At 70.0% G+C, this 56,381-nt stretch carries 41 protein-coding genes and 2 rRNA genes; 17 read left to right on the top strand and 26 right to left on the bottom strand.

Features of this window, described 5'->3' with window-relative positions:
- Positions 1-299: acetate--CoA ligase family protein (locus NXI30_27695; GenBank protein MCR9098021.1), on the bottom strand; the 299-nt coding region annotated here is incomplete at its 3' end.
- 97 nt (positions 300-396) lie between these two features.
- Here NXI30_27695 and NXI30_27690 point away from each other — a divergent pair.
- On the top strand, positions 397-1,878 hold the full coding sequence (locus NXI30_27690; protein ID MCR9098020.1) for an alanine:cation symporter family protein: 1,482 nt from the start codon (positions 397-399) through the stop codon (positions 1,876-1,878).
- Between the two features lie 142 nt (positions 1,879-2,020).
- On the opposite strand, the gene NXI30_27685 is transcribed toward NXI30_27690, so the two are convergent.
- Complete coding sequence (locus NXI30_27685; GenBank protein MCR9098019.1) at positions 2,021-2,890, bottom strand: hypothetical protein; 870 nt, start codon at positions 2,888-2,890, stop codon at positions 2,021-2,023.
- A gap of 215 nt (positions 2,891-3,105) precedes the next feature.
- Here NXI30_27685 and NXI30_27680 point away from each other — a divergent pair, with 215 nt between their 5' ends.
- Both NXI30_27680 and NXI30_27675 read left to right on the top strand, forming a co-directional pair.
- Positions 3,106-3,984, top strand: coding sequence for an LLM class flavin-dependent oxidoreductase (locus NXI30_27680; protein MCR9098018.1), 879 nt, complete (start codon positions 3,106-3,108; stop codon positions 3,982-3,984).
- Positions 3,985-3,988: 4 nt separating this feature from the next.
- The gene (locus NXI30_27675; GenBank protein ID MCR9098017.1) at positions 3,989-5,062 is read left to right on the top strand and encodes an alkene reductase; all 1,074 of its coding nucleotides are present in this window, start codon (positions 3,989-3,991) and stop codon (positions 5,060-5,062) included.
- A 30-nt stretch (positions 5,063-5,092) separates the two neighbouring features.
- On the opposite strand, the gene NXI30_27670 is transcribed toward NXI30_27675, so the two are convergent.
- From NXI30_27670 to NXI30_27660, 3 genes are read right to left on the bottom strand one after another with little or no spacing between them, the layout of a single operon-like run.
- Positions 5,093-5,965 carry a ThuA domain-containing protein gene (locus tag NXI30_27670; protein ID MCR9098016.1) on the bottom strand — a complete coding sequence of 291 codons (873 nt, stop codon included), beginning with the start codon at positions 5,963-5,965 and terminating at the stop codon, positions 5,093-5,095.
- A complete protein-coding gene (locus NXI30_27665) occupies positions 5,965-7,089 on the bottom strand; it encodes a Gfo/Idh/MocA family oxidoreductase (GenBank protein ID MCR9098015.1) in 1,125 nt (374 codons plus the stop codon). Before NXI30_27665 ends, NXI30_27670 begins: the two co-directional genes overlap by 1 nt.
- 3 nt (positions 7,090-7,092) lie before the next feature.
- Complete coding sequence (locus NXI30_27660) at positions 7,093-8,304, bottom strand: sugar phosphate isomerase/epimerase (protein ID MCR9098014.1); 1,212 nt, start codon at positions 8,302-8,304, stop codon at positions 7,093-7,095.
- A gap of 281 nt (positions 8,305-8,585) precedes the next feature.
- On the opposite strand from NXI30_27660, the gene NXI30_27655 reads away from it, so the two are divergent.
- On the top strand, positions 8,586-10,601 hold the full coding sequence (locus NXI30_27655; GenBank protein MCR9098013.1) for a DUF3604 domain-containing protein: 2,016 nt from the start codon (positions 8,586-8,588) through the stop codon (positions 10,599-10,601).
- 7 nt (positions 10,602-10,608) lie between these two features.
- Here the strand turns inward: NXI30_27655 and NXI30_27650 are convergent, their stop codons facing one another.
- From NXI30_27650 to ettA, 5 genes are all read right to left on the bottom strand, one after another.
- Complete coding sequence (locus NXI30_27650; GenBank protein MCR9098012.1) at positions 10,609-12,111, bottom strand: FAD-dependent oxidoreductase; 1,503 nt, start codon at positions 12,109-12,111, stop codon at positions 10,609-10,611.
- A 49-nt stretch (positions 12,112-12,160) separates the two neighbouring features.
- Positions 12,161-12,940, bottom strand: coding sequence for an SDR family oxidoreductase (locus NXI30_27645; protein ID MCR9098011.1), 780 nt, complete (start codon positions 12,938-12,940; stop codon positions 12,161-12,163).
- 240 nt (positions 12,941-13,180) lie between these two features.
- Positions 13,181-13,849, bottom strand: a complete 669-nt coding sequence (locus NXI30_27640) for a TetR/AcrR family transcriptional regulator (protein ID MCR9098010.1) — start codon at positions 13,847-13,849, stop codon at positions 13,181-13,183.
- A gap of 223 nt (positions 13,850-14,072) precedes the next feature.
- Positions 14,073-15,773 (bottom strand): NAD-binding protein, encoded by a 1,701-nt coding sequence (locus NXI30_27635; protein MCR9098009.1) that lies wholly within the window; start codon positions 15,771-15,773, stop codon positions 14,073-14,075.
- On the bottom strand, positions 15,770-17,443 hold the full coding sequence (gene ettA, locus NXI30_27630) for an energy-dependent translational throttle protein EttA (GenBank protein MCR9098008.1): 1,674 nt from the start codon (positions 17,441-17,443) through the stop codon (positions 15,770-15,772). The genes NXI30_27635 and ettA overlap by 4 nt, the downstream gene beginning before the upstream one ends.
- Before the next feature lie 120 nt (positions 17,444-17,563).
- Between ettA and NXI30_27625 the strand changes: the two genes are divergently transcribed.
- Complete coding sequence (locus NXI30_27625; protein MCR9098007.1) at positions 17,564-19,021, top strand: hypothetical protein; 1,458 nt, start codon at positions 17,564-17,566, stop codon at positions 19,019-19,021.
- An 86-nt stretch (positions 19,022-19,107) separates the two neighbouring features.
- On the opposite strand, the gene NXI30_27620 is transcribed toward NXI30_27625, so the two are convergent.
- The 10 genes from NXI30_27620 to NXI30_27575 form a co-directional block, all read right to left on the bottom strand.
- Positions 19,108-19,995, bottom strand: a complete 888-nt coding sequence (locus tag NXI30_27620) for an NAD(P)-dependent oxidoreductase (protein MCR9098006.1) — start codon at positions 19,993-19,995, stop codon at positions 19,108-19,110.
- Between the two features lie 53 nt (positions 19,996-20,048).
- The gene (locus tag NXI30_27615; GenBank protein ID MCR9098005.1) at positions 20,049-24,746 is read right to left on the bottom strand and encodes a DEAD/DEAH box helicase; all 4,698 of its coding nucleotides are present in this window, start codon (positions 24,744-24,746) and stop codon (positions 20,049-20,051) included.
- Between the two features lie 91 nt (positions 24,747-24,837).
- Positions 24,838-25,974, bottom strand: coding sequence for a glycine oxidase ThiO (thiO, locus tag NXI30_27610; GenBank protein ID MCR9098004.1), 1,137 nt, complete (start codon positions 25,972-25,974; stop codon positions 24,838-24,840).
- Positions 25,971-26,957, bottom strand: coding sequence for an SCO family protein (locus tag NXI30_27605; GenBank protein MCR9098003.1), 987 nt, complete (start codon positions 26,955-26,957; stop codon positions 25,971-25,973). The genes thiO and NXI30_27605 overlap by 4 nt, the downstream gene beginning before the upstream one ends.
- On the bottom strand, positions 26,945-28,102 hold the full coding sequence (locus NXI30_27600) for a hypothetical protein (protein MCR9098002.1): 1,158 nt from the start codon (positions 28,100-28,102) through the stop codon (positions 26,945-26,947). Before NXI30_27600 ends, NXI30_27605 begins: the two co-directional genes overlap by 13 nt.
- Positions 28,103-28,188: 86 nt before the next feature.
- Entirely contained in the window at positions 28,189-29,034 is an 846-nt protein-coding gene (locus tag NXI30_27595) for a hypothetical protein (GenBank protein MCR9098001.1), read from the bottom strand.
- A 107-nt stretch (positions 29,035-29,141) separates the two neighbouring features.
- Complete coding sequence (locus tag NXI30_27590) at positions 29,142-29,546, bottom strand: hypothetical protein (protein MCR9098000.1); 405 nt, start codon at positions 29,544-29,546, stop codon at positions 29,142-29,144.
- An 87-nt stretch (positions 29,547-29,633) separates the two neighbouring features.
- Entirely contained in the window at positions 29,634-31,202 is a 1,569-nt protein-coding gene (locus tag NXI30_27585; GenBank protein ID MCR9097999.1) for a GMC family oxidoreductase, read from the bottom strand.
- Positions 31,199-31,888, bottom strand: a complete 690-nt coding sequence (locus tag NXI30_27580) for a hypothetical protein (protein ID MCR9097998.1) — start codon at positions 31,886-31,888, stop codon at positions 31,199-31,201. Before NXI30_27580 ends, NXI30_27585 begins: the two co-directional genes overlap by 4 nt.
- A gap of 125 nt (positions 31,889-32,013) precedes the next feature.
- The gene (locus tag NXI30_27575; protein MCR9097997.1) at positions 32,014-33,249 is read right to left on the bottom strand and encodes an EAL domain-containing protein; all 1,236 of its coding nucleotides are present in this window, start codon (positions 33,247-33,249) and stop codon (positions 32,014-32,016) included.
- A gap of 233 nt (positions 33,250-33,482) precedes the next feature.
- On the opposite strand from NXI30_27575, the gene NXI30_27570 reads away from it, so the two are divergent.
- Positions 33,483-33,980 carry a YfcE family phosphodiesterase gene (locus NXI30_27570; GenBank protein ID MCR9097996.1) on the top strand — a complete coding sequence of 166 codons (498 nt, stop codon included), beginning with the start codon at positions 33,483-33,485 and terminating at the stop codon, positions 33,978-33,980.
- 53 nt (positions 33,981-34,033) lie between these two features.
- A complete protein-coding gene (locus tag NXI30_27565) occupies positions 34,034-35,593 on the top strand; it encodes a propionyl-CoA carboxylase (protein ID MCR9097995.1) in 1,560 nt (519 codons plus the stop codon).
- A 9-nt stretch (positions 35,594-35,602) separates the two neighbouring features.
- Here NXI30_27565 and asd read toward each other — a convergent pair whose 3' ends face one another.
- On the bottom strand, positions 35,603-36,538 hold the full coding sequence (gene asd / locus NXI30_27560) for an archaetidylserine decarboxylase (GenBank protein MCR9097994.1): 936 nt from the start codon (positions 36,536-36,538) through the stop codon (positions 35,603-35,605).
- Positions 36,539-36,685: 147 nt separating this feature from the next.
- Between asd and NXI30_27555 the strand changes: the two genes are divergently transcribed.
- Positions 36,686-38,593, top strand: a complete 1,908-nt coding sequence (locus tag NXI30_27555; protein MCR9097993.1) for a bifunctional serine/threonine-protein kinase/formylglycine-generating enzyme family protein — start codon at positions 36,686-36,688, stop codon at positions 38,591-38,593.
- A gap of 20 nt (positions 38,594-38,613) precedes the next feature.
- On the opposite strand, the gene NXI30_27550 is transcribed toward NXI30_27555, so the two are convergent.
- Together NXI30_27550 and NXI30_27545 are read right to left on the bottom strand one after the other, a co-directional pair.
- Entirely contained in the window at positions 38,614-39,612 is a 999-nt protein-coding gene (locus NXI30_27550) for an OmpA family protein (GenBank protein MCR9097992.1), read from the bottom strand.
- Between the two features lie 88 nt (positions 39,613-39,700).
- Positions 39,701-40,573: an FHA domain-containing protein gene (locus tag NXI30_27545; GenBank protein MCR9097991.1), complete on the bottom strand. Its 873-nt coding sequence runs from the start codon at positions 40,571-40,573 to the stop codon at positions 39,701-39,703.
- A 198-nt stretch (positions 40,574-40,771) separates the two neighbouring features.
- Between NXI30_27545 and NXI30_27540 the strand changes: the two genes are divergently transcribed.
- Both NXI30_27540 and NXI30_27535 read left to right on the top strand, forming a co-directional pair.
- Positions 40,772-42,661: a protein adenylyltransferase SelO family protein gene (locus NXI30_27540; protein ID MCR9097990.1), complete on the top strand. Its 1,890-nt coding sequence runs from the start codon at positions 40,772-40,774 to the stop codon at positions 42,659-42,661.
- Positions 42,662-43,250: 589 nt separating this feature from the next.
- The gene (locus tag NXI30_27535) at positions 43,251-45,950 is read left to right on the top strand and encodes an MMPL family transporter (GenBank protein ID MCR9097989.1); all 2,700 of its coding nucleotides are present in this window, start codon (positions 43,251-43,253) and stop codon (positions 45,948-45,950) included.
- Here the strand turns inward: NXI30_27535 and NXI30_27530 are convergent.
- A complete protein-coding gene (locus NXI30_27530) occupies positions 45,947-47,116 on the bottom strand; it encodes a diadenylate cyclase (protein MCR9097988.1) in 1,170 nt (389 codons plus the stop codon). The two genes, NXI30_27535 and NXI30_27530, sit on opposite strands and share 4 nt — an antisense overlap.
- A gap of 327 nt (positions 47,117-47,443) precedes the next feature.
- Here NXI30_27530 and NXI30_27525 point away from each other — a divergent pair, with 327 nt between their 5' ends.
- The 7 genes from NXI30_27525 to NXI30_27495 all read left to right on the top strand — a co-directional run bounded on the left by NXI30_27525 (position 47,444) and on the right by NXI30_27495 (position 55,135).
- On the top strand, positions 47,444-47,863 hold the full coding sequence (locus tag NXI30_27525; protein MCR9097987.1) for a VOC family protein: 420 nt from the start codon (positions 47,444-47,446) through the stop codon (positions 47,861-47,863).
- A gap of 253 nt (positions 47,864-48,116) precedes the next feature.
- Entirely contained in the window at positions 48,117-48,656 is a 540-nt protein-coding gene (locus NXI30_27520; GenBank protein ID MCR9097986.1) for a hypothetical protein, read from the top strand.
- A gap of 5 nt (positions 48,657-48,661) precedes the next feature.
- Entirely contained in the window at positions 48,662-49,771 is a 1,110-nt protein-coding gene (locus tag NXI30_27515; GenBank protein MCR9097985.1) for a hypothetical protein, read from the top strand.
- Positions 49,768-52,014: a hypothetical protein gene (locus tag NXI30_27510; protein ID MCR9097984.1), complete on the top strand. Its 2,247-nt coding sequence runs from the start codon at positions 49,768-49,770 to the stop codon at positions 52,012-52,014. Before NXI30_27515 ends, NXI30_27510 begins: the two co-directional genes overlap by 4 nt.
- 47 nt (positions 52,015-52,061) lie before the next feature.
- A complete protein-coding gene (locus tag NXI30_27505; GenBank protein MCR9097983.1) occupies positions 52,062-52,613 on the top strand; it encodes a hypothetical protein in 552 nt (183 codons plus the stop codon).
- Positions 52,613-53,185, top strand: coding sequence for a hypothetical protein (locus NXI30_27500; protein MCR9097982.1), 573 nt, complete (start codon positions 52,613-52,615; stop codon positions 53,183-53,185). Before NXI30_27505 ends, NXI30_27500 begins: the two co-directional genes overlap by 1 nt.
- Positions 53,186-53,575: 390 nt before the next feature.
- Positions 53,576-55,135 carry a VCBS repeat-containing protein gene (locus NXI30_27495; GenBank protein MCR9097981.1) on the top strand — a complete coding sequence of 520 codons (1,560 nt, stop codon included), beginning with the start codon at positions 53,576-53,578 and terminating at the stop codon, positions 55,133-55,135.
- Between the two features lie 113 nt (positions 55,136-55,248).
- Here NXI30_27495 and rrf read toward each other — a convergent pair.
- Both rrf and NXI30_27485 read right to left on the bottom strand, forming a co-directional pair.
- Positions 55,249-55,364: ribosomal RNA gene (gene rrf / locus NXI30_27490) — 5S ribosomal RNA — on the bottom strand.
- A 157-nt stretch (positions 55,365-55,521) separates the two neighbouring features.
- A 23S ribosomal RNA gene (locus NXI30_27485) occupies positions 55,522-56,381 on the bottom strand; the annotation flags it as partial.

Genomic DNA, 56,381 nt, shown 5'->3' with positions numbered 1-56,381 from the left:
ACCTCGCCGTCCTCGGGACGCGCCGCCGCCAACAGCTCCTCGGCCTGGGCCTCCACCGTCGCCGCGTCGCCGAGCCCGACGCGAACCAGCCCCCGCTCGGTCTTGTGGGCAATCCCGTCGCCGGCCAGCTTGAGCACGACCGGGAATCCGATCTCCGCCGCCGCGGCCGCGGCGGCCGCCGGGTCTTCGACCAGCCGCTCCTGGGGCAGCACGACGCCGTAGGCGCCGACGATCTCCTTCGAAGCGTGTTCGGAGAGGGTCTGGGAATCGGGCTGCGAAGAGATGTCGGGTTCACGCATGGCGGGCAGAGACTACTCGACCCCCGAACGGGCCACAAAACCTCCAGGGACTCGCAACAAGCTACGCATCTGCCCGGAATCGCGTATGATTCCAGCCATGCCGAACGACGCAGCGCCCGCCTCCGAGAGCCTTTTCTCCCTCGCCGAGACGGTCTTCAAGGAATGGGTCGTCGACCCGATCAGCGCGACGATCTTCTTCGACCTCGCCTTCTGGGACAACGCCGCCGGAGACTCGATCCAGATCCCGGCGGTCGTCGCTTGGCTGATCGCCGGCGCCCTCTTCTTCACGGTTCGCTTCCACTTCGTGAACCTCCGCGGGTTCCGCCACGGGGTCGACTGCGTACGCGGCGTCTACTCGAACCCCGGCGAGTCGGGGGAGATCAGCCATTTCCAGGCGCTCTCCGCCGCCCTCTCCGCGACCGTGGGGCTCGGCAACATCGCAGGGGTCGCCTTCGCCGTCGGGATCGGGGGCCCCGGCGCCGTCCTGTGGATGATCGTGGGCGGCTTCCTCGGCATGAGCTCGAAGTTCGCCGAGTGCACCCTCGGCCAGAAGTACCGGACGATCGACGCGCAGGGGCACGTGACGGGCGGACCGATGATCTACCTGCGCGACGGGCTGGCCGAGCGCGGTCTCGCCGGACTCGGACGCGTGCTCTCGGTCGTGTTCGCCGTGATGTGCATCGGCGCGAGCTTCGGCGGCGGCAACATGTTCCAGGCGAATCAGGCCTACGCGCTCGTCCATCAGGAGATCCCGATCCTGTCGTCGTCGATCGGCATGGTCGTGTTCGGCCTCGTGCTCGTCGCCTTCGTCGCCCTCGTGATCATCGGCGGCATCCGGCGCATCGGCGAGGTCGCCGCCGTGCTCGTTCCGGGCATGTGTGCGCTCTACATGGTCTGCGGACTACTGATCCTGCTGACCCACGCCTCGTCGATTCCGCACGCGATCGGCGTGATCGTCGGCGATGCGTTCAGCTTCGAGGCCGGGCTCGGGGGCTTCGTCGGCACGCTGATCCAGGGCTTCCGACGCGCCGGGTTCTCGAATGAGGCGGGCGTCGGCTCCGCCGCGATCGCCCACTCGGCCGCGCGAACCGAAGAGCCGATCCGCGAGGGCATGGTCGCGCTGCTCGAGCCCTTCATCGACACGATGCTCGTGTGTACGACGACCGCGCTCGTGATCGTCGTGACCGGGACCTGGAACGATCCGAATGCCGGCGCAGGAATCGAGATGACCGCCACCGCCTTCGAGACCGTCTTTCCCTGGTTCCCGAAGATCCTGACCGTCGTCGCCGTGCTCTTCGCCTTCAGCACGATGATCTCATGGAGCTACTACGGCGAGCGATCCTGGAAGTTCCTCTTCGGAAGCGACTCGATCCTCGCCTACCAGGTGCTCTTCCTCGCGTTCACGTTCGGAGGCGTGGTCTTCCGGAACGCGACCGTCGTGCTCGATTTCGGCGACCTGATGATCCTCGGCATGGCCTTCCCGAACATCGCCGGGGTCGTCCTGCTCGCCCCGATCGTGAAGGCCGAGCTCGACCGCTATCTCGCGAAGCTCGCCGCCGGCGAGTTCCCGCGACACTGACGCGGGGCGGCGCCACCACTTTGAACGGAGGCACCGGGTCCCGAACGACGAAGCGCCGCGTCCGACGAGGTCGGAACGCGGCGCTTCGGTCTTCCGGGGGCGCGCCCACTCGCTCGTGGAGCGCGACCGGAGGACTGCGGATTCAGGGCGCGATGTCGGCGACCGGCGCCGGCGCGGCGACCTCGGTCTTCACCGTGATCACGGCCTCCTTCGAGAACTTCACGCGACCGGACTTGCCGAGCGCCCCACCCATCGGCTGCGGGCCGTATTCGGGGTGCATCCGCGTGGACATCGCCGTTCCGGTCTCGGTCCCGTAGAAGTAGGCCCCGACGAGCGGGTAGTCGCCTTCGGTGACCGGCGCGCGCAGCGTGAAGATCACCTTCGCTCGCGACCACTTGTCCTGGTCCGCGCTCGACTGGACGCCGTCGACGTTCACGAACGTGACGTCCCGTCCCTCGCGCTCCGGGCGGCGCTCGATCCACTGCGTCTGCGGGCCCTTGGGTCCGAGGATCGTGGGTGCGCCGACGACCTCCCAACCGAGGGCCGAGGCGGGCTTCGCGAAGAAGCGGTGCGGGCGGTCGACGAGTCCGATGCCGACCGACGGGCCCGCGCCCCCCGTCACCTTCACGGTGACCTGGAACGTCTCCCCGGGCGCGACCGAGGGCGGGAACTCGAGGGCGATCGTCGAGTTGCGATCGACGGCAGAGAGGAGCTCGACGAGCTTGGCGCGCTCGGCCTCGGGAATCTCGGCGTAGTTGCCTGCGCCCGACAGGATCGCGGCGTAGTGCTTCGTCTCCGGGAGCTCGACCTTGGCCCGGTCCCCGAGCCCCGAGAGATCCGTCTCGGCGGTCGAGGCGTGGCAGGCCGCGCAGTAGGGTCCCACGTCGGTCTGGAAGTCCGGCGTCCCGCCCGGGTAGGCCTGGGCGGACGCCGCGAAGGCGAGGCTCGCCAGGGCCGAGAGGGTCGCACCCAGGATCGGGCGCGCGGTGGATCGATTGCGTCGTGCGGTCATGAGCATCCTCGTCGTCGTCACGATGTCGACGGCCGGGGATCGCACTGGCGGGTGCACCGGCCGAAAGGAGTGCCTCCTCATCGACAGAACGCCCCGGGGATTTGAGCCCCGGATCCCGCTCCGACGCAGGATCGGGCTCCGAACCCGCGCTAGGGTTCGCCCGCCCGGCGCGGATCTGGCCGGAGCGTGCATATTTTCTCGGAGGATCGGAAACGATGGAGCTCGGCAAGATCGGTGTCTGGGGCTGGCTGGACCACTGGACCGCTCAGGAAGCGGCAGATTTCGCGCAGCGCGCGGAGGACTGGGGCTACAGCGCACTCTGGATCCCCGAGGCCGTCGGCCGCGATCCCTTCTCGCTGATCGGCTACCTGGTGGCGAAGACCGAGCGGATGATCTTCGCGACGGGGATCGCGAACATCTACGCGCGCGACCCCATGGGCATGAAGGCGATCTGGAAGACGATCTCCGAGATGGCGCCCAACCGGTTCATCCTGGGCCTCGGCGTCTCGCACGCCCACCTCGTCTCCGGGCAGCGCGGACACGAGTACAAGAAGCCCGTGTCGACGATGCGCGCGTACCTCGAGGCGATGGACGGCGCGCTCTACATGGGCAAGCAGCCCGAGGTCGACGCCCCGATCGTGATCGGTGCGCTGCGCGACAAGATGCTCGGCCTCTCGGCGACCCTGGCCCAGGGCGCCCACCCCTACAACGTGGTCCCCGCGCACACGAAGCGCGCTCGGGAGGTCATGGGACCGGACGCCCTGCTCTGCCCCGAGCACATGGTGCTCCACGAGACGGATGCGACGAAGGCGCGCGAGATCGCCCGCAACAACCTCAAGATGTACATCGGGCTGCCCAACTACCAGAACAATCTGAAGCAGTTCGGCTTCACGGATGCCGACTTCGCCGCCGGCGGCTCCGATGCCCTCGTCGATGCGCTCGTCTGCTGGGGCGAGCCCGACGAGATCGCGGCCCACATGCAGGCGCATCTCGACGCCGGCGCGAACCAGGTCTGCATCCAGGCTTTCCGCGCCGATGGCGGACTCGGGCCCGACGAAGCGCTCCTCCAGGAACTCGCCCGGCTGCTGGGCTAGCACGATGGCGGATCTCTTCTCGCCGACGAAGCTCGGGCGTCTCGAGCTGGCCAATCGCGTCGTGATGGCCCCGATGACCCGCTCGCGGGCCACGAACGACGGGACGCCTACGGACGCGATGGCCGAATACTACCGCCAGCGCGCGAGCGCCGGCCTGATCGTCTCGGAGGGCATCTACCCGTCCGAAGACGGCAAGGGCTACTGCCGGACACCCGGGCTCGTCTCGGCCGCCCACGTCGCCGGATGGAAGCAGGTCACGGATGCCGTCCACGAGGCCGGCGGCACGATCGTCGCCCAGATCATGCATTGCGGCCGGGTCGGTCACCTCGACAACAAGCAGCCGGGTACCGAGCTGGTCTCGCCGTCCGGCATCCGCGCCCGCGGCGACATGTTCACGGACACCGCCGGCATGCAGCCGATCTCCGAGACCCGCGCCCTCACCCTCGACGAGATCCCCGGCGTCGTCGCCGAGTTCGCGCGCGCCACCGAGCTCGCCTACGAGGCGGGCTTCGACGGCGTCGAAGCCCACTGCGCGAGCGGCTACCTCCCGGCACAGTTCCTGTCGACGGGCCCGAACCAGCGTGACGACGCGTACGGCGGGGCGGTCGAGAACCGGATCCGCTTCGCCGTCGAGGCGATCGAAGCGATGGCGAGCATCGACGGCGCCGATCGCGTCGGCTTCCGCATCTGCCCGGGCAATCCCTTCAACGACCTCGTCGACGAGGATCCGGTCGAGACGTTCCGGGCCTTCCTCGGGGCGCTCCGCGGCAAGGGGCTCGCCTACTGCCACGTGATCCGACTGAACTCGATCCCGAACGCCCCGGACATCGACAACGCTGCCCTCGCCGGCGACGCCTTCGGCGAGGCGCTGATCGCGAACGACAGCTACGACCTCTCCGAAGCGAGACAGGCCGTCGAGGACGGCTCGGCGGACGCGATCAGCTTCGCCCGGGCGTACATCGGCAATCCGGATCTCGTCGAGCGTTTCAAGACGGGCGCCGAGCTCTCCCGCTTCAACCCGAAGCAGCTCTACAGCGAGGGGCCCGAGGGCTACACGGACTACCCGACGCTCGGCTGAGGCGACCGGCGCGTCGGGCGCCGCCGCGGATCAGGGCGCGGGGATCCGACAGCCTTCCGGGGGCGTGCTTCGCGTCCATGCGATCGCCTGCTCCAGCAGCCGGACGTGGAGCGGCTCGCGATACGCCTCGGCCTGGTGACCGAGGGCGGAGTAGACCGCGCGTCCGCGACCGATGCAGTGGCTCCAGACGATCGGATGGTCTTCGCCCATCCGCAGGTCGCGATCGATGAACGCGATCTTCATGCGCGGCGCGTAGGTCGATTCGTCGAGGGTCGCGAGGACCTCGACTCCGGGCCCGCGCGGACTCTTCTCGAAGGAGTACCACTCCTCGACGCGGGACCACGCCGGATCGATCCCCGCCATCACGGGATGGTCCCTCGCTTCGACCCGGATCGTGCCCTGCTGGAATTGTGGGCCCATCGGGTGCCCCATGAACTGGGCGCGGACGAGCGTCCCGGGATGCTCGGGCCATTCGTAGCTCGGGTCGCCGCCGGTGCCGTGGATGCCGAAGAATCCAGTGCCCGCCTCGATCGCGGCGAGCAGCGCCCCCCGCTGATCCTCGGACAGCACGTCTCCGCTCACGTTGAACCAGACGATCACGTCGAAGCGCGCGAGCAGTTCGGGCGTGTGGATCGCCCCGTTCTCCGTCGCGAACACGTCGAGCCCCTGCGCCCTCGCGATCTCCTCGAGGACGGGCAGGCCCGCGTCGATCGCCTCCGTGTGTCGGAATCCGTTCGTCTTGCTGAACACGAGCATCGCCGGGTGCCCGAGATCCTCCGGGAGCGCCGGCGGCAGCTCGTCGTGGTCCGACGAGGGAAAGAAGACGCGCAGGGAGTCGCAGCCCGAAGCGACCACCATCGCGGCGGCGAGCAGGAGCGTCAGGAGGGAAACGCGGACGCGCATCAGATCTTCTCCCACCGGCGGTTCGCGCTCGATCGCTCGATCGCGTCCAGGACGCGCTGGTTCGTCACGCCGTCCCGGAAGTTCGGCGAAGGAAGCGTATCCGCATCGATCGCGCGGAGCAGATCGAGCACCGTGTGCGTGAAGGTATGCTCGTACCCCAGGATATGCCCGGGCGGCCACCAGGCATCGACGTAGGGGTGCGACTCGTCGGTCGCCAGGACCGTCCGGAAGCCCGAGTCCGGACCGTCTTCCGTGTAGACCTCGAGCTCGTTCATGCGTTCGAGATCGAAGACCAGGCTGCCCCGGCTGCCGTTGATCTCGAAGCGGTTGTGGTTCTTCCGACCGGGACAGAAGCGCGACCCCTCGACCGAGCCGATCGCGCCGCCCGCGAAGCGCAGGAGGGTGAGCGCGGCGTCGTCCACGTCGACGACGCCGCGGCCGCTTCCGTCTTCGAGGGGCCGCTCGTCGACGAAGGTCTCGAGCAGCCCCGAAACCTCCTCGATCTCGCCGACCAGGTAGCGCGCGAGATCGAGGGAATGACTCGCGATGTCGCCGAGGGCGCCGCTGCCCGCTCGCGCCTTCTCGAGGCGCCAGACGCGGGGAAACTCGGGATCGACGATCCAGTCCTGGAGATAGACGCCCCGGAATTGGCGGATCTCCCCGATCTCTCCCGCCTCGATCATCCGCTTCGCGAGGGCGACCGCCGGCGCACGCCGGTAGTTGTGGCAGAGCATGTGGAGTACGCCGGCGTGCTCCACCGCAGCGACCATGGACTCGGCCTCGGCGACCGTATTGGCGAGGGGCTTTTCGCAGAACACGACCTTGCCCGCCTCCGCCGCGGCGATCGCCATCTCCGCGTGGGCGTCGCCGGGCGTGCAGATGTCGACGACGTCGATGTCCGGCCGCGCGACGATCTCACGCCAATCCGTCGCGCTCTCGGCGAAACCGAAGCGGTCCGCGGCGATCGCCGTCGCCTCGGCATCCCGCCCGCAGACGACCTTCATCACCGGGTCCACCGGCGGTGAGCAGAAGGCCCGGACTTGCCGCCAGGCGTTGGCGTGCGCTCGGCCCATGAACCGGGTTCCGATCATCGCCACGTTGACGCTCGAGGGGGCGCTCGACATGGATCAGCTCCGGTAGGCCTGCCGCCCGACGCCCTGGACCGGAATCCCCTGAGCGGGCAGCACTTCGTGCTGGAGGGCGAACATCGCCGCAGCAGCCTGGTCGATCCGCCGGGTGAACTCGATCGAGCCCTTCAGGATCGGCGCGAGGGCCTCGCGGTCCTGGACGCGCGCGGGCCCGTACTCGTGCTCGACGATCAGTGGCGCCTTCTCGAAGTCGAGCTCGAGGAGCTCGCGGGCCGCGAGCTGATGGTCGAGCCAGTCGACGCTTCGATTCGTCAGGTACGCGAGCGGGTCGTGGCGCGCGGTCCCGGGCAGCTCGTGCTCGCAGATCGCCGTCTGCTTCTTCCACGCGTTGACCTGGTCGGCCGGATCTTCCGAGGGCTCGCCGCCCGCGTGATCCCCTCGGCCGAAGGTCTGCCCGCCGTAGCCCCAACCGGCGAGGCCCTTCGGATCGACGACCTGCCCCTTCACGTGGAAGCCGTCGATCAGGAACGCATAGCCCTCGTCCTTCAGGTACTGGAAGATCGCGCGGGTGTCCTGCCCCATCAGGATCGCATGGGACGGGTCGTAGTGGATGCGCAGCGGGTCGCCGACGCCGTGACGTTCGCAGATCCGGTGGAGCTCGATCCAGGCCGCCGGCGTGTACGCGATGTTGTTGTGGAACGAATCGTCGAGGGTCCACCCGGGCATCGGACACTGCTCGATCCGGTAGACGAGTCCGCGTGCCTTCGCTTCCTGGAGGAGCGGGACGAAGCTCTCCTCGAAGTCGATCAGGTTCTGCTCGATCGTCCGGCCGGGATGCCTGCCGACGAAGCCGCAGACCGCGGGCGTTTCGAGGAGGACCGCCGCGTCGAAGACGCGCAGCATGAAGTCCATCTTCTTCCGGCGGGTCGCCGGATCCCCGTGGAGCATGTTGTCGAAGAACGCGACGTCTGCGATCTCGACGCCCGTCTGCCTCACGGCGGACAGGATCCGGTCCGCCCGTGAGCGGTCGAGGGGCGCACGCAGGTCGAGCGTATTCGCGACCGGGTCGAGCATCGCCTCCGGCGGGACGTCCGCCTCGTCCGGGTGGAGCGCCGAAGAGAGCTGGATCGAATCCGCAGCGACCTCGGCGGCGAAGGCGAGCCACTCCTCGACGGCGAGATCCGGATCGGCGTCGCGCTTCTCCCGCGGCGTGAGCTCCTGGAGCGCCGCCGTGAGCACGCCCACCTGCATCGCCCGAGGCGCAAATCCTCCCCTCGCCGTCTCGCCTGCCACGCACGTCCTCCCGATTGCGATGCGTCCCCGCACGGGTCGCGCGATCTTCGTCCATCCGGCCGGTCTTGGCGACCCGACGCAGCACGCCCGTCGGTCCCGCGCAGGAATCCCGACCGCTCGGGCGGCATCGCTCCGGGGCGTGAAGTAGCGTCCCGGGCGTTCGCCCGACGAGGCGACCGAAGCGGCTCCGCGCAGGGCGCGGCGCCGTCCGACTTCCTCGCTCGCCAGAGAGGTCCTGCATGCGCCGTGTCGCGCTCCTCCTCGGTGTCGCCCTCGGCGCCGCGCTCCTGATCGTCTTTGCCCTCGGTCTCTTCGCCCTCTCCTTCGTCGGAGACGAGACGGATCGCGCGAGCATGCTCGCGATCCTCGCGGACCCGGGCGACTCCGCGCCGCCCTCCTTCGTCCCCGCGGAGTCGGGCGAGCGGCCCTACGCGATCACCGAAGCCCGGGAGCCCTGCGACGACTACCGACCCGAGCGCCGCCCGCTCTTCGGCGATCTCCACGTGCACACCGCACGCTCCCAGGACGCTTCGACCCAGGACACCCGGACCTCCCCGGCCGACGCCTATCGCTTCGCGCGCGGCGAGGCGATCGGAATCCAGCCCTATACGGACGACGGGCGCCCGATGCGGCGCGTCCAGCTCGAGCGCCCCCTCGACTTCGCCGGCGTCACCGACCACGCCGAACAGATCGGCGAGGTCCACATCTGCAATACGCCCGGCTTCGAGGGCTACGACTCGATTCCGTGCCGCGTCTACCGCGCCGCGCCCCGGGTCGCCTTCTTCTGGTTCAACGGCACCTACTCGATGGGCGGCACGCGCTGGGCCTTCTGCGGCGAGGACAACGTCGACTGTCTGGCCGCCGCCGAGGTCGTCTGGTCGGAGCATCGCGCGGCCGCCGAGCAGGCCTACGACCGCTCCTCGTCCTGTGCCTTCACGAGCCTCGTCGCCTACGAGTGGACCGCGGCACCGAAGGCGGCCCACCTCCACCGCAACGTGATCTTCCGCAACGAGTTCGTCCCGCGCGTCCCCGTGAGCACGATCGAAACCGGCCCCTTCGCGATCGAGCTGTGGCGTTGGCTCGACGAGGCCTGCCGCGACGGGATCCCCGGCTGCCAGGCGATCACGATTCCCCACAACACGAACTGGAGCGGCGGCACGGCCTTCCGCTCGGGGATCGAGATCGAACGCGAGATCACCGCCGAAGAGGCGCCGATCCGCGCGCGCTACGAGCGGCTCGTCGAGATGATGCAGCACAAGGGCGAGTCCGAGTGCGCGCTCTTCCCCGGCGTGACCGACGAAGGCTGCGGCTTCGAGAAGGCCGCGAACCACATGGGCGCGATCGCGCCGATCCCGATGGACTACACGCGGACCGCCCTCGCCCACGGCCTCGAGCTCGAGGCGGAGCTCGGCGTGAACCCACTCGCCTTCGGCCAGATCGGCAGCACGGATACCCACCTCGGGACCCCCGGCCTCGTCGCCGAACGCGGCCATCCGGGGCACGGGGGCGCCGGCCTCCCGGGCAACGAGGTCTTCGACACGCCGGGGCCGCCGGACGTCCTCGCGCTCAACCCGGGCGGGCTCGCGGTCGCCTGGGCCGAGGAGAACACGCGCGATGCGGTGTTCTCCGCTTTCGACCGGCGCGAGACCTACGCCACGAGCGGCACCCGGCCCACGCTTCGCCTCTTCGGCGGATGGGACTTCCAAGCCGACCTGTGCGAGGCCCCGAACCTGGCCGCGAAAGGCTACGCCCGCGGCGTGCCGATGGGCAGCGACCTTCCGACGCCGCCGCCGGGCGCCGACGCGCCGCGCTTCCTCGTCGCGGCCGACCGCGACGCGCACGAGAGCGGCGCGGACCTGGACCGGATCGAGATCGTGAAGGGATGGGTCGCCGACGGCGCGACCTTTGAAACCGTGCTCACCGTCGTCGGCGGCGACGGCGACGCCTCCGTCGACACGGCGACCTGCGCGCGAACGGGAAGCGGCCGCGCGAGTCTGTGCACCGTCTGGACCGATCCGGACTTCGACCCGGACGTCCGCGCCTTCTACTACGCCCGGCTGCGCGAGGTCCCGAGCTGCCGCTGGACCCAATGGGCCTGCGTCGACGCCCGGGTCGACTGCGACGCCGGCACCGTGCCGGCAGGCTACGCGTACTGCTGTACCGACGAGGTTCCTCAGACGATCCAGGAACGCGCGTGGTCCTCCCCGATCTGGTACACGCCCGCCGCGGCGACGGCCGACGTCGCCCTGCGCTAGTCCTGCGTCAGGCCGGCGTCTGCTTCGCGGCCCGGTCCGCCGCGTGGAGGCCGGCCTTGCGGCCGAAGAAGGTGCAGTCGCCCAGGGACATACCGGAGCTGTAGTCGAGGGCGGATCGCGGAAGACCGCAGGCCGTGCGCCCCGCCGCATAGAGACCCGGAATCGAAGCCCCCTCACCGTCGAGGACCTCGCCGTCGACGGTCACGTGGAGGCCGCCGAGGGTGAAGTACGGGTAGAAGGCCTCGCCCACGTGGATCGCCAGCGCCGCAAAGGGCGGCTCGTCCAGAGGTTTCAGCCAGTCCGGCTGCTTGTGGAAGAGCGGATCCTCGCCCTTCGCCGCGAAGTGGTTGAACCGCTCGACGGTCTCGACGAGCGTCCCTTCGACGAGGCCGAGCTCGGACTCGACCTCGCCCCAGCTCTCGCCGACCGCCGCGATCTCCCAGCGTGACAGTTCGGTCGGTTGCGAGTAGATCGAATCGTCGACGAGGAGGTGGATCTTCTTCCCCGTCTGGCGGATGCAGTGATACGCGACCCGCCCCGGGTAGGCGTCCTCGTTGATGAAGCGCGTGCCCTGCTCGTTGACGAGGATCCCCTTCACGTTCTCCTGCGGCGGATACAGCGTGAACGTCGTGAAGAGCTCGTCCATGTGGATCGCGACGCCGCCGACGCTCGTCCCCATCGTGATCCCCGACCCGTCGTCGTAGCCGCCGGAGAGCGCGTCGTCCGCGAGCTCCTTCACGATCGGCGCGTGCTGCTCGAGCATCTCGCGATTGAGCACGAAGCCCCCGGCGCAGAGCACCACACCGCCGGCGGCGCGAACGAAGAGCGTCCGCCCCTCACGCTGGACGACCGCCCCCACCACGCTCCCCTCTTCCGCCTGCACGAGGGCGAGCACCCGGCTGTCGTAGTACGCCTCGACGCCCAGCTCCTTCGCCCGGCGCGCGAGGGCCTCGGTCAGGATGAAGCCGCCCGTCTCCCCGGTCGCTTCGGGCAGGTGCCCCCGCGGACACGGCTTCGCCTCTTCGCGATAGGGCCAGGCGAACTCGCTCCCGGAGAGGATCAGGCAGTCCCCGGTTCCCGGCATCATCGTCTTGCCCGGGATGAACGTGTTCCGATACGGCACTCCGACGGATTTCAGCCAGCCGTAGTGATCGAGGGCCCCGTCCGCGTAGGCGCGGGTCCGCGCTTCGTCCGCGTCGCGCCCCCCCGCCATCATCATGTAGCGGAAGAAATCGTCGGTCTCGTCTTCGAATCCGTTCTCGCGCTGGGCGGGGGTCCCGCCGTTGCCACCGAGATAGATATCGCCCCCGGCCATCGCGCTCGTTCCGCCGAAGCCGGACGCGACCTCGAAGAGCAGGACCTTCGCGCCCGCCTCCGCCGCCTCGATCGCGGCGGATCCTCCGGAGGCCCCGAAGCCCACGACGCACACGTCGCACTCGAGATCCCAACCGGGGACCTCGCGCTCGGGACAGGGACGGGACGGCGACCAGCGCGCCTCGGAATCCGACATCGAAACCTCCTGCAGGCCTTCGAACGATAGCCGCGCGAGCGCGCGGCCCCTAGGCCATGAACTCGCCGCCGTTGCAGTTGAGGTTCGCCCCGGTCACGACCGCCGAGAGGTCCGACGCGAAGAAGAGCGCCGCGTTCGCGCAGTCCGAGTCGTCCGGGATGTGTCCGATCGGGATGTCCTTCACGATGTCCGCGATCACGTCCGCTTCGGAGATCCCCTGGGCCTTCGCCATCATCTTGACGTGCCCCTCGACCGGCGGCCCCCACATCCAGCCCATCGCGACCGAGTTCACGCGAATGCCGTACGCCCCGAGCTCTTTTGCGAGCATGCGGGTCGCGACGCTGAGCGCGCCCTTCGAGGAGCCATAGGCGCCCTGCATCGGGAGCGGCTTGCGCTCGACCATCGTGTTGATGTTCACGATCGCGCCCTTGCCCTGCTTCTTCATGACCGGCACGACCTGCTGGGTCAGCGCGAGCGATCCGAAGACGTTCACCTCCATGGTCTTCCGCCAATCGTCGAGGTCCGCGTCCTCGAAGCTGCAGAAGGTCCCGCCGGAATAGGCGCTGTTGATCAGCGCATCGATCCGCCCGAAGCGCTCGACGGTCTTCTCGACGAGGTTCGCCGTGTCCTCCGACTTCGTGATGTCGGTCGGGACGACCAGCGTCTCGGCGCCGGTCTTCGCGACCTCGGCGTCGACCTCGTCGAGGAACGACCGGGTCCGTGCGGCGAGGACGACCTTCGCGCCCTCGCGTCCCGCGTTGATCGCGAGCTCCTGACCGAGTCCGGGGCCGATGCCCGAGACGATGACGACCTTGTCCTGCAGAATCATGCGAAGCGCTCCCGCTCGAGACCGCGGTCAGGGCGCGGGATTGCGACCGGCGCGCGGCGGACCGCGAGCTTGGCGCACTCGACCGGGCGCGTCGATCGCAGCGAACGCGTCGGCCCACCCGGAGATGCGGGACCCGGGTGGGCCGCAGATCCCGACGCTACGACCGAACGTCGAGACCCCTCGCGTTCCCACGCCTTCCCTCGCCGCGGCGCGACGCGAGGGCGCGGGTGGAATCGTCGGCTACGCGCTCACACCGAGGGCCGGCAGCAACCGCCGGCGGAGCATTCCCCGGAGCTCCGCCTCGGAGAGCTCGTCCTGCGGAGGCACCGTCAGATACGACAGGACGGATCGCGCGATCAGCTCGTAGGCCTCGTGGGTGTCGCGCTCGCTCCAGCCGAGCTGGCGGGCGATCGGTGCGAGGCCTTCGACGCCGCGCGAGACGAAGGCCGGGTCGAAGACGGAGCGCAGCATGGCCTGCGGGTAGTCCCGCGAGGCCCAGGCGGTGCGCAGCAACGGGTTGTGGCGAATCGTCTGGAGCGCGGCCATCACCGCGTCCACGAGCAGATCCGGCGCCTCGCCCTGCCCCTGGAAGGCCAGGATCTGCCCCTCGAGCAGGTCACGCCCGCCCCGCATCAGCGTCGCGCGGACGAGCTCCCGCGCGTTCGGGAAGTAGCGATAGACGGTCTGGCGGGTGATCCCCGCCTCCTCGGCCACACTCGTCATCGAGACCGCGTCGAACCCGTCTCGGACGATCAGCTGGGCGGTGGCGTCCATCAAACGATGTCGTGTGGCCGCGCGCTTTCCGGTGAAGGCCTCGGGATTCGACCGGGAGGCCGCCATCCGGGGTCGGATCGGCGTCACGTTCTGAAGAGTGTGGATCGGGGTCGGGGGGGTCGAGGGACTGGACATGAGCGGGCCTCCAGGAGCAGCTCGTCAGGTCTCCGGCGGAATCCATGCGCCCCGGGGAAACACCTGATGGGCTTTCATTGAAAGTGAACGCGTGTCGCACGCTTCTCAATTGGCAATATTGCCTACACCCTGCGCGTTTCTGTCGCGCAATCGCGCATCGTGAGCTCTAGACGGCACAAGTGGCCCTCTGACCCGCTCGACCGCGATCTTCGTGACCCGGCGTTCAGCGTGGGGTGAGCCCGAGGAAGCGCTGCCGCTGTTCGCTCGTCCCGATCATCACGAGCTCTCCCCCCTCGGGAAGAACCGTCCCCGCGGCCGGATTGGGCGTGAGCGCCCCGTTCGCCCGGATCCCGATCACGTTCAGCCCCGTGGAGGACCCGATCTCGCTGTCGGCCAGGGGCCGGCCCACGAGCTTCGGCGGGATCGGCTCGACGAAGAGCTCCGTGCCCTCGCCCACGACGACGAGCTCCCGCCCGAGGATGATCGAGATGAGGGTCTGCACCGCGAGCGAGGCGCGGGAGAGCGCGAAGTCGGCGCCCGCCCGGTGGATCGCCTCGAGGTTCCAGTCGTGGCTGATGCGGCTCACGATGTGGCCGTCGCTCGAGAGGCCGCGGCAGTAGACCGCGAGGAAGATGTTGGTCTCGTCGGAGTTCGTCGTCAGCACGACCGACGGCGCTTCTTCGATCCCTGCGGCCTTGACCGTCTGCAGGTTCGCCGCGTCACCGATCACGACGCGATCGGCGACCTTCGAGAGCTCGTCGCGCAGGGACGGGTCGCTGTCGAGGATCGTGACCTTCGCGCCCCGGCTGCGGAGGGCTTCCGAGACGGCCCGGCCGACGGTGCCCCCGCCGATCACGAGCACCGGCGTATCGGTCTCCTGATAGATGACGAAGAGCGCGTCGAGGTCGGTGACCTGCTCGTCGGTGCCGACGACGACGGGCACGCTGTGCTCGTGAAGCACCGTGTCGGGTCCGGCGGGCTCGAGACGCCCGCGCTCCCAGATGCCCACGACGTTGAGACCGGTCAGGCGACGCAGATTCGTGTCGCGGATGGTCCGACCGACGAGCGCGGTTCCGTGGATCGGGAACTCCGCGATGATCAGGTCCTCGAAACGGCCGATCCGATGGGCGGTCTGGATGCCCGCGGTCACGCGGGTCGCGAGCTGTTCGCCGAGGCGTTGTTTGAGCGGGATGACGCGGTTCGCTCCGGCGAGCTCGAGAACGTCCACCGAGTCGTGGTGGCCCGCAAAGGCGACGATCGGCACGTCCGGCGCGAACTGCCGAACGGTGATCGCGATCGCGGAATTCTCGGTGTCCGAGCGGTTCGCGAGAACGAGACGCGCGCGGTCCGCGCGGACGCGGACGTAGGTCTCTCGAAGATCGCGCCGACCAGCGACGACGTTCAACCCGTCGACGTGGAGGGAAGCCGCTTCGGTCACGTCGGGCTCGAGGATCACGTACGGGATCGCGAGCTCCTCCAGCCGTTCGACGAGTCCCTGCGCGATCACGTCGTAGCCGCAGATGATGACGTGCCCCTCGGCCTCCTTCGGGAGCTTGCGCGGCGCGCGCATGCGGATCTGCGCCTCGAGCCAGGGCGCGTAGAACCAGCGAATGAACGCGAAGGGGGCCACGATCAGCAGCATCACGATCCCGTAGAGGAGGACGACGACGCTGAAGGCGCGGCCGAGATCGCTCTCGAAGGTGATGTCGCCGAAGCCCAGGGTGCTCATCGTCGTGAGCGTCCAGTAGAACCCCGTGACCCAGGAGTACTCGCGTCCCTCCGTCCCCATGATGACGTGAAAGAGGGCGGAGAAGACGGCGATCGTCGCCGCGAGCAGCAGGACGAAGCGGAAGAGCGCGCCGAGGTTCGTCTTCACCTCGCCGTCGTCGAGGACCTCCGCCAGCTGGGACGGGATGAACTTCAAGCGTCGATCCGCCGGTACTTGATCCGCGTCGGCGTGTCGGCGTCGGCACCGAGCCGCCGCTTGCGATCCGCTTCGTAGTCCTGGTAGTTGCCCTCGAACCACTCGACGTGGGAGTCGCCCTCGAAGGCGAGGATGTGGGTCGCGATCCGGTCGAGGAACCAGCGATCATGGCTGATCACGACCGCGCAGCCCGGGAAGTCGACGAGCGCGTCTTCCAGCGCGCGGAGCGTGTCCACGTCGAGATCGTTCGTCGGCTCGTCCAGGAGCAAGACGTTGCCGCCGGTCCGCAGGAGCAGCGCGAGGTTCACGCGGTTGCGCTCGCCCCCGGAGAGCGAGCCGACGAGCTTCTGCTGGTCCGGCCCCTTGAAATTGAAGCTCGAGACCCATGCGCGGGACGGGACCTCGCGGCTCCCGATCATGATCTTCTCGTCGCCACCGGAGATCACCTCCCAGACGGTCTTGTCGGGCTCGAGCTCTTTCCGCTCCTGGTCGACGTACGAGAGATGGACCGTCTCCCCGAGGCTGAGATCACCGTCGTCCGGCTTCTCCTCCCCCGCGATCATCTTGAAGAGCGTCGTCTTGCCGGCGCCGTTCGCGCCGATGATGCCGACGATTCCGCCGGGCGGGAGCTGGAACGAGAGTTCGTCGATCAGGAGCTTCTCGCCGAAGGCCTTCCGGATGTGGTCGGCGACGACGACCTTGTCGCCGAGGCGCTGCGGAACCGGAATCGCGATCTCGACCTTCTCCGGCGCCCGTTCGCCGCCCTCCTTGACCAGCTCCTCGTAGGCGTTGATCCGCGCCTTGCCCTTCGCCTGCCGGGCGCGGGGACTCATCTTGATCCACTCGAGCTCGCGACTGAGCGTGCGCGCCCGGGCGCCGGCCTGCTTCTCCTCGACCTCGAAGCGCTTGTTCTTCTGCTCGAGCCAGGACGAGTAGTTCCCCTGCCACGGGATCCCCCGCCCGCGATCGAGTTCGAGGATCCAGCCCGCCACGTTGTCGAGGAAGTAGCGGTCATGGGTGATCGCCACGACGGTCCCGGGGTATTCCTGCAGGAAACGTTCGAGCCAGGCGACGCTCTCGGCGTCCAGATGGTTCGTGGGCTCGTCGAGGAGCAGCATGTCGGGCTTCGAGAGCAGGAGTCGGCAGAGCGCCACCCGGCGCTTCTCGCCGCCCGACAGCGTGGCCACGTCGGCCTCTCCGGGCGGACACCGCAACGCCTCCATCGCGACGTCGAGGGTCCGGTCGATCTCCCATGCATCGGCGGCGTCGATCTGGTCCTGCAGCTTCCCCTGCTTCTCGAGGAGCGCGTTCATCTCGTCGTCGCTCATCTCCTCGCCGAACTTCATCGACAGCTCGTTGAACTCGTCGAGCAGGCCGCGAATCTCGGCGACGCCCTCCTCCACGTTTCCGAGCACGTCCTTGTCCGGATCGAGCTCGGGCTCCTGCGGCAGGTAGCCGACGCGCAATCCCTTCGCGGGCTTCGCTTCGCCCATGATGTCGTCGTCGACGCCGGCCATGATCCGGAGGAGCGTGCTCTTGCCGGCGCCATTCGCGCCGAGCACGCCGATCTTGGCACCGGGCAGGAACGACAGCGTGATGCCGTCGAGGATCGTGCGATCCCCGATGACCTTGCGCAGGTCGTTCATGGTGTAGACGAATTCGTGAGCCAACGGTCGGAACCCCCCGGAATCTGGACGGAGGAGACGATAGCAGCCCGCCCCGGCCCGCTCTGCGCGCGCCTGAACCGGTGGTAGAATCGCGCTCCCCCATCCCGCCACCGACTCGCCAAGATGGACCCGCTCCGGATGCACCGCTCCCGGCCGCCTCGGCCGACCGAAACGCGCCTCGTCCGCTGCCTGCTCGCAGCGTGCATGCTGATGGCGATCGCGGGCTGTACGCGCGACGACGTCCTGGTGCTCGCGAGGCGTGGCGACGCCGCGTCCGTCGCGATCGCCCGTCACTACGCGGATCACCTGGGGCTCGGCGCCGAGCAGGTCCTGGAGCTGACTCTGACGATTCCGCTCGGCGCCCCGACGCTCGACGTCGAGACCTATCGCGTCGAGATCGCGGAAGCGATCGAGCGTCACCTCGTCCTCACCGGATCGACGAACGACGTCCTGCGCCTCGTCACGACGCGCGGCCTGCCCCTCGAAGTCGAGGACTGCGGGGACGAAGCGAAGGGCTGCCGCCGGGCCGCCCTCGACGCCGCCCTCGCCCAGCTCGGGCGCGTTCCCGAAGCGCGCGTCTTCGATCGCGCGCCGAATCCCTATTTCCGGTCGACCGAGCCCTTCGACGCGTTCCGCGACCAGAACGAATCCTCGGCCCTCCGCTTTCTCGTCACGCGGTTGACGGCCTCCCACGCCGAAGGCCAGTCCCCCGACAGCGTGCCGCGCCTCCTCGCAGACGCCCTCGCCCGCGAGGCGCGCGCCGAAGACGCCGAGCCGCCGACCTGGCACGTCGCCGGACCGGGCCCCGGGAACGAGCGGCCGCCCGCGAGTCGCCTCCTCCTCGACCCGATCGCCGCGCGGCTGCCGGACTTCGGCCACCGCGTCTGCGAGGGCTGCGGCGCCCAGACCGCGACGGGACTCGTGCTCGCGCGTGACGGCGTCTTCGACCCGCTCCCTCGACTCGAAGGTCCGGGTCTCGTCATCTCCCTCGTCGGTCATGCGCCGCGAGCGAAGAAGCGCGGCGAATCCCCGTTCGCGCGAATGGTCGATCGCTGGCTCGCGCGCGGCGCGACGGGGCTCTCGCTCCACCTCGACGATCCCTTCCTGGCCGAGGTCGCTCGACCCGACGTACAGATCGAGGCCTGGGCCCGCGGGCGGACCGCGGCCGAGGCCCACTATGCGAGCCTGCCCCAGCTCGGGGGACGGCACGTCTTCGTCGGCGACGGCGCTCGTGCGTTGCCGGCCACGGAGCTGCCCGAGGCGCTCGACGGCGATCGCGACGGCGACGGGATCGTGGACCCGCAGGACAACTGTCCCGCCGACGCGAATCCCGATCAGCGCGACACGAACGAGGACGGGTTCGGGAACGTGTGCGACGCGGACGTCGACGACGACGGCGACGTGGACACGAGTCTCGGCCAGATCTACCCCGTCGATGCCCGCGGCGATCTCGAGGCCGTGACCCTGACCGCGCGCAACGGCCCCTACGATCCGGATCACGACCTCGATGGCGACGGGCGCGTCGACGAGCACGACCTGCTGCGGGTCCAGCTCGCGCTCTCCCGCCCGCCGGGACGCTGAGGCCGCCGGGACGCGAAGCGAAGTCGGGCCGACCGCGTGCGCTGCGCGAGCCTCGCGACGTCCGTCCCGGCGGGTCGCCGCTCGCGCTAGGCCTTCTCGGAGTCCGGATCCGCTCTGAGCGCCAGGATCAGGCTCGACGTGTCGAGTCGACCGCCCCCGCGACGCTGGACCTCCGCGTAGCGCGCATCGACCTCCTCGGTGATGGGGAGCGGTGCACCCACGCGGGAGGCCTCCTCGATCGCCATGCCGAGGTCCTTCCGCATCCAGTCGACGGCGAAGCCGAAGTCGAACTCGCCGGCGAGCATCGTCTTCGCGCGGTTCTCCATCTGCCAGGAGCCCGCGGCGCCGGCCGAGATCACGTCGACGACCGCCTCGGTGTCGAGGCCGACGCGCTGGGCGAACTCGAGACCCTCCGACAGGGCCTGGACCAGGCCGCCGATGCAGATCTGGTTGACCATCTTCGCGAGCTGTCCGTGGCCGGCCGGACCGAGGAGGCGGTGCTTGCGCGCATAGTGATCGAGGACGGGCGCGACGCGGGCGTAGCTCTCCTCGCTCCCCCCGATCATGATGGTGAGGACGCCGTTTTCCGCCCCCGCCTGCCCGCCGGAGACCGGCGCGTCGAGCCACCCGAGGCCCCGGGACGCGGCCTCGCCGGCGAGCTCCCTCGCCAGGGTCGCGCTCGCCGTCGTGTGATCGACGAAGACCGCCCCCGACGCCATCGCGTCGAACGCTCCGGCCTCGCCCACGGTGATCGCGCGCAGGTCGGGATCCGCTCCGGAGCACGCGAAGACGATCTGCGCGCCGCGCGCCGCCTCCGCCGGACTCGAAGCGACGTCGCCCCCATACGTCTCGCGCCAGGCATCGGCGCGCGACGACGTGCGGTTGTAGACCGTGACGTCGAGCCCTGCGCGCGCGAGGTGACCGGCCATGGGAAACCCCATCACGCCCAGGCAGAGAAAGGCCACGCGCTCGATCGGTGGTGTCCGTGGTGTCCGTGGTGTCGGCGCTCCGGCCTCCGCGTTCGTCGTCATCGCAACTCCAGCTGCCCGGTCGGCGGCCCGGGATCGGTCGCCCGGGTCTGCTTCTCGTTTCCGCTCGCGCGACGCCGTCGGCGCCCACGCCCCGACTCCGGTGCCCGCGCCCCGGCCTTCCGCGCCCCCTTCCGTCGCCGCGCGTCCGCGTCCTTCGGTGTCGACGCCGCGACGCGAGCGCTCTCGGTCTCCGCGAGCGCCTCCGGCAGGCCGTCCACGAAGACGACCTCCCGGGTCCGCACGGCAGGCACCCGCGCGCCGGGCGTCAGGATCCCGACCAGATTCAGCGGATCGCTCCCGCAGACCCGGACGCGATCGCCCTCTCGCGGTTTGCGCCGGACCCGGGCGAGGGCCTCGACCGCCTCGGGGAGCGCGAACTGCTCACCGGTGAAGCCCGACACGAAACGGCCGCCGCGAATCGCGCCGCGCGCTTCGAGCCGCCGGAAGGCCCAGACCACTTCGCGCCATGGCACGCCCAGGTGCTCGCGGGCCACGACGTCCCGGAAGACCACACCCCACCGCACCAGCAGCTGCTCCGCGACCGCCTCGGCGAGCGCGTCGACATCGTCGGCCTCCTCGCGTCGCGGCACGAGACTCCAACGCCCTTCCGCCCCCGACGTCGCCCCGGCGGCGAGCCCCCGCCGCAGCCCGCGCTTCGCGCGCTGCTCCGCGCGGGTCCGCTTGGTCGCCTCCCGCGACCCGAGGAGCGAACGCAGGGCCTGGAATCCGTCGGCCCCGACCCGTCCTCGCGCCACGAGATCCCAGAGCGCCGCCTCGACCTCGACCGGCCGCGCGCCGAGTTCGGCGACGAGCTCCGCGTGGAACAGTGCGCCGCGCCTGCGAAGGAGCGCCTCGATCCGATCCGCCAGGGGCCCGGGCTCGGCCGGCGTCTCGCCCGGATCCTCGGGCTCTGGAGCCTCGCCCTTGCGATGGGCCTGCAGCAGCCAGGGAAGATCGTCGCGAAGCACGAGGGAGAGGGGCGTCGAGCGGCTCGTCGCCCGGGCCTTGCGCTCCGACTCGTCGTCCTCGCTCGAGTCTTCCGGCGGCGCGATCCGCAGCCAGGAGACCCGGCCCGAGAGACAGTGCGGATCGAGCCAGTCGGGTCGGTAGTCGCGAACGCGCGCCGCGAGGACTTCGCTCTCCCAGGCCCCCGCCGCGAGATCGAATCCCTGCAGCTGCTCGATCACTTCGGCGACGCCGGGCGCCCCCTCGCGCTGGCTGCCCTTCGCCACGTGCTGCCACTCGAAGAGGAAGCGCAGGAAGTCCTGGGCGGTCGCCGGCTCGACGCTCGCCCGCAGTCTCGCCTGGGAGTCGCTGTGGATGCGCGCGAGCAGGCGGCGCGCGCAGAACTGCTCCGGGCCCTCGCCGGGCCCCGTGCGCTCGAAGCGCCCGCGCAGCACGAAGCCCTCCGCCTCGAGCGCGGCGAGTCCCATCTCGATGAGCCCGGTTCGCACGGAGAGCCGCGCCGCGAGGGTGGCCGCATCGATCGGCCCGGTCGTCTCGAGATGCCCGCGCAGGACGTGGGCGATCGCCGCTCCTTCGTCGAGCGCCTCGGCGCCCGACCGCGCGATCGCGCCCTCGACGTCGAAGCCGCTCGCCCGGGCCGCCCGGGAATGGAGCGCCGACGCCCACGCGGCGCGTTCGGTCGCCACCCAGTAGTGGACCGGCCCCGAAGCGAGCTGGGCGTTACGCCCCGCCCCGTCTCGCAGCCCCGCCCTGTCCTCGAGGTCGCAGACCTCGAAAGCAAAGCCGCGCCCGGTCGCTTCGAGCACGCGGAACCAGCCGGCCCAGCGTTCGTCCGCGCGCCAGAGCCCGGCGCCGAGAAGCAGGTCGTGGAGCTCGTCGGGGTCCCTCGGATCCGGAGTCGCCTGCTCGCGGGCGCGTGCGATCGCATCGGCGTCGAGCCGCGTGAGATCCCGCTCCTCGACGGGCAGGCCCCGCCGCATCCGGACTGCCCGCGTCCGCCGCTCCTCGAGCGGCGCGTCGTCGAGATAGGTGAAGGGCTTGCCGTTCAGGATCTCGTGGCCGAGCACCGACGGCTCGGTCGTGTCGACGCAGAGGATCTCGCAGCGCCCGTCGCGCATCCGCTCGATCAGATCCTTCAGCCCCTCCACGTCCATTGCCTCGTGGAGGCAGTCGTGGAGCGTCTGTCGAACCAGGACGTGGTCCGGGATCTCGATCGGCCCGGCGACGTTCTCCTGACAGGCGGCCGCTTGCGGAAAGACCGCCGCCATCAGGTCGTCACTCTCCATCCGCTGGATCGGCGGCGGATTCTTCTTTCCGCCTCGAAATCGCAGGACCGTGAGGGCCCGGTTCAGGTTCCAGCGCCAGCGCGCCGTGAAGATCGGCAGCGGCAGCACGGCCTGGCTGAGTGTCTCCTCGATTCCGGTCGTCGACAGGAAGAAGGGAACGTCGGACAGGGGAAAGCTGTGGTGCGGCCCCAGGGACAACACCATCGCGTCGTCGTTCGCCGCCGCCTGCAGCTCGAAGTTGAAGCTCTTGCAGAACTTCTTGCGCAGCGCGAGACAGAGCGCGCGATTCAGCCGCCCGCCCCGCGGCGTATGGATCACGAGCTGCATCCCGCCGGCGTCGTCGAAGAAGCGCTCGAGGACGATCCGGTCCTTCGTGGGCAGGCCCCCGAGCGCCGTGCGCGCGACGCCGAGGTAGCGCGCGATCTGGACGGCCGCATCGGTCGCGATCCCGCACTCCGTCTCGATCCACGCGACGACCTCCGCCTCGTCGTGGTCCTCGAAGACCGGTTCGAGGTCGGCGCGCAGGGCGGACACTTCGTCCGAGAGTTCCTCGGTTCGCGCGGGGGCCTCGCCGGCCCAGAACGGCACGTTCGGCGTCGCGCCCTCGGCGTCGACGACGCGCAGCTTCCCCGCCTCGACGCGGCGAATGCGCCAGGTCGAGCTGCCGAGCAGGAACACGTCGCCGGGCAGGCTCTCGATCGCGAAGTCTTCGCCGACGGTGCCGATGAAGGTCTCGTCGGGGTCCGCGATCACGCGGTAGTCGGCGACGTCCGGGATCGCACCACCGGAGGTGAGCGCCGCGAGCCGAGCCCCCCGACGTGCCCGGAGCTGACCGCCGATCCGGTCGCGATGGACGTAGGCCGCACGCCGGCCGCGGCCGGTCTCGATCCCCTCGGAGACGAGCTCGACGACCTCGTCGAAGGTCTCGCGCGTGAGCCCTTCGAAGGGCGCCGCCCGGGCGCAGAGCGCGAAGAGGTCCTCCTCCTTCCAGGGCTCCGCCGCGCACGCGGCGACGATCTGCTGGGCGAGGATGTCGAGGGGCGCCACCGGCGGGAGCACGCGGTCGAGGCGACCGTTGCGGATCCCTCGGATCAGACCGGCGCACTCGACGAGCTCGTCCCGAGTGAGCGGATAGAGGCGGCCTTTGGGCGTGCCGCCGCGGAAGTGGCCGGAGCGACCGACGCGTTGGAGGAACGTCGCGATCGAGCGTGGGGAGCCGATCTGGCAGACGAGCTCGACGGGGCCCACGTCGATCCCGAGCTCGAGACTCGCCGTGGCGACCAGGGCGCGGAGCCGGCCCTCACGAAGCGCCGTCTCGACGCGCAGACGCCGGTTGCGGGAGAGGCTCCCGTGATGGGCCGCGACGCTCTCCTCTCCTCCGACCGAAGAGAGCCGGTCGGCGAGCTGGTGGGCAAGACGCTCGGCCATGCGGCGCGTGTTCACGAAGACGAGGGTCGTCTGGTGGTGTTCGACCTGCTCGGCGATCGAGTCGAGGACCTCGCCCATCTGCTCGCCGGAGGCGACGGCTTCGAGCTCGCTCCCGGGCAGGACGAGCTCGAGGTCGAGGGCGCGCTTGTGGCCCTCGTCCACGATCGTGCACTTCGGTCGGCCGTCGGGGCGCGTGCGATCGCCACCGACGCCGACGAGCAGCTTCGCCACGAGCTCGATCGGTTTCTGGGTCGCCGAGAGCCCGACGCGCGTCGGCCGCTCGTCACAGAGGGCGTCGAGCCGCTCGAGCGAGAGCGCCAGATGGGATCCCCGCTTGTCGCGGGCCATCGCGTGGATCTCATCGACGATCACGGTCCGGACCGGCCGCAGGATCTCGCGCCCCCGCTCCGACGTGAGCAGCAGGTACAGCGACTCCGGCGTCGTCACCAGGATCTGCGGCGGCTTCTTGAGCATCGCCGCCCGGGCGGACGCCGGCGTGTCGCCACTCCGCATGCCCACGCGGATCTCCGGCGGCACCACGCCCATCGACCGCGCCACGTCCCCGATCTCCGCCAGCGGCGTCTCGAGGTTCTGCTGGATGTCCGCGGCGAGCGCCTTCAGCGGCGAGACGTAGAGCACCTCCACCCCCGTCGGCCGCTCGACCCCCTTCTGCCCCCGCGGCACCGGCGGCCCCCCATCGAGCCGGAACGGCGCGTCGCTCTCGGCGCCCGAGTCCACCGCCTTGCCACATCCTGTCCTCGCGCCCTCCCGGGCGCGAAAACGAAAGAAGCCGTCGATGCAGACCAGGAACGCCGCGAGGGTCTTGCCCGTGCCGGTCGGCGCCGCGATCAGCGTATCCTCGCGCCGACGGATCGCGGGCCAACCGCCGGCCTGCGGCTCGGACGGCCCCTGCGGAAAGCGCCCCTCGAACCAACGCTTCACCGCGGGGTGGAAGTCGGCGAGGGCGCCAGCGTGATCGACGGTGGACCGCGGATCCTTCCCCTGCGCGTCCATGCTCCCCCCTCCGTCGACCGGAAGGGCCAATCTAGCGGCGGTTCCCTCGAGACGAAAGAGAAGCGAAAGGAATTCGGGTGGCCGGTCGGGCCTAGCCGGGCGCCGATCCTTCCGGCGCGAAGGCGTCGTGGGTCATCGGTCGCTTGCCCGTGATCACGTCCCGCAACCGCTCGGCGGTGATCGGCGAAAGAAGGACGCCGTTGCGCCCGTGACCCGCGGCGACGAAGAGATCCTGGATCCCGGTCGCCCCGACCCGCGGCCAACCCTCCGCGTCGACCGGACGCAGTCCCGCCCACGCACGTCCGAAGGTCGCGGACTCGATCGCGGGGAAGAGCGCGCGCGCCCGATCGAGCAGACGGGAGACGCCTTCCGCGGTCACCCGTCGATCGAATCCGACCCGCTCCTGGGTCGCGCCCACGACCCAGGACCCGTCGCGCTTGGGGACGAGATAGACGTCGGGGCCGAAGACGATCCGGCGTCCCGCCGGCAGCGGCGGCTCGAGGACGAGGATCTGGCCGCGCACCGGCTCGATCCGCGGAAGCGACTCGCGGCCGATCACGGGCTCGAGCAGCGTCGGCGTCCACGGGCCGGCGGCGACGACGACCTGGCCGGCCCGTCGCAGTCCCGCGTTCGTCTCGACGCCCTCCACCCGCCCGGCGGCCGTGCGCAGACGATGGACCGCGACCCCCTCGTCGATCTCGACGCCGCGTGCTCGGAGCCCCGCGGCGGTCGCCCGGGCCAGGAGCGGCGGTCTCAAGTGACACTCGAGCGGTGAGAAGAAAGCCCCCGGAATCCTGGGGGACAGTCCGGGCAGCTCGTCGACCAGCTCGCGGCCGTCACACCATTCGACGGCCCCCGCGCGGTCGCCGATCCGCGCGAAGCCCGCAGCCGCCTCGCGCCGCTCCGTTTCGGTCGCGACCGGTCGCCAGAGGCCGGAGCGCTCGAACTCCGGATCGATGCCGGTCTCGTCGCGCAGCCGTCGGCACAGCGACTCGAAGCGCGAGAGGCTCTCGAGACCGAGAGCCACCAGCGGATTCGTCGCCGGGTCCTCGTCCGAGTGGAGGAGCGCCTCGCTCAGCGGGGCGAGCATCCCCGCCGCCGCACCCGACGCACCGCCCGCGACCCGATCGGTCTCGAGCACGCGCACGCGCAGCCCCTCCCGCGCGAGGGCATCGGCGACGGAGAGGCCGATGATCCCGGCGCCGACGACCAGGACGTCGTCGATCACGAGCCATGCATCCCGTCGTGGTCGGCGTTCGTTCCCGCTCCGTCGGAGGAGGCATCCGAGGGATCGGAGGCATCGGAGGCATGGTCCGCGTCGTTCCCGGTCGGGACGGACGACGGAAGCTCGGCCGGCATCTTCGCGAGCGTGACGAGATCCGCGAGCAGCGTGCCGTCCCGGGCCTGCTCCAGCGTGTAGCGCTCCATCACGCGTCCGGCCCGAACGACGAAGAGCATCAACGTGTGATCGATCGAGCCGTCCGGCTGGCGCAGCGATCCGACCCCCCACTGGCGGACCAGCGAGGCCATCGGCTCGGCCTCGCCGGTCAGGAACGACCACCGCGCGAGGTCCGCGCCGCGCTCGGTCGCGTAGCGCTCGAGGACCTCGGGCCGGTCGACTCCGGGATCGAGGCTGAACGAGAGGAACTGGATCCGGTCGCGCACGTCCGCGGGAAGCTCACGCTGGAGAGCGACGAGGCTCGAGGTCTGGATCGGGCAAGGGCCCGGGCACTCGGTGTAGATGAAGTCGACGAGGGCCACCCGGTCGGCGAAGTCCGCTTCGGTCACCGTGCGCCCGGCCTGGTCGATCAGCTCGAAGGCCGGGACGGGGTTCGTCCGCACGAGGGCCTCTCCGAGCCGCCGCCAACCGTCTTCGAAGGGCGCCTCGCCCACGACCTCGAAGGACTCGACCTCGTAGCTGCGCCCGGTGAAGCGCATCTCGAACTCGATCACCTGACCCGCGGCGAGTCCCTCGAGGACCGCCTCGTCGGGCACCGCGAAGTTCATCGTCATCGCAGGCATGAGCCCCGGCACGTCCTCGTGGTCGATCAGGACCTGCGCCCCCTCGACGTCGACGTCTTCCACGACGCCTCGAGCGTCATAGACACCCGGACCGCCCTCTTCCTGTGGGCATCCGAGCACGAGGGGAGCGAGGAGCACCGTCGTCGCCGCGAAGGCACGAAGCGCGCCACGGCCCATCAGTACGTCCACTGCCAGCCCGCCTTGAAGGTCCAGTCGCGCTCGAGCTGGGGCCCGTCCAGATCCTGGTAGATCGGAATGCCGACCTCCACGCCGAGTCGCTGCCCGGCCAGGGCCGGCACCTCCATGCTGAGCCCCGGCGCCACGGCGAGCAGGATCCCATCCTGCAGCTCCGGGTCCTCGGAAGGGTCGATCGGTGGTTGAAGATCACGATCGAACCCATCGATCTCGTTCTGCTTTTCCCAGTCCGCCCGCAACGACGCACTCAGCCCCCCCAGCACGCGGACGACGCCCCAGAGCCGGCCCGTGAAGCGCGAGCCCCCGCGCCAGTCGCGGCCGTTGCGACCGACGGGATGACGCCCGCCGACCTGCCCGCCCCACGCGAAGCGATCGAGCTCTCCCTTGTATGTCCAGCCCCATTCGAGATCGACGCTCCCGTTCCCGGGCTGCACCGCGTAGGGCAAGGGGCGCCCCTCGGCGCTCTTGCGGATCGACCCGGTCGGAACGTCGAAACCGACGTGGACCTGCGTACTCTCGAAGCCCTTCCGGATGAAGGGAATGATCATCGAGAAGCCGACGTCGCCGATCCCTTCCGCCTGATGCTGGCGGCGTCCCGACGTCACGTCGAAGCGCTTGTATTCGTTCTGCACGAAAGGAATCTCGACCACGAGCGTGACCCGCGGATGGGCCGCGTAGGCCAACGTGACCGTGTGCAGCGTCCTCTCCAGCGACCGCGGCGTCTCGGGGAAACCGAAGGCCCGGACCTGATCCGGCGTGAGGTGGTCGTCGCCGGTCCGCAATCCCGCGAGTCGGATCCGCTCGAAGCTGTAGCCGACCCGGATCCGGTCCCCTTCGAGCGCTTCGGCGAAGCGCGCGCCCATCGGCGGGGGCGGCGGGCCGAATCCGCTCGCCGGCGCTTCCGAAGGCGCGGAGTCCTCGCCGGCGTCGACTTCCTCCGCGGTCGCGGAGGCCGCCGTCAGGAGAGCGAAGGCCCCTGCCAGGAGGAAGGCCCCCGCCAGGAAGAAGGCCCTCGCCGGGACCTGGGAGACGCCCGCCAGCAGCGCGGCCCCGCGAAGCCTGCGAACGAACCCCGCGCCCCGAACAGGGCTGCGCGGCGGGGTCGGCGGAGGCGCAATCGCGAGCAGGTCCAGGGGCACGGGCGCAAGCTAGAGGAAGGCCCTGTCCCGGGCAACGGGATCGAGGCCCGTCGCGATCGATCCGGCGAAACGATTCCAATCGCGAATCAGTAGCCCCGAAGCGTCCGCGCGAAGGCCGACTCGAGGTCGGCCACGTCCGAGCGATACGCTCGTCTCGCCCCGCGATCCAGACTGCGCGAGCGAACCACGGCCTTCCAGAATCGGACCAGATCTCCTTCACCGCGCGTGGAGACGAGGTGGTCGATGAAGGCGTAGGCCTGCAGGTAGGCGACGCGGGCCGCCTCCGGTCCGAGATGACCCAGGCTCGGCGTAGAGAGGTCCGCCAGCGAGAAGAGCTGGCCGGCGCGCGCGAGCTCGCCGAGTGCGGCCCGCTCGCGACTGCCGAGGCTTCGCTTGCCGAGGGCCCGGGCTTCGAACCATTCGGCGATCCCCTCGTTCATCCAGGCGGGCAGCGCGAGGCGCGGCGCTTCCGCGTCGAAGGCCGCGTGGACGAGCTCGTGATGGAGCACGCGAACGAGCCCCGGTGTGATCCGCGTATCGCCGCGGATGTGGATCGCCCCGCCGTAGAAGCCCGCGGCCGGGAAGCGGAACAGGTGTCGGTACTCGGCATCGAAGAGCGCGGGGTCCCAGACGTAGACCACGAGCTTGCCTTCCGGCCGCAGACCGAGGATCTGGTCGAGGCGATCGAAGGCGGCCTCGAGCTCGCGCAGGAGGTCCTGCTCGAACTTCCGGGAGCCGTAGAGGCCGGCACTCTCGTCGATGTCCACGTCCTGGAAGAGCGTGAAGTGGAACGAGTCACGCCGGGCGAACTCGCCGTCCGCGCCGCGGTCGCCGACCGCGATAGCGATTCCGGGCATCAGCGCGGCCGTGACCAGGAGCCAGACGACGCGCCGGCGAAGGCCGCTTCCCGGTCCCCATGCGCTCCGCTTCATCCAGGCCTCCGCCCTGCTCCGCTCGAAGACCGAGCGGCCCACCCAGTGGGAGGACGCCCGAAACGATCGGTTCCGGTCCGGCCGAGAATAGCCGACCGCCCGCGCGGCTAGAAGCCGGCCGCGCCGCCGGTGAAGAACGCCAGTGCGGCGCGACCCGCGGACGCCATCAGCTTGTTGAAGCGGCGGGTCTGGTCGGCCGCCTTCCTCATGAAGCTCCGCTCAGCGCCGTATTCCGGGCAGAGGTCGGCGCGTCGATTCCAGAGTCGCTCGATCTGGTCGTTCGTCGCCTGCTCCCAGCCACGGTTGCCGCGGGCGATCGCCATCGGCAGGACCGTCTCCTCGAAGTGCGTCAGCTGCTTCGTGAGGCGGCGGCATTCCCCGCGGTAGTGACCGCTCTCGCTCGCGAGCCGACGCTCGCCGTCGGCGAGGGCGACGGGCGCGGCGAGCAGGACCAGGATCAGGATCCCGGCGAGCCCGAAGCGGGCGTGCGGTTCCGCGGAGTGGAGCTTCATGGTCACTGCATCGGCGACTCACCTGGCCCACTGAAGCGATGCGGATCACGGTCGGATGGGAACCGCGACATCCCCGCGGGCTGCCGGTCAGAGCCTCTCGGAGAGGAGCCGGGCCTGCCGTCGCGCCAGCGCCATCCCCGTGAACATGGGGTTCACCGAGGGGCACTGCGGGAAGATCCCGGTATCCGCGATGTAGAGGTTCTCGAGGTCGTGCGCTCTCCCGTCCTCGTCGACGACGCCCTTGGTCGGATCCCCGTGCATGCGCGTCGTGCAGAAGACGTGATTGCCGCCCATCACGAGGCCCGACGGCTTCACCGCCGACGAATCGAGGATCGCCGCATCCTCTGCGGAGTGGATCACGTCCGCGATCCCCCCGACCCCGGGCAGGATCCTGCTCGCGCCGGCGGCGAAGAAGATCTGCGCGATCACGTGCAGCGCCCGCCGCAGGATCTGCGCGTCATCGGGGTGGAGCCGCCACTGCAGGACGGGCTCGAGGCTGCGGAAGCGCTTCTTCACGCGGCCGAGGGAGCGGTTCGCGCTCGCGATCGCGTCGAAGATCGCGATCTGGGGCAGCTCCGCGAACCGCGCCTGGAGATCCGCACCGATCCCGGGAAACCGGATCGCGAGGAGCGGCGGGGGCGCCCAGAGGGTCTCGAGCTTGAAGCCCTCGTCGAGGAACGCGAGCGACTGATAGCCCTGGGTCGCGCCGAACTGGGAATCGATCGCTTCGGGGAAGACCCCCGCGATCGCGACGCCCGGATGGAACTGGAGATTGCGGCCGACCTGGCCCGAGGCGTTCGCGAGATCGTCGCTGTGCTGCAGGAGCACCGGCGTGGCGGTGCAGCCCGCTGCGAGCACGACCGCCTTCGCCTCGATCCGGAACGCGTGACTTCGACCCGAGGCGCGGCCCTGGGAGAACGGCGCGACGACCTGGCCCGACACGCCGGTCACCCGTCGACCACGCCGCCTGATCTCCTGGACCTGGACGCTGGTGAGGACCCGGGCCCCGGCGGCGAGCGCGGCGGGCACGTAGCTCACGTCCATGCTCTGCTTGGCGCGACTGCGGCATCCCGTGAAGCACTCGCCGCTCCCGCGGCAGTGGCGCACGTTGCGGGCGATCGGCTCCGAGGCGATCCCGAGCGCGTCGCAGCCGTCGCGGAAGAGCAGATTCCGCTTGCCCTGTACCTCGTCCGGGGTCGGCGCGATCCCCAGGAAGTCCGCGATCGCGTCGAAGTGCGGATCGAGGTGCGCGCGATCCGTTCGTTCGAGGTCGTAGCGTGACGACCAGCGCTCGAACACCGAATCCGGCGGACGGACGCAGATCGCCGAGTTGACGAGCGAGCCTCCACCGAGGGCGACCGCCTGCATCGTCGGCATCGTCGTCCCGCGCGTCATGCGCAGCCCCCCCTCGCGCATGGTCCGGGTCATCGACAGGTTGCCGTCGAGCTCGAGGTCGCGGGTCGTGAAGGGCGGCCCCTCCTCGAGCAGGATCACGTCGTGCCCGGCCGCGGCGAGCTCATAGGCGGCCACCGAGCCGGACGGCCCCGAGCCCACGACCACGACGTCGCATGTCTCGTCGAAGGCGTGGTCGTACTGGCCGAAGACCCGTACGCGCTCGCGCGCGCTCCCGAGCTGCTCGGCCGAGAGCGGACTCACGCTTCTCCCCTCCCCGCCTGTGCGGCGCGGCGCTGTCCTGAGCGGGAATAGGCGCGGTGGCGCGGGCCCCGCGGATCGAGGGGCGCCCGTGCGGCGGGATCGGTTCGGTCGTCGGCGCCGAAGGCGATCGAGCTCGGCAACGCACCGACCCGCGGAAAGAGCACCTCCGCGTCGCTCACCACCGGCTCGATCTCGAAGGGCGCGAGCCCGAGCCCGTGCAGATTGCCGGGATGCCCGAGATAGGCGAGCACGAAGACCGAGCGGAGCGCGGTGAAGAGCAGTCGGAACCCGCTCCGGGGATGGCTCGCGAGTCGCTCGAGGAGGTTCACCCGGGCGGCGGCGGAGAGGCTCGAGAAGCGCTGGCGTCCGCCGGGCTCGTGCCCCGGCATGAAGAGTGTCAGGTGTTCCACGAGGTGGAAGAGCAGGCGGATCTGCACGCGCTGGGTCTGCGGAAGGGCCGCGAGATGGCGATCGACCGAATGGGCGAGCTGCGCTTCGGCACCGGAGAGCGCCATGCCCCCGCCAGCGGGAAAGAGGACCTCGGCGACGGTCTGGATGAACGCCGCCTCCCCGCGGTGGAGGACGGCGAGCCCCGCCGGCGCGGGCGCGTAGCCGGCGAGACCTCGTCGGTGGACGAAGACCGCGAGGCCCGCAGCGAGCACGACGAGAAGGAGACCCGTGAGCACGCTCGAACCATACCCGAAGGCCGCGCGTGGGCGAAGAGAGGACGTGCGGATGCACGCGAAGTGCACCGGAATCGCGCTCGAGGCGCGTGGTTCTCCCGACGCTTCGAATCGGGCGACCGGTGGCGTCAGTCCGCTGCGGTGAGACCGTGCACCCAGGCGTAGGCCGCGTTCTCGATCGCCTGGAGCGAGTCGAAGTCGAGGTCGCGCTCGGCGAGTTCGGGCTCGAACTTCGCGACGTCGCCCGCCTCGATCGCGATCGCCATCGAGAGCAGCCGCCCCAGGTCGCCGTCGTGATGGGTCAGCGCGCGGCCGACGACGTCGGAGAGCCGCAGCTCGCTCACCAGGGACTCGATCGGTCGCCCGAGAAGAGCGTCCGCCAGGGAGAGCATCCCGACGAGGAATGCGCGCTCGGCGACGATGCCGTCATCGTGGTGCGACGAGGCGTGGCCGACCACGAGCTCCATCAAGCGACCGCGGTGGGCTGCCGTCACCAGCAGCGGCGAGCGCAGGTCGGCGTCCGGTCCCTGCGCATAGAGCAGGATCGCGCACCAGCGGCCGAGCTGCTGGAGGCCGAGGTGGCGCACCGCTGCCTCGATCGTGTCGAGGCGGACGCGGGCGGCGCGTCCGGCCGTATTCACCAGACGAAGGAGGTTCAAGCCGAGCTTCGCGTCCTGTTTGAAGGTCTCGACGATCTTCGCCGTCTCCGCACCCGAGCTGATCTGTTGGAGCAGCTTGAGGAGAATCGTCTTCGCCGCATCCATGTCCGCGCCCTCGAGGACGATCGGCCGGGCGAAGAAGAAGCCCTGGAAGAGATCGAAGCCGAGCTTGTGGCAGGCCTCGAACTCCTCCGCGGTCTCGACCTTCTCCGCGAGCAGCTGAACGTCGCGCTCACGAAGGCTCCGGGTGAGCTTGCGCAGCGCCTTCGGCGGGATCGCCGGCAGATCGACCTTCACCACCGAGGCCCACGGGAGCAGACTCTCGCGTGGATCGTCCACGACCCAATCGTCGAGGGCGATCGTGAATCCGGCTTCGTGCAGCTCGCGGCAGCGCGCCCGGACTTCGTCGGTCGGCTCGACGTCCTCGAGGACCTCGAGCACGACCCGATCCCGCGGCAGCGCCTCGAGCGATTCCGAGAGCAGCACCTCGTGGTTGACGTTGAAGAATCCGCGGGCGTGCCCGAGGACCGCTTCCATTCCGAGGGCCGCGAAGGTATTGACCATCACGCGGACCGCGGCGCGCCCGACTTCGTCGAAGTCGGCGAAGTTCGCTTCGGCGGAGCTCCGAAAGAGGAGCTCGTAGGCGACGACGCGTCGTTCCCGGTCCACGATCGGCTGACGACCGACGAAGGTTCCCTGACTCACGAATGCCCTCGATGGATGGCTGGTCGGACCTGCGGACGAGCCTCCGCGCGCCCTTCACTCCCATCGACCGTCCTGGGAGCCGATTGAGGCGATGGGACACGCCCCGGGGAAATCGCGCGGTCCGCGCGGGGATTGAGCCGAGGCCAGCCTCGGGCTTCGCCCGGAGATGCCTGCCGAACCACAGCGACGCCGGGTCGCCGCCCGGCCCGAATCCTCGTGTTAGGATCCGCGCCATGCGAATCGGCGTCGTCGGCGACACCCACGATCAGCTCGTCAACGTCGGACGGATCGTCGACCTCTTCGCCGAGGCCGGGGTCGAACGGATCATCCACACCGGCGACATCACGCAGCCCACGGTGCTCGAGCGCTTCGCACGCCTCGATCGGCCGCTGGCCGGCGTCTTCGGAAACAACGACGCGTCGACCCGCCCGGTGCTCACCGAGCACGCGAGCGCCTTCGGCATGGATCTGGTCGAGCCGCCGCGGGTCCTCGAATGGGCCGCACGGCGGATCCTGGTCGTGCACGATCCCGAGCTGCACGCCCTGGTCGATCCGGACACGACCGAGGGGATCGACCTCGTCGTCCACGGCCACACCCATCGTCACCGCCACGAGTGGCAGAACGACACCCTCTTCTTCAACCCGGGCGAATGCGCGGGGTTCCTCGCCGGGCGCAACGCGGTCGGAATGATCGATCTCGCCTCCCTCGACGTCGAGCTGCTCCGCTTCTGAGCCGCGGACCGCGACGACGCCACGAGACGACGCCACGAGAAGCACGGACGCTGATGAGCTGGAAGCCCGAAGTCGACGAGATCGAAGCGCGTCGGATCGCCGCCCGCGAGATGGGCGGCCCCGAGGCGGTCGCCCGTCAGCACGAGCGCGGCCGGCTGACCGTTCGCGAGCGCGTGGCCGCCCTCGTCGACGAAGGCAGCCTCGAAGAGCAGGCTCCGATCGCGGGCGAGACCGAGCGCGACGAGAACGGCGAGCCGGTCGCCTTCCACCCGGCGAACTACCTGCTCGGCCTCGCCGAGCTCGACGGACGCCCGATCGTCGTCGGGGGCGAGGACTTCACCCAACGCGGCGGCTCGCCCTCGCCCGCGGGCCTGCGCCGGAGCGTGTGGTCCGAGACCCTGGCGATCGACCTCCGTCTGCCGCTCGTCCGCTTCCTGGAAGGCGGCGGGGGCAGCGTCGCCGGCACCGGCGGCCCGAAGCGGCCCACGCCCTCGAAGACCACGAGCGATCCCGTGTTCTCGACCTCCCGCTTCCTGTCGATCGCCCAGATCATGCAGATCGCACCGGTCGCCTCTGCCGCCGTGGGCGCCGTCGCGGGCTTCCCGGCGGCGCGACTCGCCGCCTCCCACTTCTCGGTCATGACGAAGGACACCGCGCAGGTCCTGATCGGGGGCCCGGCGCTCGTCGAGCGCGCCCTCGGCGAGACGCTGACCAAGGACGAGCTCGGCGGGGCGAAGGTCCACGGGCGCTCCGGCGTCGTGGACAACGTCGCGAAGGACGAGAAGGACGCGATCGAACAGATCCGGCGCTTCCTCTCCTATCTGCCGACCAACGTCATGCAGCTCCCGCCGGTGGTCGAGTGCAGCGACGATCCCGAGCGCCGCGAGGCGTTCCTGCTCGACGTGATCCCCCGCGAACGCCGGCAGGTCTACGCGATGCGCAGGATCCTGAAGGCCGTCTTCGACGAGGGCAGCGTGTTCGAGATGACGAAGGGCTACGGCCGCGGTCTGATCACCGCCTTCGCGCGCCTGAACGGCAAGCCCGTCGGCGTCTTCGCGAACGACCCCCACTTCTATGCGGGCTCGATGGACGCGGAGGGATCGCTCAAGGTGAAGCGCTTCATCGACCTCTGCGACACGTTCCATCTGCCGGTGGTGACCCTCGTCGACGAGCCCGGGTTCATGATCGGCCCCGCCTCCGAGCGAAGTGGCACCATCCGCTTCGGCGTCGAGCTGATCTCCCGGGTGGTCACGGCGAAGATCCCCTGGTGCACCGTCCTCGTCCGGAAGGCCTACGGCGTCGCCGCCGCCGCACACATGGGGCCGAAGGCGACCGTCTTCGCCTGGCCCTCCGCCGAGTCGGGGGCGCTGCCGATCGAAGGCGGCGTCGCCGTCGCGTTCCGGCGGCAGATCGCCGAAGCCGACGATCCGGAGGCCAAGCGGGCCGAGCTCGAGGCGGCGATGTCGAAGGGACGCAGCCCCTTCCCACGCGCGGAAGCCGTCGGCGTGCACGACCTGATCGATCCGCGCGAGACCCGGTCGCGACTCTGTCGCTGGATCGAGCGGGTCTGGCCGCTGCTTTCCGAGCAGCTGCCGACCCGTCCGCCGATCTGAGGCCCGCGCTCAGCCCGCCGGACGCACGCGACCGATCGCTTCCCCGAGGCGAACCGGCGTTCCGACCGGCTGCGGCTCGATCGTCGGTCCGCCCGGCGGCGTCAGCAGGACGATCGTCGAGCCGAACTCGAAGTGGCCCCACTCCTCGCCGCGCGCGAAGGCAGGCGGGTTCCGCTCGAGGCGCCGCGTGACCGGCGTGCCGCCGGGCACGTTCGTACGGAGCTCGTCGAAGGAGAGACGCACGCTCCCGACCATCGTCGCGCCGACGGCGATCATCAGGATTCCGGGGCCTGCCGCGGAACCGTCCACGCTCAGCTCGGCACAGATCCGTTCGTTGCGCGCGAAGAGCCCGTCGATGCCCTGCAGTCCGATCGAGTTCACGGGCCACAGTGCGCCAGGCAGATAGTCGAGCCGGATGATCCGGCCCGCGGCCGGGGTGTGGAAGCGATGATAGTCGCGCGGCGAGAGATAGAGGGTCGCATAGCAGCCCCCGTCGTAGCCTGCGGCCCACGCCTCGTGTCCGAGCAGATCGGCCACACGGTAACGGCGCCCCTTCACCTGCAGGAGCGTCCCGTCTTCGATCCGACCCGCCGCGCCCCACGCACCGTCGCAGGGCGAGACGAGCACCTCGTCGTCCCCCTCGATCCGTCGCGCGCCGGCCGCGAGTGCACGCGTGAAGAACTGCTGGAGCGTCGCGAAGTCTCCGACTTCGTCTCTGGCTTCCGAGAGATCGACGCCGGCGAGACGGGCGAAGAGCCGGATCTCCGCACGCTGGATCGGACCGGGCCAGGCGATTCCGGCGAACCGGCCCATCAAGCGGGACATCGCGTTCTTCGGCAGCAGACGGAGCGCGGCGAGCAGACCGAAGCGCGGGCCCGAGAGCGCGGCCGGTTCATCGTCGGCATCGCCCGCGACGGAATTCTGGGAAGCGCCGAGTTCGGCCATCCGCGGTAGGATACCGCGACTCACGAGCGTCGGCGGTGCGCGGCCCCGCGAATGTGCCGGCGCGAACGACGGCGGCGACGACAGCGGCGGAACGAGCGGCGACGGCGGCGGAACGAACGGCGCAGAGAGCGGCGAAGAGGAACGCGCTTGAAGGACGGGCAGGACACCGGAGGGGCGGACGACGAGGCGACCGCGCCCGTCGAGTCAGAGCAGGCCGACACCGCGCCGATCGAGCTCGAGCCGAACGAGGAGACCGAGCCGGCGGATCCCCTGCTCGGCGAGGTTCTCGACGACCGCTACGAGATCCGCAAATCCCTCGACCGGGGCGGCATGGGCACGGTCTACCTCGCTTGGGACCGGACCCTCGAGCGCCAGGTCGTGGTCAAGATTCCCCACGCCAGCCTGATGGCGGATCGCACCTTTCGCGAGCGCTTCCTCCAGGAGATTCGCGATCTCTCGACCCACGAGCACCCGGCGATCCTGTCGATCGTCGACTCCGGCTCCCACGTCGGCGGCGCCGGCCAGACCGACGTGCCCTACGCGGTCGTGCAGTACCTGCGCGGGGGCAACCTGCGCGAGCGCATCACGAAGCAGGGCGGCCAGCAGACCCCCGAAGAAATCCTCGAGTGGTTGCCGACGATCGCCGGCGCCCTGGACACGGTCCATCGCAACGGCTCCCTCCACCGGGACGTGAAGCCCGCGAACATCCTCTTCGACGGCGAGGGCCACGCGGTCCTCTCCGACTTCGGGATCGCGACCGCGATCGGCGCGGCGGATCCCGACGCCCCGACCCAGGAGGTGCGACGCGAGCTCACGGTCGTCGGGACCTTCGTCGGCTCCCCCGCCTACGCGCCGCCGGAGGCGATCGACCGGATCCTGACCCCGGCCTACGACCAGTACAGCCTCGCGACCGTCGTCTTCCTGGCGATCACCGGCGAGCTGCCCTTCACGGGCAACACCAACGAGGCGATCCTGATCGCCAAGGAAAAGGGCACGCCCCCGGCCATCGACCGCAAACGGCTGAAGGGGCCCCTCTCGAAGTCCGCCGAGAAGGCGATCCGAAAGGCGTTGTCCCGCCAGCCCGAGGACCGCTTCGGCAGCTGCCTGGAGTTCGCCGACGCCTTCGCGAACGATGCGGGGGGCGCGGGGATCGACCTGCCCTGGAAACCGATCGCCGCGGCGGCGGGAGCGCTCCTCGTCCTGGGCGCGCTCTTCCAGATCGACTGGGACGGGCTCGTACCGGCAGGATCCGACGACGCCCAGGAGATCGGCGAGAACGAGCGAGTCGAGCCGTCGGGGACACCGATCGCGCAGAAGAGCGACCCCGTCACGGTTCGGCTCGGCAGCACGCCGGAGGAGATCGACCGCGCGATCTTCCTCTGCGAGAAGGGGGGCGGCTCCGCCCGCGCCTGCGCGCGCGAAGTCTTCGCCGACGAACGACTGCGCACCGTCCGCCTCGCGCCCTACACCCTCGACCGGACCGAAGTCACGAACGCCGACTTCGAGACGTTCGTCGACGCCACGGGTCACCGCACGACGGCCGAGGAGCGGGGCTACAGCTGGGACATCACCCGCTGCCGACGATGCAACTGGCGCACGCCGCAACAGGGCCGCGACGCCCTCACCCATCCGGACGACCCGGTCGTACACGTGTCCTGGCAGGACGCGCGACGCTATTGCCAGTGGGCGGGCGGACGCCTGCCGACCGAGGACGAATGGGAGTTCGCCGCCCGGGGCGAGTCACGCCGTGCCTTTCCGTGGGGCGACGAGTGGGACGCGAATCGGCTCCGGGACGTGCGCGCCGAGGGACTCGGCCTCGAGCCGGTGGGTTCCCACCCGTCCGGGGCGACGCCGGAGGGGCTGCTCGACCTCGCCGGCAGCGTCTGGGAATGGACCTCGACGGAGAGCGGCGAAGGCGAACGCCGGATCTTCAAGGGTGGCTCCTGGATGGACCGGATCCCCGCGTATTTCCGGAGCGCCGCCTTCTCGGAAGACGCGCCGGACTACTCGAGCATCTCCCTCGGCTTCCGCTGCGCCCGGGACGGCGAGGCCTAGCCGCTCTCCCGAATCCCCGCCTAACGTGCCGGCGAGAACTCGACCCGCCGGTTCATCGCGCGGGCGAAGTCCGAGTCCTCGCCCATGAGTGGCGCGTTCTCGCCGTGGGCCTCGATCACCAGCCGCTCCGCGTCGACGCCCCCTTGGTCGACCAGGTAGCGACGCACCGCCTCGGCCCGTCGACGGGAAAGGCGGAGGTTGTGGGCATCGCTGCCGCGATCGTCCGTGTGCCCCGCGATCACGAAGCGCGTCTCGAGCAGCTTCGGGTCTTCGAGGGCGAGGGCGAACTCATCGACGTTCTTGCGCGCGACCGGATCGAGGGCTGCGCTGTCGGTCGCGAACTGGATCTGGAGATCGAGCTTCGGCGGGCGGATCGAGCGGGTGCGCTCCCCGAAGAACTCGACGATGTCCGCGGATCGATAGAGCACGTCCCCACGCCCATCGATCTGCTGTGCCACGTGCGCCACCGCGACCGCCCCCGGCTCGCGGGATTCGAGCTCCGCACGGATCCGCCGCACCAGCTTCGCGCCGTCCTGGGGCTCGACGTCCACCACGATCGCGGCGGTCTCGAGTCCGAGGGAGCTCCGCGTGAGCGGCGTCCGGGTCACGATCGCGTAGACGAAGTCGCGGCCCACCGGCGGCTGGACCTCGAGCGAAAAGCCGTCTTCGGCGCTCGGAAGCTCCACGACGGCCCCGTCTCCGAGCCGGGCCTCCTCGGCGTCGGCGCGGGGGAAGAGGAGCGTGGTCGCGCCGTGCGTGTCCACATGGAGGGCCGTGAGGTAGCCCGCCCGAGTCGACGTGAAGCGGTACACGATCTCGTCGCCGATGCGGAGCGGCCCCTCCCCCTCTCGGACCACGCGGATCGAGACGTCGGGGCCCGGCCAGTTCGATTCGAGGGCCGAGAGCGCCGTCAACGTGGCCTCGCGTGGCGAAGCCAGCGCAGTGGAGACCGCCAGCAGCAGGATCACTCCCATCGCCGTGCCCACGCCAGCGATCATCCGTACGGGTCGTTCGATCATGAGAAGCTCCTCGCTCGAGCCGGGCGGAAGCGGCACGCGGATCGAGTGATCTCTTCGGGCCACCGAGGCCGTCCGGGGTTCCGCGGGCTCATCCGGCGAACCAGGCGTAGGCGATCAGGCCGATTCCGAGGGCGGCGACCAGGCCGATCGCGATCCAGCTCGCCCGTCCGCCTCGACGCGGCGCACCCTCCGCCGAAAGGCCGTCCGCCGCCGTGGGCGCGGCCATCTCCTCGCGCTCGAGGCCTTCGGTCACGCACCGCAGGTGATCTCCGCCGAGCACGAGATTCATGCCCACCTCGAGCTCGACGGGCTCCTCCGTCGGGGTTCCGTCGATCGAGACCGACTTGCCTCCGACCGGAGTGAGGATCCATTCGCCGGCTTCGTTCCCAGCGATCACCGCGTGCTCGCGGCTCGCCGACGCGGTGTAGAGCCGGAGGTCGTTGTGCTCCGCTCGGCCGATCCGAACGTGCCAATGAGCCGCATCGAGGCGCAATCGTTCGCCCCGACCGAGCGACGGTTCGATGCGTTCGAGGAGCATCGGATGCAGGGCGGCGCTCGGCGCGATCGCCGCATTCGGATCGCCCCCGGCGGCGTCGACCGACGACATCACGACCGTCGCGGACACGGCGGCAGCGGCTTCGTCGGCAGGTGTCGAGTCGGCGGTCGTTTCATCGTCTACGGGCGTGGAGACCGCGGCCGCGTGCTCGACGACGGGCGCAGCAACGACCGTCGGCGTCTCTTCCACCGGCGCGGCGACGACCGTGGGCGTCTCCACGACCGGCGCAGCGACGACCGTGGACTCCGGCTCCGCCGAAGGCGGCGGGGACACGACGGTCGCCTCTTCGAGCGGGGACGCCTCCGAGGTTTCGGAGGTTTCGGGCACGGCCATCCGCTGGGTCTTCGCCTCGAGCGGCCCCGGCGACTCCGCTCCGGATGCTTCGTCCCGGTCACCACGCGCCAACGTCTTCCCTCCGTCGCACGCGATGCGCCCGCGTCCATCGGCAGCCGCGCCTCGGCGACCGGCAGCTCGGAGGCAGTGCATGCGCGAGCCCATCTCCGTGCGACGGGCACACGATAATTCAGGGCCCGTACGAAAGCATTCACATCGGCGTGGCGTCAAGGCAACACGGAGAACGGCCGATCCGCGCTTGGATCGATCATGAGTGGACACCCCCGGAAAAGGCCCGGATCGCCGACGAACGCCCGCGCACGCAAGCAGGCGGGCAAGCGACCGGGCCGTCCGCGCACCGCCGACTACACGCGCCTCGCTTCGATCGACGGTCGCCATCCCCTGGCGCGCACGGCCCCGAGTGCCGTCGTCCCGTATCCCGCTCGCCGACGGCGCGACAGCCAGGTCGTCTATTTCAACTTCGCCCTCGCACGCGAGATCGGCCTGCTGCCGGCGGGCCATGCGGACCGGCTGACGGCTCCGCTGCGCGACGCCCTGCTCGACACGTTCAGCCTGCAGATCGTCAACGAGTGGGACGAGGCGCACGGGCGCTTCACGAAGCCCGGTGACCGACTCCCGCACACCTACATGGCGACGCGCTATCTGCAGCTCCAGCATCCCGACAAGCGCGGCCAGAACTCCGGCGACGGACGCAGCATCTGGAACGGCTCCTTCCGGGGCCCGAAGGGCAGCTTCGACGTCTCGAGCTGCGGCACGGGCGTGACGCGGCTCTGCCCTGCGACCTCGGAGTACGGTCGGTTCTTCCGGACCGGCAACGTGATCACCGATTACGGCTGCGGCACCGCCCACGTGGACGAGGGGATCGGCGCGGCCTTGATGAGCGAGGCCTTCCATCGCAACGGCGTCCGCACCGAACGCGTGTTGGCCGTTCTCGCTCTCCCCTCCGGCTTCGCGATCAACGTACGGATCGCACCCAATCTCCTGCGGCCTTCCCACTTCTTCGGGTTGCTCCGGCGCGGCGAGCACGAGGACCTGCGTCATCTCGTAGACTACTACGCCGAGCGGGAGATCCGGGACGGGCGCTGGCCGAAGCTCCGGTCCGCGCCCGCGCGCTACCGCCATCTCGCAGAACGCGTCGCCACCGATTTCGCCCGCACCGTCGCGACCTTCGAGAGCGAGTACATCTTCTGCTGGCTCGACTGGGACGGAGACAACGTCCTGACCGACGGCAGCATCCTCGACTACGGCTCCGTTCGACAATTCGGTCTCTACCACCACTCCTATCGCTTCAAGGACACGGACCGCTACTCGACGTCGATCCCCGAGCAACGCCGCAAGGCCCGGCAGATCGTCCAGCGCTTCGCTCAGATCCGGGATCTCCTGCTGAACGGCCGCGCGCCATCGCTCGAGGACCTGAAGGAGGACCCGGTGCTCGAACGCTTCGACCGCGAGTTCGAGTCCGAGCGACGCCGCCTCTTCCTTCGCCAGATCGGACTCGACGCACGGGACGCGCGCGCGCTCGAGCGTGCGCGACCCGAGGCGCTCGAGCGGCTTCTCACGCTCCATCACCGCCTCGAACGACGCCGGTCCTCCCGCGGCGAGCACGCCGTGCCCGACGGACTCTCGTGGAACGCGATCTACTGCATGCGCGACGTGCTCCGCGAGCTGCCCGCCCTGCTCCTCGCGCGCGAGAGCGAAGACGACCCGCGCGTGTCCCCGCGCGCGTTCTACGACCTCGCCCTGTCCGACTACGCTTCGCGCACCGATCGTCGCCTGACCGACCACCGGCGACGCGTCGCGCGTGACTATCAGCGGGCCTATCTCGACCTGATCGACGCGCTCGCCCGCAGACAGCGCCGCTCCCGACGCTCGACCCTCGCCGGGCTCGCTCCCGCGGCCCGGGACCGGAACCCCTACGCGCGGATGACCGGCGACGGGCTCACCCACGCAACCCGCCGGCTGAGCCGGAACCGCCGACGCCTGCGCCCCGAGGAGTCCCACCGCCTGATCCAGGCCTTTGCGGACTTCCAACAGCGGGACGATCCACCGACCCCGGACCTCTCGAACGAGCGCCCCCTCGTCCAGCGGATCCTGCGCGACCTGTTGGCGATCACCCGCGACTTCCGCGAGAGCCTCTGACCGGAGGCCGGTCTCGGACCGGACACCTCACTCCCGGACACGAAAAAAGAGCGAAATTCGGCAGTCGGTGATGCTCGTCACGGAATCGAATGCGCGTCCGACGGATACATAGGCCAGCCCCAGCGTGCTCGGCCCACCCACAGACCGAGCCACCCCAGTGAGGTCGCCCGTGGACGAGATCAGCATCACCATCGCCTTCGCCCTCCTCGGCCTGACCTGGCTCACGCTCCGCGGCATGGACGGCCGCGAGCACCGACGCCATCGCCGCTAGGAACGCCGCTAGGAAGGCCGCCAGGAACGCCGCCAGGAACGCCGCCAGAGCGGCCGATCGAAACCCGCGGCAGAAGGGGCCGCCAGGGGACGAGCCTGCCCGGGCCTGACGCCTCGCCGCCCCGATGCTGATGCCGCACGTCCCAGGCCGACCCGGGGCCGCCGAACGCGCCCGGGCGAAGCGACGCCCGCCCACGACTCGCCTATCGTTGCGCCGCCCCGCGCCCCGCCCGAGCGCAGCTGGACCGTGCGCTCACGGCGCGCACAGCGGCCCGCGCGCCACCGCCCGCCACGGCTGGATCCGGATCGAATCGAGACCATGAACGAACCGCTCCAGAGGATGCTGACGCCGCGTCTGCAGCGTTGGCTCCGCGGGATCGCCGACCGTCCCGACGCCGTCACCGCGATCTGCCTCGCCCTGACCCTCGCCGCCCTCGTCTACGCCTTCTTCGCCCTCGGGATCAACGCCGACAACCTGAGCCTCGTGTCGAAGAGCCTCGAGTCGCGCAAGAACCACGCTGCCTTCGCCGCGCTCTTCCCGAATCTCGAAGAGGCGATGCTGGTCGTCGTCGACGGGGAGACGCCGGCGCTCGCGCGGGAAGCGACCGATGCGTTGTCGGCAGAGCTCGAAGCGATGGGCGACGTCTTCCGCGACGTGTACGTCCCGGGCGGAGGCGCCTTCTTCGAAGAGAATGCGCTGCTCTACCAGAGCGCCGACGAGCTGGACGAATTCGCGGACCAGGTCGCGACCCTCCAGCCGATCCTGGCCAGCCTCGAGCGCGACCCGAGCCTGGTCCAGCTCGCGGAGCTCGTTCGGCTCGGCTTCGAGTCCGATGGCGAGACCGGGTTCGAGACCGGCGACTGGAAGCCTCTCCTCGACGAAGTCGGGCAAGCGACGATCGCGGTCTACGAGGAAGCCTCCGTCCGACTCTCCTGGGAGTCGATGTTGCTCGCCGGGTCCGACCTCGAGATCCCGACCCGGCGCGTGATCGTCGTGGATCCCTTCCTCGACTTCGACCGGATCCTCGTGGCCGGCGAGAGCATGGAAGCGATCGCGGAGGCCACGCGAAGGGCCGGACTCGTCGACGCCCCCGGCGTTCGCGTGCGCGTGACCGGCAACCCGGCACTCAACCACGAGGAGATGCTCGGCCTCTTCTGGGACATCGCGGGCGCCGGAGCCTTCTGTTTCGCGCTGGTCGCCGTCCTTCTCTTCTTCGCGTTCCGCTCCTGGCGTCTCGTGATCGCATCCCTCGTCACGCTCCTGGTGGGACTCGTCTGGACCGGCGCCTTCGCCGCGCTCACGATCGGCGAGCTGAACCTGATCTCGATCGCCTTCGCGATCCTCTTCATCGGCCTCGGCGTCGACTTCGCCATCCACTTCGGCATGGCGTTCGCCGACGAGCGCCGGGATCACGGGCTGCCCAACCGCGAGTCCCTGGGCGCGGCGATCGACGCCATCGGTGCGTCCCTCGTGCTCTGCGGCTTCACGACGGCCATCGGTTTCCTCGTCTTCCTCCCCACCGAGTACCGTGGCGTCGCCGAGCTCGGCGCGATCGCCGGCGCCGGCATGTTCATCATCCTCTTCCTCACGCTGACCCTCTTTCCGGCGCTCCTGCTCGGGCGGCTGCGCATTCCGGACGACGTCGTCGTCCCGGCGCCCTCCCGGATCGACCAGGCGCTGGCGCTCCGGATCGCGCGCCATCCCCGGCTCGTCGTCGTCGGCGCCGCGGCGCTGGCTGCGAGCGCGGTGCCCCTCCTCTTCGACCTTCGCTTCGATGCACACGTGATCGAGATGCGGGATCCGGATACGACGTCGGTCCAGGCCTTCCGCGACCTCCTGGCCGACGGCCAGACCTCCCCCTGGTACGTGAACGTCCTGGCCTCGAGTCCTGCCGAGGCGGAACGGGAGGCGGAGGCGCTCGAGGCGCGGCCGGAGATCGGCCGAACCGTACGTCTGGCGAGCTACATCCCGGACGACCAGGAGGAGAAGATCGAGATCCTGACGGACCTCGCCTTCCTGATGGAGGCGCCGGCAGCCGTTGGAGACGACCGTCCCGCCTACACGATCGGGGAGCAGACCGACGCGATCCGAACCCTTCGTCGAGTCCTACGTCAAGCCGAGCGCCCCGACGACGACGGCGACCTCGTCGCGTCCCTCGACGCCCTCGAGTCCCGGCTCGAGACCTTCCTCGGCCGGATCGAGTCCGAGGACGACCCCGGCCGCGTGCTGTCGGACTATCGCGACATCCTGCTCGATCGCTTCCCGGAAGAAATCTCGCGCTTCCGCCGTTCTCTCGACCCGACCGCGGTCACCCTCGAGGACCTGCCCGCCGAGCTGGTGAGACGCCTCCGAGCGCCCGACGGAACGCACCGGATCCAGGCCTATCCCGAGGAAGAGCTCCAGGACTTCGAGGCGTTGAAGCGCTTCGTGTCGAGCGTCCTCGAGGTCGCGCCGCGCGCCGCCGGAATCGCGATCAACCTGGTCGAATTCGGCGAGGCGACGGCGCGCTCCTTCCGCCAGGCCCTGATCTCCGCCGCGTTGGCGATCTCGACGCTCCTCTTCGTGCTCTGGCGACGACCGGCGGACGTGGCGCTGGTGCTCGCCCCGCTCACCCTGGGCTCACTGCTCACCTGCGCCTCGATGGCGATCATCGACATGGACTTCAACTTCGCGAACGTGCTCGTCCTGCCGCTGCTCTTCGGCATCGGCGTCGACTCGGGGATCCACCTCGTCCACCGGGCCCGCCACCTCGCCGCGAGCCCTTCGCTCCCCGGATCGCTGGTCGAGAGCGCGACCGCGGGCGCGGTGTTCTACAGCGCGGTGACGACGACGCTCTCGTTCGGAACGCTCGCGCTCTCGGGCCACGAAGGCATGCACACCCTCGGCGTGATGCTCACGATCGGCATGTTCTGGACCGTCGTCGCCAACCTGGTCTTCCTGCCCGCGCTGCTGGTCGTGACCGGCGTGTCCCCGCCGATCGGGGCTTCGACGGACGCGGCCGCGGAGACGACGGCCTAGAGCGACTCGACGTCGAGTCGGACCTTGATCGGGTCCATGCCGACGACGCGAAGCGCCGGAGGATGCTCGACCTGCTCCGGGTCGACCGCGAAGGTGCGTCGCCCCTGATCGACGAGATCCCCGTCGACGCGTACGGCGAAGCCGTCGTCCGGGGCCATCACGAAGTCGCGGCGGCGCCCCTCGAACTCGACGTCGACCTGCGCGGGCTCGACGCTCGCCACGCGGTATCCGTCGGGCACGTTCTCGACCACGACCGGGATCGACCGCGACGTCCGGTCCACCATCGCACCGGGCCCCGTCAGGACCCAGAGCCCCGAGGCGAGTGCCGTCGCGAGCACGCCCTCCCGCCAGCGTCTTCTCGCGAGATCCAGTCGCGACCGGACCCACGGCTCCCGGCGACGGCGCGCGCTCCGTTCGAGGAACTTCTCGACGAGGTCGCGCAGCGCCGCGGGCGTGTCGACGGGGATCAGCCGCCCGCGCCAGGCCACCGAGACGACGCCGCGCTCCTCGGAGACGACGATGCAGAAGGCATCGCTCCGCTCCGCGAGCCCGAGCGCCGCAGCGTGCCGTGTGCCTCCGGCGCCCAGCTGATCGAACTCCGTCGACAGCGGCAGGTGCACACCGAAGCGCGCGACCTGACCGCCGCGGATCACGATCGCGCCGTCGTGCCCCGGCGTCTTCGTATCGAGCAGGCTCCGAAGGAGCGGCTCGCTCACGCGTCCGCCCAGGTAGTGCCCGCCGTCGAGGAAGCGATCGATCGGCTCGCGACCGGGCAGGACGAAGAGCGTGCCGACCCGTGCGGAGGCGAGCGAGAAGCAGAGCGTGCCGAGCTCGTCGAGCACGTCGGCGCCGGGCCGCGGCGTCGCGTTCCGCATGAGCGAGAGCGAAAGGCCTTCGAAGAAGCGGCGCAGGTCGTCCTGGAAGACGACGACGAGGACGAGCGCCGCGATCGCGATGAAGCCCTGCAGCACCGAAGTCGTGAGGCGCAGTTCCAGAAAGGAGGCGAGTCCGTAGAGCGCGCTCACGATGGCGACGCCGCCGAGGGCGACGCGAACCCGCGATTCACGTACCCACGCGATCGCGACCCAACAGACCGCAGAGACGATCAGCACGTCGAGCACGTCGACGAGGCGGAGTCCCACGTCCGTCGACTCGGCTACGCCCATCGCGTCCAGCACCCATCCGTCGACTCGGCCACGCCGATCGCGCCCAACACCCGTCCGAAGTCTCGGCTACGCCTCGCGTCCAACACCACTCCGCCGACCCGGCCCTCGGTCAGGGCACGGCCGGTTCCGGTTCCGGTTCGCTTGGCGCGGCCGAAAGGCCGCGCGGCTCCAGGGGGTCTGCTCCTGCGACTCCAACCGGGGGGTGTCGATCGCGAATCACGATCGATGCCAGGGGTTTAGCGCAGATCCCGGAGTCGATCGAGAGAGGCGGCGCGGCCGCGAGCCAGCGCTTACTCTTCCGGCGTCCCGCCCGAACAGGAGCCCGCTTTGCGATACCTGCACACGATGGTCCGCGTGACCGACATCGACGCCTCCCTCCGCTTCTACTGCGACCTGCTCGGTCTCGAAGAGCGCCATCGCGTCGACGTCGAAGCCGGTCGCTTCACCCTCGTCTTCCTCTCCGCTCCCGGTGACGAAGCGGCGCAGGTCGAGTTGACCCACAACTGGGACCCCGAGGAATACGATGGCGGGCGCAACTTCGGTCACCTCGCGTACGAGGTCGAGGACATCTACGGCGCTTGCCAGAAGCTGATGGACGGCGGCGTGACCATCAATCGCCCGCCCCGCGACGGACACATGGCGTTCATCCGCTCGCCCGACGGCATCTCGGTCGAGCTGATCCAGAAGGGCCAGGGCCTCACGCCCCAGGAGCCGTGGGCTTCGATGGAGAACACGGGCGTCTGGTAGCCGCGCGCGACGGGAGGACGATCCCCCAGGCAGCCGGGGGCTCCGCCGCAAGCTCCGCTCCGGCGATTTCCCGAGCCGGGATCGCCCCCCATCCGGCGAACGTCGCACGCTGAAACGTCGCTCTCGCGCAAGCGTGATGCGCGTCACCGGATTCTCTTGTGAGAAGCCGGCCCCCCTCAGGATGGGGAAATTAATCGGCAACGGGACGGCAACTTGCTCAAGGCTTGCCGGTCGGATTCCGATCCCGTTGCACATGTTGCGACACGAACGATCTGCGCCGATCTGGCTCTTCTCCTTCGTCGATCTGGCGTTCCTGCTCCTGATCGCGTTCACCCAGATCGGGCCGCGCGAGAACCCGGACCGTCTCGATCTCGCGACGATCGAGATCCCGCGCATCCACGGCCCCGGCGCACCCACCGATCTTCCCGCGAAGGCCGACGTGTGGCAGCTCCGTATCCACCCGCTGCCCGCCCCCGTCGACGAAGCCGCGAGCCACGCGCCCTTCGTGCTGATCGAGCCGGGCGCCGACCCCGACGCGTCGACGTCGCGCAGCGCCGAGGACCTCGCCGCCGCGCTCGGACTCCTCGACCGTCGCGGCGAAACCAAGCCGATCCTGGCGCCCCACCGCGACGCGCGTGCCGAGGATCTCCTCGTCGCCGTCGCCCTGCTCGACGAGACCTGGGGCGGCGCGCGCGTCAGCGCCGTTCGACCGGGCGCCGGCGCGCCCTCCACGAACGAAGCGACCCCGGCCCCGAACGACGTCGCCGCCGCCGCCGCGACGGAAACGCGTTAGTCGGGATGGATCCCCTCTTGATGCATCGCCGCTTCGGGCGCGGCGCCGCGCGTCTATCCCTCGGCACCCCGATCGAGACGGAGTCGCTGTCGACGACGGCGCGCGCACCGATCGCCGGCGAGCGGCTCGGATCGCTCGCGCCCGGCTTGGCCTGCCTGGTCCTTACGGCCCTGGTAGGCAGCCTGGCCTCGGTCGCGACGACCCCGCCGGAGGGACTCGAAGTGCCGACGGTCCTCGTCGCCGATGCCTGGGACGTGCCGCCGGATCCGATCGTGCCCCCGAAGCCGCGGCCGCTCGCGAAGAGCGAGCCGATCCCGGTGCCGGACATTCGCGCCGACGCGTCGCCGCAGCCCGCCCCCGAGGCGGAGCCGGAAACGACGCTCCCCTTCGATCCCCGCGCGCTCGCGGCGACCCGTGCGCCGTCGATCCCGGAGCTGGCGACGCAGCCGGCGCCGAATCGCCCCGCAGCGACGCGGCCCGGTGGTCTCCCGACGGCGCGCGCCCTGGCCGATCTCGCGCTGGCCGTCCCGCGAAGCCCCCGCGCCGGCAGCACACCCGACGGCGGACCGGACACGCCGCGCACCCTCCCGGACGTCACCCGCGAGAACGCGCGCCCCACCGCCCGAAGCGGAGCCGACACCCCCGCGACGCCCGCCTGGGACGCGATGAACGATCGGCGCGCCTTCCTCGCCGGCCTCGACGCGGACGCCACCGCAGTCCCGGTTCAGGGGGCCCGCGACCGGGCGCTGCCGGCCGTCGCGACGTCCTCGAACGCCGCGGCCCTCGCCGTGCGCGAAGCCGCGCTCGACCAGCTCCATTCCGAGGGCTGGGAGGCGGTGCCCCTCGAAGACCTGCCCGACTGCCACCCGGCCGGACGCCAGGACGCGCTCAAGCGACGGATCATGCTCGCCGCCGCCGACCGACCCACCTGCACCCACGCCGAAGGCGCCTACCGCTTCCTCGAGACGCGGAACCTGAACGCCTTCCTGATGGGCGCCCGCAATCACGACACGCCGAAGCGAGCCACGAGCGGCCCGCGCAACGCGTGCGAAGTCCTGGAGCGCGCCCTGCGCTGCCTGGAAGGAACTCCCAGCAAGGAGATCGAAACGAGATGATGCAGACATCCCTCGACCATGGACCGGGTCGCCGGTTGCGTCGGCCCCGAACGTCGACGCGGCCCGCGGCCGTGCTCGGCGTGCTCGCAGGCCTCCTCGCCTTCGTCGCCCCGAAGGCGATGGCCGCGGCGCAGCCGAGCTGGAACGACTACCTCGATCACGCCTACGTCTACTCGGCGGCGGACGAAGCCGACCTGCGCGCGCTCCTCGAGCGCACCACGCACGTGGTCGGCCGGAGCCTCGCGGACTACCACGCGGAGACCTTCCCGGCGCTCGCCGCGAGCAAGACGCCGATGACGGAAATCCAGCTCCGACGCAAGGCGATCGCGGAGCTGCTCCTCCACCGGATCGGCGACCGACGCTCCGGTCTCGCCGACGCCGTCGCGACGATCGACCAGCTCGAGGATCGCCTCGACCGGCACGAGAACCGCTACTGGTTCCACACGATCCACGCTCACGAGGCACTGCAGGGCGGTGACGCCGCGGCATTCGTCGACCAGATCCTCTCGGTCTGGCTCGGCGTGATCACGCCCCTCGAAGTCCCCTTCGAGACCTACAAGACCCTCGCTCTGACCGAGAACGGCAACGCCGGGTTCGTACGGACGCTTCCGCACCTCTACGAGAGCGTCGCCCGCCTGATCCTGGTGCAGAGCCAGACGGCGGCCCTCGACGGAGACATCGACTCCCTCGGCGCCATCGTCCGGGTCCTGACCGACGAACGCGTCGGCGCAGACCCGGAAGCGATTCCGGTCGATGCGACGTCGAAGGCCTTCCTCGACCACGTGGTCGCGCGGCTCGACGGCGCGGAGAGCGACGGCGGCAGCCTGAGCTACACCCTCGCGCTGATCGAAGCCGAACGCGCCCATCAGCGGGCGCGCAAGCATCTCGCCGAGAACGGCTTCGACGCGGCCAGCGAGGCCGCCGTCCGCGACACCGTCGCCGCGTACCAGCGCGCGATGCGCAACGCGAACACGCTCCAGGGACAGATCGCGATCTACTCCCGGGCGCTGCGCCAGGTCGGCGAGGTCTACGCCACCGCCGAACGCACCGAGACGGAAGTGACCCTCGACATCCCGTTCAGCATCGAGCGCGCGCTCGAGCTCTACGGCTCGCTCCACGCGGCCAAGGACGGCGACTGGGACCGGCAGGGCTACGTCGATCAGGGGCGCGACGCCTACCTGACGGCGATGCAGGGCCTGTGGTCCGAGATCCAGGAGGCGAGCTTCAACGCGGCCGCCTACTACATGTCGCGGCGCGACCAGGGCGGTCCGGCGTCCGACGAGGCGATCGTCCACGCGATCAACACCTACTCGCGCTATCTCCACGCCTTCGAGTCGTTCGCCGGGGATCCGACCGGCGAGTCCCTACCCGACTCCGCCTACTTCGGCGCCTACCTGGCGGCCCGGGGGATCGGCGACGGCGTGCTCTTCTTCGCCGGCGGCGACGCTTCCGTCGACCAGCTCGAAGAGGCAATCACCCAGTACCAGACGGCGCTCGGGTACTTCCCCTTCGATCGGGCCCTGTGGTCGACCCTCGCGGTCGCTCTCCAGCGCTCCGGCCGCGAGAGCGATTTCCTGGCGGTGGCGAAGCCGATCGCCGACGGGGTCGTCCGCTCGCGCCACCTCGATCGCTGGATCGAGAACGGCAGCGTCTGGGGACAGGAGATGGCCAGCTTCCGCACCGCCTTCGAGAACGATCGCAGCCTCGTCTACTTCGGCTTCGCCGACGAGTCGAAGCTCCCCGAGCTCGAAGCGGAGTTCGCTCGCCTGCAGGCGGAGCGGGACGACGTCGCGGCCCGGGTGGCGGCGACCCGGACCGAGCGCGACGGCCTGAACACGGAGCGCCGTGAGGCCCACCGACTGGCCGCGGAGCTCTCCGGCGAGAACGAGGGCCCCGCCCCGCCGGCGGTCGCCATCGGCGGCAACGGGCGCACGCGGCAGAGCGAGCAGATCGCCCAGCTCGGCCTCGATCTCGAACGGCTCGGCTCGAACCACGAGCGCCTCGAGGCGCGCATCCGGGCGATCGCCCACTCGCTCCCGACCTTCAAGGCCACGCTCGGACACGAGGCGCTGCAGAGCGAGCTCGCCGCCCAGCGCGACCACCCGGTCCACGGTCTGCTCCGCCGCTACGCGGAGGAGTACGCGCCGACGACCGGTCCGGCACCGGCCCCGGAGGCCACCAGCGCGGGCTCCCAGGCCGCGTGGGAGATCCTCCAGAGCTGGGCCGCCGGGGAGGAACGATGAGCATTCACGCAACACACGACCAGAACCCTCGACGAGGAACGACGACGATGAATCGAACCCGCCGACTCCTGACGCCGCTCGCCCTGAGCGTCGCCACCGCGGTCCTGACCACGGGCTGCCTCTTCCAGAACGGCCCGCAGGCCGCCTTCTTCGAGCGCCAGTCCGGCAGCGAAGCCCTCGAGGCCCAGCTCGCCGGAGAGGCCCTCGCCCAGCGCAAGTACTCGATGCGTCGCGTCCGTCGCGACCTCGGAAGCTTCCGCCTCACCCTCGAGCAGCTCCAGCGACACGGCAAGGCCGCGGGCATCGAGCGCTTCGTGCGCTTCGCCCGGCCCTACCTGACCGATCGCGTCGACCCGCTGATCGAGCACGACGGTGCGGTCTCGCATCCCGAGCTGCGCCCCTTCCACGCGGAGCTCCTGCTCTCGAAGGCCGTGCTGCTCCACCAGATCGGCGACGCCGGCGCCGTCCGCGCGACGATCGACCGACTCGAGGAGGAGTTCGCCTCGATGACCAGCATGCTCGTGCTCTACCCGACGGGACAGGCGGTCACACTCGAGCAGGGGATCGCCCTCCTCCGACACCAGACGGGAGGTGCCTGATGGATCCGGTCATGATCGAACCCATCCTCGACCTGGGCACCCGCGAGCTCCGCGTGACCCTCGTCGTCTGCGCGATCTCCCTGATCGCCGTCTGGATCCCGCTCGCGCGGGGCACCCTCCTCTGCTGGCGGGCCCGTCGTGCGACGGCCCTTCCCCGCGACCCGGGCGCGGCTGGAGCGACCGGCGTCGTCGCCCTGACCCGTGCGGTCGCGACCTCGGCGACGCGACAGCTCGACGGCGATCAGGAGCTGCCCTTCGTGCGCGACGCGGCCAAGCAGCTGGTGATCGACGATTACGAGACCAGCTTCGCCCAGCCGATCTCGATGTACGCCAACATCCTGCCGCCGATCGGCTTCATCGGGACGACCTGCGGCCTCGCGGTCCTGCTGCTCTCGATGCGGATCTCGAACGACGTGCTGCAGATGGGCGCCCTCGCCCTGGCGCTCTCCTCGACGATCTTCGCCCTCGTCGGCTACGCGACCCTCGAGAGCCTGAAGATCGGCCTCTACGGTCGCCTGGCCCGCTCGATCGATGCGGGTCTCGAGGTGGACGGGGAGGAAGAGGCGGCGTAGACCGAGCCGCTCCCGCCATCCGGACGAACGACGGCCGGCCCCGCTCGCGGGGCCGGCCGTTCCTCTTGGAGCGCACGGAGGGCACCCCGTCGGGCCCCCTCTCCTCTCCCTCGGCTCAGACGCGCGCAAGTCGGACGTGGAAGGGCCGCAGCGCGGAGGAGCGTCGCCGGAACGGGTCACGAAGGCGATTCCGTCCGCGCCCCGCCCGGCGGTTCCGCCGCGGCGCGGGTCGCTCGACCGCGATCGGCCGTCTCGCCGGCACCGCCGACCGTGCCGGGCGTCACGTGTTCGCGGGTCATCCGTCACGGCCATCCGGAATTCCGAAGCGGGAAGCGAGCCCCGGTGAGGGCGATCACGGAGGCCCCTGCGGCGGCACCCGAATCACTGGTCATGCCGAGCAAGACCCTGCGATCCACGACCTGCTTCCTTCCTCGACCGTCGCGCGCTTCCGTTTCGCGAAGACGCGCGCTGCACCGTCTGGGTCTCCTGACGGCGCTTCTCACCCTGGGGCTCCAGGGCGAGGCGATGGCCGGGCCGGAACACCACTACATCCTGTTCCGCCCGAGCCCCACGCCGACGGTCGTCGGATACATGCTCCACCTCGGCACCGAGAGCGGCAACTACGTCCAGCAGGTCGACCTCGGCCGGCCGAGCGAAGACGATTCCGTCCTCGCCTATTCGACCAACATCGACACCTCGACCGATCTCTACGTCGCGCTCTCGAGCTACGACGAGAACGGCCTGGAGTCGGTCTTCTCGAACGAATACCACCTGCGGGCGGCTCCGATTTCGCCGGGGCCCGGCGGGGAGCCGGCTCCGGAGCCGACCCCCGAACTGCCCCCCGAGCGGGAGTGGATCTCGGATCCGGTCGTCGACCCGGGATTCGGGACGACGCTCGCCGCGCAATACGCCATGGCGAGCATCGGGCTGACGTCGGACGCCTCCGGCCTCATCTCGATGGTTCACGGCGATGGCCGCGTGGTCGACCTGACGATCGACTCCCTCGCCGCCACGCGCGATCTGCGACCGACGCGGTGCGACCTCGACGGCGATGGCGACAGCGACCTCGTCGTCGGCTTCGGCCCCGGCAGCGACGGCCAGGTCGCCCTCATCCATCTCGAGAATGGTGACGTCTCCTCGATCGACTCCGTGGTCGCAGGGGACGCCGACTACCACAGGGCGGACGGTCAGACCCATCCGGCCTGCGGCGACGTCGACGGCGACGGGCGAAACGAACTCGTGATCGGCCTCGGCCCTGCAGCGAATTCGAACCTCGCCGCGTTCGACAGCGCGGACACGGGCTTCGCCCCCTTCGCGGGCTCCACGGGCGGCATCGTCCGCGCGCCCACGCCCGGGGGGCTGGGGAGTGCCGGAACAGGATGTGTGCCGGCCCTCGGCGACATCGACGGCGACGGACGAGACGAGCTCGTCGTCGGCTTCACCGCGGCCGGACATCGCGCGATCGCGATCCTGGACGACGGTCTCCGCGCCTTCGCCCGGCACGAGAGCATCGAGAACGGAAACGGCATCGTCCGGGTGGCGGGTGCGAGAGACGACGATGGTCGGGGTGGCGGGACGTACCCCACGCTCGGAGACTGGGACGGAGACGGCCTCGACGAGTTCGCGATCGGCTACGGCGCCGGCAGCGACAGCTGGGTGCTCTTCCTGGATGATGCCCTCTCGACGCAGATCGACCGCTACCCCGGCTTCCTGCGGATGCAGGTCGGGCGCGACGCGGCCCGAGAAGCGAACGAGACCGTCCGGCCGGCGTTCGGTGACATCGACGCGGATGGCCGCGACGAGATCGTGGTGAGCTTCGGGGACCAGGGCAGCTACGAGCTGCAGGTCTTCGAGGATCAGACCTCCGGAACGAGCATCTTCCGAGGTGGCGCAGGGTTCGTCGCCTCCGAGAACGGGGCCGCACGCTGGATGGCGGCGCCCGAACGCTGAGCGCGTTCTCGAGGAGCAGCGCCCTCCCGCGCGGCTCCCCGTCGCGCGCCCCGAAACGAAAACGGCCCCCGCGATTCCGACTGTCGTCGGTTCGCGGGGGCCGTTCAGTTCAATCCCACCGTCGCGCTACTCTCCCACCCAAGAAATGGGCAGTACCATCGCCGAAGCAAGGCTTAACTTCCGTGTTCGGAATGGGAACGGGTGTGGCCCTTGCTCTATGGACGGTGGGAAAACCGTCTTTTCGTTTTCACAGATCCGCAGATCCTGATCGTTGAATATCTTTCCGGGCTGGAGCGTCTTGCCCAGCGCGATGACTTTTCACCTTGGTGAACTCGCTGCATCTCTGCAACGCGTCCTTTACCCAGTCTCGACTTGTCCAATTTGATTTGGTCAAGCCTCACGAGCGATTAGTATCGGTCAGCTTCACACATTACTGCGCTTCCACCTCCGACCTATCAAACACCTAGTCTTGGTGTGCTCTTCAGGAACCGAAGTTCAGGGAGATCTCGTCTTGGGGCTGGCTTCCCACTTAGATGCTTTCAGCGGTTATCCAGTCCGAACTTAGCTACCCGGCTATGCTGCTGGCGCAACAACCGGTCCACCATTGGTTCGTCCATCCCGGTCCTCTCGTACTAGGGACAGATCCCCTCAAATCTCCTGCGCCCACGGCGGATAGGGACCGAACTGTCTCACGACGTTCTAAACCCAGCTCGCGTGCCACTTTAATCGGCGAACAGCCGAACCCTTGGGAGCTGCTTCACCCCCAGGATGTGACGAGCCGACATCGAGGTGCCAAACCTCCCCGTCGATGTGAACTCTTGGGGGAGATAAGCCTGTTATCCCCGGCGTACCTTTTATCCGATGAGCGATGGCCCTTCCATTCGGGGCCACCGGATCACTAAGACCTAGTTTCCTACCTGCTCGACTTGTAGGTCTCGCAGTCAAGCTCTCTTCTGCCTTTACACTCTACGGCTGATTTCCAAACAGCCTGAGAGAACCTTCGCGCGCCTCCGTTACTCTTTAGGAGGCGACCGCCCCAGTCAAACTACCCACCACGCAGTGTCCCCGACCCGGATGACGGGCCCAGGTTAGATCAGCAGCACAGCAAGGCTGGTATTTCAAGGTTGACTCCCCCAAGACTGGCGTCCTGAGTTCAAAGTCTCCCAGCTATCCTACACGTACTGAACCGATGATCACTGCGAAGCTGTAGTAAAGGTGCACTGGGTCTTTCCGTCATGCCGCGGGT

It is taken from the genome of bacterium (genome assembly GCA_024742285.1).
Taxonomy (GTDB): Bacteria; Myxococcota_A; UBA9160; order UBA9160; family UBA4427; genus UBA4427.
This window is presented reverse-complemented; position numbering and strand designations above follow the sequence as displayed.

What these genes read in the sequence shown, in the direction of transcription:
- NXI30_27690 (MCR9098020.1), top strand. Translation starts at nt 397, where the DNA reads ATGCCGAACGACGCAGCGCCCGCCTCCGAGAGCCTTTTCTCCCTCGCC.
- NXI30_27685 (MCR9098019.1), bottom strand. Translation starts at nt 2,890, where the DNA reads ATGACCGCACGACGCAATCGATCCACCGCGCGCCCGATCCTGGGTGCG.
- NXI30_27680 (MCR9098018.1), top strand. Translation starts at nt 3,106, where the DNA reads ATGGAGCTCGGCAAGATCGGTGTCTGGGGCTGGCTGGACCACTGGACC.
- NXI30_27675 (MCR9098017.1), top strand. Translation starts at nt 3,989, where the DNA reads ATGGCGGATCTCTTCTCGCCGACGAAGCTCGGGCGTCTCGAGCTGGCC.
- NXI30_27670 (MCR9098016.1), bottom strand. Translation starts at nt 5,965, where the DNA reads ATGCGCGTCCGCGTTTCCCTCCTGACGCTCCTGCTCGCCGCCGCGATG.
- NXI30_27665 (MCR9098015.1), bottom strand. Translation starts at nt 7,089, where the DNA reads ATGTCGAGCGCCCCCTCGAGCGTCAACGTGGCGATGATCGGAACCCGG.
- NXI30_27660 (MCR9098014.1), bottom strand. Translation starts at nt 8,304, where the DNA reads ATGCAGGTGGGCGTGCTCACGGCGGCGCTCCAGGAGCTCACGCCGCGG.
- NXI30_27655 (MCR9098013.1), top strand. Translation starts at nt 8,586, where the DNA reads ATGCGCCGTGTCGCGCTCCTCCTCGGTGTCGCCCTCGGCGCCGCGCTC.
- NXI30_27650 (MCR9098012.1), bottom strand. Translation starts at nt 12,111, where the DNA reads ATGTCGGATTCCGAGGCGCGCTGGTCGCCGTCCCGTCCCTGTCCCGAG.
- NXI30_27645 (MCR9098011.1), bottom strand. Translation starts at nt 12,940, where the DNA reads ATGATTCTGCAGGACAAGGTCGTCATCGTCTCGGGCATCGGCCCCGGA.
- NXI30_27640 (MCR9098010.1), bottom strand. Translation starts at nt 13,849, where the DNA reads ATGTCCAGTCCCTCGACCCCCCCGACCCCGATCCACACTCTTCAGAAC.
- NXI30_27625 (MCR9098007.1), top strand. Translation starts at nt 17,564, where the DNA reads ATGGACCCGCTCCGGATGCACCGCTCCCGGCCGCCTCGGCCGACCGAA.
- NXI30_27615 (MCR9098005.1), bottom strand. Translation starts at nt 24,746, where the DNA reads ATGGACGCGCAGGGGAAGGATCCGCGGTCCACCGTCGATCACGCTGGC.
- NXI30_27595 (MCR9098001.1), bottom strand. Translation starts at nt 29,034, where the DNA reads ATGAAGCGGAGCGCATGGGGACCGGGAAGCGGCCTTCGCCGGCGCGTC.
- NXI30_27590 (MCR9098000.1), bottom strand. Translation starts at nt 29,546, where the DNA reads ATGAAGCTCCACTCCGCGGAACCGCACGCCCGCTTCGGGCTCGCCGGG.
- NXI30_27570 (MCR9097996.1), top strand. Translation starts at nt 33,483, where the DNA reads ATGCGAATCGGCGTCGTCGGCGACACCCACGATCAGCTCGTCAACGTC.
- NXI30_27565 (MCR9097995.1), top strand. Translation starts at nt 34,034, where the DNA reads ATGAGCTGGAAGCCCGAAGTCGACGAGATCGAAGCGCGTCGGATCGCC.
- asd (MCR9097994.1), bottom strand. Translation starts at nt 36,538, where the DNA reads ATGGCCGAACTCGGCGCTTCCCAGAATTCCGTCGCGGGCGATGCCGAC.
- NXI30_27550 (MCR9097992.1), bottom strand. Translation starts at nt 39,612, where the DNA reads ATGATCGAACGACCCGTACGGATGATCGCTGGCGTGGGCACGGCGATG.
- NXI30_27540 (MCR9097990.1), top strand. Translation starts at nt 40,772, where the DNA reads ATGAGTGGACACCCCCGGAAAAGGCCCGGATCGCCGACGAACGCCCGC.
- NXI30_27535 (MCR9097989.1), top strand. Translation starts at nt 43,251, where the DNA reads ATGAACGAACCGCTCCAGAGGATGCTGACGCCGCGTCTGCAGCGTTGG.
- NXI30_27530 (MCR9097988.1), bottom strand. Translation starts at nt 47,116, where the DNA reads ATGGGCGTAGCCGAGTCGACGGACGTGGGACTCCGCCTCGTCGACGTG.
- NXI30_27520 (MCR9097986.1), top strand. Translation starts at nt 48,117, where the DNA reads ATGTTGCGACACGAACGATCTGCGCCGATCTGGCTCTTCTCCTTCGTC.
- NXI30_27515 (MCR9097985.1), top strand. Translation starts at nt 48,662, where the DNA reads ATGGATCCCCTCTTGATGCATCGCCGCTTCGGGCGCGGCGCCGCGCGT.
- NXI30_27510 (MCR9097984.1), top strand. Translation starts at nt 49,768, where the DNA reads ATGATGCAGACATCCCTCGACCATGGACCGGGTCGCCGGTTGCGTCGG.
- NXI30_27505 (MCR9097983.1), top strand. Translation starts at nt 52,062, where the DNA reads ATGAATCGAACCCGCCGACTCCTGACGCCGCTCGCCCTGAGCGTCGCC.
- NXI30_27500 (MCR9097982.1), top strand. Translation starts at nt 52,613, where the DNA reads ATGGATCCGGTCATGATCGAACCCATCCTCGACCTGGGCACCCGCGAG.
- NXI30_27495 (MCR9097981.1), top strand. Translation starts at nt 53,576, where the DNA reads ATGCCGAGCAAGACCCTGCGATCCACGACCTGCTTCCTTCCTCGACCG.